Below are 55,172 nucleotides of genomic sequence, written 5' to 3'. Positions count from 1 at the left end.
TCCTGGTTCACCACGGCTCCTTCGCTCACCACGGGCTCGGCGGACGGAACGCGTTCCACGCCTCGCCCGTGATCGTGCCTCGGCTGCGGATCTCGTTGAAACGGTCCATCGCACCGGACAGCGCCTGCTCGCTCAGGCCGGTGCCGCGCAGCCGGTCGGCCAGCACGGCCGGGTCGGTGGCCTGGATCCGGGCCATCGTGTCCGGACTGAGCGGCTGGTTCATCTGCTGCGCAACGAAGTCCGACCGCAGCGACTCGCCGTTCGACTCGGGGAACGAGTAGCCGTGATCGATGGCGACCAGGCGGCCGTCCGGGCCGGTCAGGTAGTTACCCATGTGCCGGTCGGTGTTGCCGCTGACGTAGTCGAGCACCGCCATCCGCTCGCGCTCCGCGACGGGGTAGTCGCTGGCGGGACGACCAGGGCTCGCGTTCTCCACGAACTCCTGCATCGACCCGGCCCCGTGCGGACCGTCCCACCGTGCCGTCGTGGGCACCAGGCCGAAGCCCAGATCCTCGTCCAGGCGCGAGGCGGCGACCTCCCGGGCGGCCAGTTGATTCTCCGGGATGGTGGAGCGCACCTGGACGAACTCGTTCTCCGGCACATTCGGCTTGTAGACACCGTGCGTGCCGTCGGTGAACGTCACGTCGTACGCGTCGTTGACGTGCCCACCGGGGTCGAGCTCGGTCATGCTGTGCACCTCCCTGCCGAGCAGCCGCAACTCGGCCTCGCTCGCATGATCGGGCACCAGCGGATCGGCTGTGGACCCGGGCTCCGCCGCGTCGGACCCGTCGGTGTCCGGTGGATCGTCGGCGCCGTGCGCCGTACCGCCGTCGTGCGGTGACCCGGCGTCGTGCGGTGGCCCTCCGGCCGGCCCGGGCGGGCCGCCGTGCGCCGGGCCGCCGCCGGCCGGTCCCGGCCCGTGGCCCGCACCGGCCGGCCCGGGCCCGTCCTGCCAGGCCCACGGCGGCGCCTGCCCACCCCCGCCCGCGGGATCGGTGTAACCCCGCGCGCCCGGGCCGGGAGCCGGCATGTCGGAAGGACTCGACCCGCCCGGGGTACGCCGCAGACCGCGCAACGCCGTACGCAGGGTGTCGAGCAGTTCGCCGAGCTTGGACAGGATCGGCCGGAGCCGGCTGACGCTGCGGGCCAGCGCCGTGAGCAGCCCGGCGACCTTGGCGGCCCACTTGGCGACCAGCGTGGAGACCTGCGCCGCGACCAGTGGGGTGGCCGCTCCCAGGGTCAGCCCGGCCTCGGCGAGCCACTCCCACAGCCGGACGGCGAGGACCGAGACGAAGTCGGCGATCAGGTCCCGGACCAACTCCCGGACCAGCGCCACCAGCAGGCCCGCGCCCTCGACGACGGTGCCGATCAGCCCGGTGGCGTCCGCCAGGCCGGCGAGGTGGCGCACGTGCTGGTCGCTGTAACGGCGGTACGCCTCGGACGCGGGGCCCGTCCAGGTGGCGATCTCGGTGCGTACCGCCTCGGACAGGGCGGTGACCTGACCGGTGACCTGCCGCGAGACGTTGTGCCACGTCTGCGCGTACGCGGTGATCTGGTCCGGGTCGCCGGCCAGCCAGTCGAGGGCGTCGGAGAGCGGCTTGACGTGCTCGATGAGCCAGGCGACCCCCCACGAGACGATCGACCCGATCGGGTCGACGCAGGTCGCCAGCACCTCCATCGACGTACCGAAACCGCCGATTGTCGTGTCGATCCAGGACCCGCTCTCGATGCCGTGGCGCAGGTCCACCAGGCTCTCGACGAGGCCGACGCCGCTGTACGCGGCGGTGGTGTCCTGCCGGGCGGCGATCAGCGGGTTCGCCACGTCGGTGCTCATCGGTGCATCCGCCCGAGGGCAGCGGAGATCGTCCCGTCCGTCTGGTGGTAGGCGTCCACCGTCCCGTCGAGCGCTCCGGCCGCGCTGTGCAACGCCTCCTGCGCCGCGGCGAGCGCCTCCACCGCCGGCCCCTGCAGGAAGTCCAACAGGAAGGGGATCGCCTGGCAGACGGGCAGATGCCCGTACGCGCCGGCGCCCATCCGCACGTACGCCCCCGCGTCGTGCGCGGTGCCGATCGCCTCGGCGATCCGGTCGACGGAGCGGGCGTGCCCGGTCACCGCCGCAGGGGTGACCTCGAACCCGGCTGCCTCAGCGCCCACGGTCACCCCAGCCGGCGTACCCCTGCTCGTCCTCCTCCTCGGGCACCTCCGGGAAGCGCCGCTCGTAGCTGCCGACGACGGCGCGGGCGGTCTCGGAGTCGGCGCCCACGGTCTCCGCCGCGGCGTCCGCGACCTGCGGGGCCAACCGCCCCTGCGCCCGGCGCATGACCGCCAGCACCTCGGCGGCGATCTCGTCCGCCCGCCACCGCGACACCCGGTCGTCGAGTCGAAGGTCGGTCATGGCGCCGGACGCGGCGACTGTCACCTGGACCGCGCCGTCCGCGCCTTCGGCGGTCGCCGACAGCGCCGCGACCCGCTCGGACAACTCCTGCGTCCGGGCGGCCCGCTCGGAGATGTCCGCCGACCAGGAGGCGACGAACCGCTCGGTCGCCGCGCCGAAGTCGCCGCTGGGAAACTGCGCCATCAGACCTCCCCGTGTGACGGCTGCCGGCCGGCCGGGATGAGCCCGTGCGGCGCGGCCAGCACACGATACGCCCTGATCCTCCGACGTGGAGTCCGCCGACGACTGTGGTCAGGGGACGGTGGCCGATCGGGGCTTCCGCGTCCGGGTCGTGGTCGGAGGCCGTTCCGGCAAGCCGGAGGTCACCGTGATCATGTATGCGACCACGATCAGCGCCCGGTTCCCGGACGACCCGGGTTTCCTCGACCCTGACCCCGGCGGTCTGACGTCCACCGCAGCCGTGGGGATCCCTGGCGACGTCGGCCGCCCGCACGGACGGCGGCCGGCCGCTCAGTTGAGCGGCCGGCCGTCGCGAATCGGGTAAGCGTCAGGTCAGCTACGAATCCACTGCTGGTTGCTGCCGCCGGTGCAGGTCCAGATCTGCACGGCGGTGCCGTTGGCGGTGCCCGCGCCGTTGACGTCGAGGCAGAGCCCCGATCCGACGCCGGTGATCGTGCCGTCGGCGTTGACCCGCCACTGCTGGCCGCTACCGCCGTTGCAGGACATGATCCGCGCGCGGCTCCCCGCGGCCGTGCCCGGCACGTCGAGGCACTTGTTGCCGTAGACGGTCAGCTGGTTGCTCGCGGTGAGCGTCCACTGCTGGTTGGCGCCGCCGTTGCAGTCCCAGATCTGCACGACCGACCCGTCGGCCTGGCTGGCCCCGTTGACGTCCAGGCACCGGTTGGAGCCCGCGCCCCGGATCGCCCCGGTCGCGCCCGGCTCACCGGAGTTGCCGACCGGCGTGATGGAGAGGTTGTCGAACTGGGCGGTGACCCCCTGACCCGTGCCGTACCCGATCTGGCCGGCGACCCAGGTCGAGTCGGAGACCGTCCCGACGGTGTTGCCGTCGATGGCCCCGGTGAGGGTGCTCCCGTTGAGCGTCAGCGACAGGGTGTGCCAGCGCCCGGTGCCCAGCGCCGAGGTGTTCCCGCTGGCCAGCGTGCGCCAGTTGCCGCTCGTGTTGTTGCTCCGGATGGACCACGCGCCACCGTCGGTCACCCGGAAGTAGTAACCGTTGAGGTTCTGCGGCCCCTGGTGGTTGTACGTGTTGGCGCGTCCGATGAGCTGCGCGTAGCCGGACTTCTCCAGCATCACGTCCGAGGAGACCGTGTAGTTGCGCCACGACAGATCACCCAACAGCGTGTACGGCTCGGCCTGACCGGACGTCCAGAAGATCGGCGTCTGCTCGGACATCTGGCGTACGCACTGGCCTGCGCGACCGCCCCCGCAGCCGGCGATCTCGAACGAGCCCTGCTGGTCCATCAGGTACTTCGCCTCGCGCCCGACGGCGTAGCTGTCGAAGGTGTCGCTGTACGGCAGCTTCAGGTTGCCCGCCGCCGGGCTGGTCGCCGTGCTCTTACCCTGCCCGGTGGTGGTGGTGATGCTGTAGACGTAGCCGGGCTGGACGGTGAGCGAGAAACGACCGCCGCTCGGCGTGATGTCGCTGCCCCTGACGAAGTGGTCGGCGGTGTTGTTCGACCTGACGTTCGTCGACCAGACGTGCACGGCGCCGGTGGACAACCCGCCGGTGACGGTGAAGTCGAGGGTCTGCGCGGAGCCGGCGTCCATCGTCTCGATGATGGTGCTGTAGTCACTGTTGTTGGTGGACTTCAGCGAGACGTAACTGCCGTTGTTGCGGTTACCGCCGAGGTAGCCGGTCGACCCGTCGAGGTAGCGCCAGCCGGGAGCGGTGAACTGCGTGGTCTGCGCCATCACCCACGTGCTCTTGCCGATGGAGTACGCACCGGACCAGGGCTGCTGGGCCACCGCCACGCCCGTGGTCGCCCAGGGGATGTTGGGCGTGATGGCGGCGATGGCGGGCCAGTTGATGTAGCCGGTCATCTTGCCGTCGATGTAGCCACGGTTGATGCCCCGGGCGAGGGCCTGCGCGCCGGCGTTGTAGTCGTCGGAGCCGTTCTCGCTGGCCCAGAGCGACTTGCCGGTGGATATCGCGTTGCTGGAGCTGGGGCAGCTGGTCTGGGCGCTGCGGTAGCCGCAGACGTAGTGGCTGCCGAAGACCTGCACGGCGTTGGCGAACGCCGGGTCGCGCAGCGATTCGTCGGCGGCGCCCCACCCGAAGTCGTCCGAGGCGACGATCTTCACGCTGCTGTAGCCGTGGGAGTTGAGGGCCGAGCGCAGGTTCTTGTACCAGGTGGCGTTGTAGCCCTTCTCGTTCCACCCGCCGAGGTAGTTGATGGTGAGCCCGTGGGTGGCCGCGCAGTCCAGCCAGGCCACCAGGTAGTCGATCGAGTCGTTGGACCAGAAGTTGCCGTTCCCGATCCAGCCGGGCGCTCCCCAGGCCAGGCCCGCCAGGGCGATGTTGGCGTTGCGCGACCGCGCCTGCTCCATCAGCCACCACTCGTAGCCCCGGTTGCAGTTGATGTTGCCCCGGGTGTGCTCGTGGCTGGGCTCCGCGCCGGAGGTCGAGTTGGTGTCTCCGCCGATCTCCGTCTTCAGCAGCTGCATGGCGGCGCCGCGGCCCGGCTTGAACAGGTAGTCCAGGATGTCACTGCGCTGAGGCTCGGGGTAGTCGATCAGCAACCTGCTGTTGCCGCCGCCGCCACTGACCGCGCCGATCCCGTCGAGCGCCCGTCCACCGGATCCGCCGTTGATGGTGATGGCGGTCGCCGCCTGGGCGGGGGAGGCGAATCCGGTGAGCACGGCTGCCGCCAGGACCACCCCTCCCAGCACCGAAGCGGTCAGCCGACGCGGAGGTCGTGTGCTTCGCCATGCCCAGCGGCGCGGCCCGCCCTCGCCAGTACTGCGCCGATGACTCCCTCTACCGAACATCTGACTCGCCTCCCCAACCGCTTCCGACCCCAGACGCCGTACGGCAGGTGTCGAGCTGTCGTACCGCAGAAGGCCGTTAATCGAAGATCATTAATAACTAGACGTCATATGTTAGGCACCGCATGGATCGCCGGTCAACGGGTTCGACCAACCACAAATGCCGCGATCTTGGGCGGCGGGATCACCGGGCACCCTCGAAAGATTTGATGAATGCCGCGAGCACGCACCGGCAGGGCGGGCCGGCTCGGCTGCGGAACCGGGTGGTTCCGCAGCCGAGCCGGCCCCGTGGTGGGCTCAGCGATCCCGATCGGTGCGCCCCGAGGCGTTCGCCGGGTTCAGCTCCGACTCCATCGCTGGTTTGCCCCGCCGTTGCAGTCCCAGATCTGGATGCGCGTGCCGTTGGCCGTACCGTTGCCGACCACGTCCAGGCACCGGCCCGAACCAACTCCGGTGATCGAGCCGTCGGCGTTGAGCCGCCACCGCTGGTTCGACTGGCCGTTGCAGTCCCAGATGATCACCGAGCTGCCGTTCGCGGTGGCGGCGCCGTTGACGTCGAGACACTTGCCGCCGAAGACGCGCAGCTCCTGAGCGGCGGTCGAGGTCCAGCTCTGGTTGCTCTGGCCGTGGCAGTCCCAGATGATCGCCGCCGTGCCGTTGGCCTGCGAGGCGCCGTTGACATCCAGGCACCGCCCGGAGGCCGTGTTGCGCAGGGCCGACGTGCCGCTCGGAGGCGGGGTGGTCGGAGCGCCGGTGGGTGACACGGTCGGGGTCGGCGTCGGATCGGTGCTGCCGAACTGGGTGAAGAACCGCCACACCTCGCCCTTGGTCCAGGTCCGGGCTCCGCTGTCCCCGCCGCCGTCCACCGGGCCGGGGGTGTGCCCGCCGTCGAAGGCGGCCCACACCACGGGATAGCCGGCACGGCATCCGGAGTAGGTGGTGGTGATGTGGGTCAGGCTGCCCGCTCTCGGCTCGGGCGGACTCTGTGGGGTACAGCCGTTGTTCCGCACGAACGTGTCCCGCAGGGACCGTCCGGCCGAGATGTTGAGCACCGGGTCCCCGATGCCGTGGATTCCCATGTACGCGATCGGTTGGGTGCCGCCGCCGCACCCGCTGAGCTGCCCGCCGGAGTAGACCGCGACCGCGCGGAAGACACCCGCGCGCGAACAGGCCAGCGAATAGCTCATGCCTCCGCCGTAGCTGAAGCCGAGGGCGAAGAGCTGCGTCGTGTCGACGCAGAGGTCCGCCTCGATCAGGCTGATCATGTTGTCGACGAAGGTGACGTCCTGGCCGCCGGGGTTGGCCCAGCCGTTGCCGTTGCCCTGCGGGGCCACGAAGATGGTGCTGTTGTTCGCCTGCTGCCGCAGTCCGTAGTAGGACCAGGCCGCGCCGTCCGAGCCGCCGCCGTCGACGTCGTTGGCGGTGCCGCCGTTCCAGTGGAATCCGAAGATCAACCGGTACGGGTGGTTCCGGTCGTAGTTGTCGGGGATCCTCAGGATGAAGCTGCGGTTCTGGCCGCTGCTCTGGATGGACCGTGAACCGCTTGTCAACGTGGGCGCCTTGCCGCATCCGGCGGTCGCCGCGGCCGCTGTGACGTTCGCGGTCGACGCGTTGGCGCTCAGGCCACCGGTCATTCCCGCCACGCCCACGGTCGCGACGACGAGTGCGGCCGTCGCAAGAGAACCAAGGAGGGGTCTACGTCTTGTCATGAGGGGGCTCCCGCCATTCGGCACGAACTGATTCAGGTCAGGGGGCGCGCGACGACCACCCTCGGTCACCCCGCCGACTCCGCTCGTCGTCGAGGAACGTGGAAGACGCGATCTGCCCACGACGACGGCCGGCTCATCGCCACAGGTTTCCGCCCCTGGCCTCGCCGCCCATGCGGGACCAGGTGGTCGTCGAATCGTCGGTGGCCACGTCGTTCGCCCGAACACCACACGGCCCGCCGCCGAAGGACGCCGGAGGTGTTCGGCAGGTGGCCGAACCGATTCGACCCGACGCTAGATCGCACAGTGAAATATGTCAATGCCGTGTCCGGCGGGTTGCGATTCGGTCAGCCGGGGCGTCCGCACTGCGGTGCGGGGCCACTCGTCGGTCGGCGAGGCGCCTGGCGATGCGGCGCGGCACCGGCCCCGTTGGGTCGGGAGCGAAGACGACCACGTCGGCGAGTGCGCTGGTCAGGGGCAGTCCGCGGCCGGCGATGGCCGACGGCGGTTCGCCCCTCGGCGAATTAGGGTAAGGGTGAGGTCAACGGCGTGGGGAGGCTGTAGTGGATCTAGGGTTGTCGGTCCGGCCGGGCCGCGGCTGCACCGTTCTCGAGGTGCGCGGCGAGCTGGACATGGCGACGTCCCCACAGTTGCGCGAAGGCCTGCAACGGCTGGTTGAAGCCGGGGAGCGTCTGGTGGTGGTGGACCTGGCCGAGGTGGGGTTCATGGATTCCAGCGGGCTGGGCGCGCTGGTGGTGATGTTCAAGGCGTTGCGCGAGGCCGGGGGTCGGCTGTGCCTGGCCACTGTGCAGCCCGCCGTCCGCAGCGTCCTGTCGGTCACCTCGGTGGACCGGGTCATCGGCGTCTACGACGACGTGCCGGCGGCTGAGGCGGATCTCCGCCCCGCCGACGCGACCGGCCGCTAGTCACCCCAGAGAGCTGGCGCGTTCCTGGTCGGCGCCGGCGCTGGTCCGCCGGTCCTCGCTGTGCCCGCCGTGCCAGTCGACGACGAACAGGGTGGCGTCGTCAGCGAGGGTCGGCCCGCTGACCTCCAGCACGGCGTCGGCCAACGCCCGGACGGCCTCGCGGGGGTGCAGACCGGCGATCGACCGCAGCATGGATGGCAGATCCAGGCTGGCCGCGTTGCGCTCGCGCACCCCGTCGGTGACCACCACCAGACGGTCGCCGGGGCGCAGCGTGACCTCGCCGGCGCTGTACGTGGCCTCGGTGAACATTCCCAGCGGGAAGTTGCCCGGCAGGGACAACGCCCGGGTGTCCCCGTTGCGTACCAGCATCGGCGGGACGTGCCCGGCGTTGAGCAGCGTGCACACCCCGGTGCGCAGGTCGAGACGGCCCAGTAGCGCGGTGACGAAACTGCCGGGCACGGCTGTGTGCCCGGCCACGTCGGCGTTCGCGGCCTCGGCCTGCTCCACCAGGCTCACCCCGCGACGTCGACCGTTGCGCAGACTGCCCACCCCCAGAGTGGCCGTCAGCGCGCTGGCCACCCCGTGGCCCATCGCGTCGGTGACGCTGAAGTGCAGCACGTCGCGGGCGAGGCTGTAGTCGAAGGTGTCCCCGCCGACGCTCGCGGCGGGCTCCAGCCAACCGGACAGGGTGAACGCGCTGGCCTCACACGTGAACGAGCCGGGCAGCAGGCGGCGTTGGATCTCTCCCGACAGGGTGAACGGGGTCGTGCGTTGCCCCCACTCGAAAAGGTCGGTGTGCCGCCGGTTGGCGATCACCACGAACGCCAGCACGTGCGCCGTGCGGCCGATCTCCTCCAGCTCCCGTGAATCCGGCTCCCTCGGCAGGACCATCTCGAGCAGGCCGATCGCCTCACCACGGTCGGTCACCGGTGCCAACACCGTCCAACCATCGGGCTGCCCGAAGACCCGCACCGTCTGGCTCCGCAACGCCTGCTCCACTGGGCCGCTGTCGAACGGCAGGACCGTGGCGAACTCAGCGCCGTCCCGGCGTCCGCCACCGGCGTCGGCCCCGGCGAACGGCACATGGGCCAACCGGACCAGCGCCCGGCCGCTGAGGTCGGCGATCAGAAACGCGACGCTACGTGCTCCCAGCGCCGCACCGAGTTCCCGGGTGACCGCCTCGACCGCGTCGACAGGCGAGGCGTTCTCCGCCGCATCCAACATGTGAGCCATTATCTGGCTCCGACTGCTCTCCACCATCCGAGCCTACGAGAGGCCCGAGCTGCCGCGCACAGGCGGCGAAGGTCCGCGCTGAGCCGAGACGTCACGACCGGTGATCGCACAACTACTTCTTTCGGCGTGCAACTTCCCGGGCGACCGGCTCCGTTCTACCTCCGTCACGAGGAGGCAGTGGACTTGAGAGCCGAAGACGAGCAGGCGTTCCGCGAGTTCGTGACGTCCGAGATGGCGTCGCTGCGCAAGCTGGCGTACGTGACCTGCGGCGACTGGCACACGGCGGAGGACGCAGTGGCCAACGCGTTGGTCAAGCTCTACCCCCGCTGGCGCAAGCTGGACCGACCCGATCTCTACGTCAAGACGATGGTCTATCGGGCAGCGGTCGACGAGACCCGCCGGCCCTGGCGGCGCGAGCGGGCGGCCGGCGACGCCATGCCGGACGTCGCCCTGCGGGACCCGACCGGTGCGACCGACGAGCGGATGCGCCTGCGGGCGGCGCTCGACGCCGTACCGCCCCGACAGCGGGCCGCGGTCGTGCTCCGGCACTACCTGGGTCTGAGCCTGGAGGACACGGCCGGCGTCCTCGACTGCACGGTCGGCACCGCCAAGAGCCAGGTCTCCCGGGGCCTGGCGAAGCTGCGCGTGTCACTGGCCGCCGAACGCATCAATCTCACCGGAAAGCCGATCGAGGAGTGGACAAATGCAGTTGCATGAGTTCGTGGACGCCGTGACGGGCGAGGAGCCACCGATGGCCCGCACCGCGGACGACATCATCGCGGCAGGGCGGCGGGCCGAGCGGCGTCGCCGGGCCGGGTTCGCGTCGGCCGGCGCGGCCGGTCTCGTCGTGGTCGCGGTCGCGGGCGCGTTCGCGCTGCCCACCCTGGGCGCCGAGCGGAACACGCCGGCCCCGGTCGGCGCGGCGACGTCCAAGCTCGCCGCGGCCACGTGGTCCGACGCCGCGCCGTTCACCTTCACCTTCCAGGGGTACGACGCCGGCACCCTGCACGTGCAGGACCCGATCGTCGCGTCCACCGCCTACCAGATCGCCTCCGTCTACTCCGACGGTCACACCTCGAACGACAAGCCCCTCACGGAGGAAGAGGCCGCGGCGCTGGGCGGCGCCACCGAGCAGGACAAGAAGAAGGCCGCCGGGGGAAAGCCGAGCCTGTGGGCGTACCTGACCGTCTACCGGCCGGGCGTCTTCGACCCCGCGAAGATCAAGGACGGCACGGACGTCACAGTTGCCGGGCGCAGGGCCGTGCAGGCGCTGCTGCCGGTCGGCCTCGACCCGCGCAACGATGCCGACGCAGGCAACAAGCTGTTCGCCTGGGAGTACGCCGACAACGCCTGGGCGGCTGTCACGTCGATCTCCAGCGACGAGGCCACGCCGAGCTTCGAGAATCTGGGCGGCCTGGTCGAAGGTCTGAAGCCCAGCAAGCCGACGCCGGCTCTGGTGCCGTTCACTGTGGGCTACGTGCCGGGCGGCTACGCGCCGTTGCAGATCGGCAGCCACGCGATGCCCGGCCTCAGTGGCATCGCCGCAGCCCGTGCCGGTGACTACGGCGGCGCGACGTACACCAGGCCAGCCGCGCCCACGACGGGCCTTTCCGCGCCGTACGACACCGTCGAGGGCGCCATCAAGGACGGGTTCCACATCTTCGTCACGCCGAGCACCAGCTCGAACCAGTCGCCGGAGCCCGGCGCGACGACGTGCCACAACGTGTCCGACCAGCGCGGCCCGGACGCCGGCACCGGAGATGGCGGCTTCTGCAACGTCTGGAGCGCCGACGGGAAGGTCGTCGTCCAGGTGAGCACCAGTGGCCTCGGCAACGGCCTGCCACGGGCCGAGTTGGAGAAGATCGCCAAGGGCATCACGGTCGCCGACGTCGGGAACGAGTCGACCTGGACCTCGGCCGCGGACGCTCTGCAGCCGTAACGATCAGCCTCTGCCCGACCGCGCACCACCACGGCGGTGATCGCACAGACAGGCGCGGTCACCGCCGTCGCGCGTTCGGGGGTCGTCAGCGACAGCGGGCCGGCCAGCCGCCGACCGCGTCCCCGTGTCGCTGCGCGAGGCCGCGAAGCCCGCGCCCACCGCCGCAACGACGAGCCCGCACGTCTTGGCAGCGACGCCCGCCTCCGCTACCGTCTTGGGAACGCTCCCATGAACTTAGATACATCAATGTGATCAGGAGGAAACACGTCGTGGCTATCCTCTCCCCCCGGCGCCGTAGATCGGTGGCCCTCAGTGTGGCGGCCATCGCGGGCACCGCCGCCGCCAGCATCTGCTACGCCGTCGGCGGCGCGTCCGCCGGCACGGTGTCCGGGTCGCTCTACCGCGACCCGAGTTCGGCAGTCGTCCGCTGGGTCGCCGCCAACCCCGGCGACTCGCGTGCCGGCGTCATCCGCGACAAGATCGCGAGTCAGCCGCAGGCCCGCTGGTTCGCCAACTTCAACCCGTCAACCATCCAGTCCGAGGTCTCCGGGTTCGTCGGCGCTGCCAACGCGGCGCAGCAGATCCCGGTGCTTGCGGTGTACGAGATCACCAACCGGGACTGCGGCGGGGCCAGCGCCGGTGGCGCCCCGGACCTCAACCAGTACCAGACGTGGGTGTCGAACTTCGCCCGAGGTCTGGGTAACCAGACGGTCCTGATCATCCTGGAGACCGACTCGCTCGCCCTGCAGACATGCCTGAGCAGCAGCGAACTCAACGCCCGCAACCAGGCGATCTCGACTGCCACCCGGACCATCAAGTCGGGCAACCCCAACGCCAAGGTGTACCTCGACGCCGGCCACTCCACCTGGAACAGCGCGGGTGAGACGGCCAACCGGCTCCGGGCAGCGGGCGTGCAGTACGCCGACGGCTTCTTCAGCAACGTGTCGAACTTCAACTCGACGTCCAGCGAGGCGAACTTCGGCCGGGCGGTCATCTCCGCCCTCAACGGCATGGGCCTCTCGGGCAAGCGCCAGGTCATCGACACCAGCCGCAACGGCGGTGCCAGCGGAGACTGGTGCGGCGACGACAACACCGACCGGCGTATCGGGCAGTACCCGACGACGAACACCGGCGACAGCAACATCGACGCGTACCTCTGGGTGAAGCCGCCGGGCGAGGCCGACGGTTGCCGCTACACGGCTGGTTCGTTCCAGCCGGACCTGGCCTACAGCCTGGCCAACGGGGTGCCGAACCCGCCGACGACCGCGCCGCCGACGACGGCCCCGCCGACCACGGCTCCGCCGACCACCGCGCCGCCGACGACGGCCCCGCCGACGACCGCTCCGCCGACCACCGCGCCCCCCACCACTCCGCCGCCGACCGGTAACGGCTGCTCCGCGTCGGTGGCGGTCAACCAGTGGTCCGGCGGATTCACCGCCAGCGTGACGGTCACCGCCGGCTCCGCGGACATCAACGGCTGGACCGCGACCATCACGCTGCCCAGCGGCACCGCGATCACCGGTACCTGGAACGCCCAGGCCAGCGGCACCAGCGGAACCGTCCGGTTCACCAACGTGGGCTACAACGGACACGTCGGCGCGGGACAGTCGACCAACTTCGGCTTCCAGGGCACCGGCACCGGCCCGGCATCGGTCATCTGCGCAGCCAGCTGACCCCCCCCGAGGCGACGGCCCGGCGTGGAGGACCACCCTCCACGCCGGGCCCGACCTCGTGCTCAGTGGCGGCCACATCGACGCTGGCACACCGGCCATCGTGGCCCGGCGAGCGGCCGCACCGGTGCGACCTTCGGCGACACGTCGTGGACCGTGCCCGGCGGGGTGGTCGTGATCCAGGAGCCCCGTGGAACAAGGGGATCAAGCATGAGCTGCGCGATGTCCGACCGGTGGTAGCTGGGCATCGATCCGGGCAGCCTCATCGCCGCGCCTTCTCCTGCGGGACATCTCGTGGCAGGCGAGCAGGGCGAACGCCGCGGCCGTCAGCAGGCCACCGAACAGCGGGATGACTCGTATCCCGGCCGTCGCCAGCAGGCCCGCGCCGATGAGCGAGCCGGCCGCGAGGCCGACGTTGAACGCGACGCTGAGACCGGCCGACGCCATGTCGGTGGTCGACGGGGCCACCTGCATGATGCGGTGTTGGATTCCCGCGATCAGCGAACTGAACGACATGCCCGCCACGGCGAGCAACGGGATCGTCAAGGCCTTGCTCGTGCCGAGCCCGTAGAGGCCGAGCATCGCTGCGGTGATCAGCCCGAGCAGACCCAGCACGACACCGAGCGGGAACCGGTCCAGCACCCGGCCGACCGCCCAGGTGCCGACGACGCCGAACGAGCCCTGCACGAAGAGCAGTACGCCGAGAGACGCCGCGGCGAACCCGCTGACGTCGAGGAGGAAGACGGTCATGTAGGTGAACGCCCCCATGGCGCCGGTGACCGCGAGAATGGTGGCGACGAGGAGCACCACGAAGCGGTGCCGGTCCGGCATCGGCCCGACGTCGCCCGCACTCTCTTGCGGTGTGACTCTCGGCAGGAGCAGCGCGACCGCGATGCACGTGACGAAGCCGAGGACGGCCATGGCGACGAAGGCGGCCCGCCACCCGGCCTGCCCGCCCAACCAGGTGCCCACCGGCACGCCGAGCACCGGCCCCAAGGCGCTGCCGATCGACAGCCGCGCCACGATGCGGCCTCGGATGTTCGCGGGGAACATCGAGATCGCCACCGGAAACACCACCGCCCAGAAGACACCGTTGGTGGTCGCGGCCAGCAACCGCGCGGCGAGCAACACCTCGTAGGAGGTGGCGAAGGCCGACACCGCCGTCGCCGCCGCGAACACGCCGAGGGCGCCGGCGAGCAGTGGGCGTCGGGGCACTCGCCGGGTGACCCGGGTCAGCGGGAGCGCCACGATCATGACCACCACGGCGTACCCGGTCACCAGCAGGCCGGCCTCCGACCTGGACCGGCCCAGGTCTGGCGCGATCAGCGTGAGCAGCCCGATCGGAAGCACCTCGGTGGTGACGTAGCAGAACGTGGCGGCGGACAACGCGGCGAGGGCATAGACCGCGCGTCGGTGGTGCGCCATTGGCTACCTCCAAACCTCGAAGCCGCTACGCGGGCGCTGTGCAGTGAACGCCCGACCACGCTGCCGAGCAGTGATTGCAGGCCCGTCCGCGTGATGCCGGCTAACTGAGCTTTGACGGTAGCATGTGATCATCGAAACATCTCAGCGTTTCCTGTGTGGAAACTGTCCTGCGCTCATGCCGTGGCGGCCTCGGTGCGCGCACCGGCCACGATAGAGCAACCGCCTTCGGCGGGTTGGATGGTAGCCTTGCTCGCATGCCACCCGATGTGTGCCAGTTGCCGTTGGTCGGCGGGCACCCTGCACTCGATCTGGCCAACACCCTCGAACGAGGGGGCTCGTCGCCGCACGACTTCCTGTCCGACAGCTCCGCCCTGCTGCGCTGGTCGGTTCTGGCGGGCGTGATCAGCGACGCGGAGGCGGACCAGGTCGGCCGGGCGTGGGGCGACGAGCCCGCGGCGGCACAAGCGGGCCTGGTCGCCGTGCGGGACATCCGTGAAGGGCTGTACCTCGTGATGCTTGCGGTGATCACCGACGCGGACGGTGGTACGGCGGGCGATCCTGTCGCCGCCCGCGCCGCGCTGGTCGCCCTGCACCAGCGCTGGTCCAGCGCCGCCGCCCGCGCAAGATTCGTGCTCGACCCGTCGCGGGTACGGCTGGCGTACGGCACGGTGCCGGCCATGCTGGTGCCCGACCGGATCGCCGAGGCCGCCCGCGACGTCATGCTGAACGCCGACCTGACCCGGGTGCGCCGCTGCCCGGTGCGTGAAGGTGGCTGTGGCTGGCTGTTCCTCGATCAGAGTCGCAACGGCTCCCGTCGCTGGTGCCGCATGGCCGACTGCGGTAACGCGGTGAAGGCGCGACGGCTCACGGAGCGCCGTCGCGCCGCCCGACCCCCGCTCGGTTGACGCGGACCGGCATCGATACGCGCCGGTACCATTCGGGAACTACCCCTATCGAACGGGATTGCCGATGTCCTGTCGGGACGCGTCGTGAGCGGTGCGGTGGTCGGGCAGGTCGCCGTGTGTGTGGCAGTTGCGGTGTTTTCCGGCGGGATGTATCGGCTGGGTTCTGGGCTTCGGCCGATTGCAGTTGCCGTGTGGGTGGCGCCGGTGCCGCTGCTCGTGCTCGCGCCGAGGGTCCCGTGGATCGCGGCGGTCACCGTGGCGGCTGCTGCCTGGCTCATCGGTCAGCTCGGGCTGTGGTCGTACTACACGCGCGATGTGAAAATGCCCAGCCCGCTTGTCGCGGTGCAGTTCGTCGGCGGCGCCGCAGGGGTCGCGTCCATCGTGGGGCTCGCGCGGGCGCACCTCGTCGGCGGTCACGTCGCGATGGCCGCGCTGGCCCTGCCCGTGGCGTGGGTGGCAATGGAGTTTCTCGTGGCGCGCGGATCGCCGCATGGTGCGTGGTGGAGCCTGGCCTATTCGCAGGCGGACGTTCCGACCATCACCCAGGTGGCCTCGCTGACCGGGGTCTGGGGCATCACCGCGTTGCTCGTGCTGCCGGCCAGCATCGCCGCTGCGGTGACCGCGCCGGTGGGCACGGACGGCGAACGGGTGGTGGTGCTCCTCGTCGCCGCGACACTGGTCGCCGCGCTCATCGGGTACGCCGCCCGGCGCGGCAGACGTGCCGTGGTCGGAGAGCCCACGCACGTCGGACTGGCCGCGGTTGAACAGCCCGATGGTCCGGTGCCGATCGACTCGCCGGACGGCACGGTACTGCTGTCACGGTATATCGAGCGGGTGCGGCTGCTCGCGGGTCGGGGGGCCGGTGTCATCGTCCTGCCCGAGCTGACGTTCAGCGTCGACGAAGCCCGGATGGTTGAACAGATGCGGCCCCTCGCGCGGGCGGCGGTCGACCTGAGCGTGGACGTCGTGGTCGGCGTGGCACGCCTAGCTGAGACCGGGGCGGCCAACGTCGCGGCGGTGTTCGGCGCCGGCGGCGACCCACCGAGCATGTACGAGAAGCATCACCTCGTGCCGGGGTTGGAGGCCGCCTACCGACCAGGTCGCGACCTGCTCCACCTGCCCAGTGACCGGCGCATCGGTGTGCTCATCTGTAAGGATCTTGATTTCCCCGGACTGGTTCGCGCCTACCGGCGAGGTGGCGCGCAGATGCTCCTCGCGCCGGCGTGGGACTTCGCCCGTGATGGTTGGTTGCACAGCCGGATGGCGGTGGTGCGAGGTGTGGAGTCGGGTGTCGCAGTGGCACGCGTTGCCCGCACTGGCCGAGCCACGATAAGCGACGCGTTCGGCAGGGTCCTCGTCGATGTCGACACCTCCGAGGACGAGACCGTTGACGCCACATTCGCGCTGGCCGCGACCCCGACCGTCTACAGCCGAGTCGGAGACTGGTTCGGGTGGTGCTGCGTTACAGCTGCGGTCCTGACCACGGTGACGCTGATCTGACGCAGGCGGCCACCGACCTCACCCGTTTTGATCGATCTCTACTTGCGGCCTGTTACCACCGCCGCCGTACCCGCCGACGGTCGGCTCTTGATGTATCGCGCGACACCGCGCACCGGCTTGGCGTTCATGCTGCTGCTGGATCGGCACCGCAGCCCGGACTTCACCGGCGCCGCCGGTCTCGGGAGGCGACGCTGCGTTAACAGGCGGCCGTCCGACGAAACGACGTCGGCTTCCGGATCTGCCGGGAAGCGGATGTTGGGCAAGTGGGCGCTTGGTGCAGACCGCTACGCTGCGCACCTGAGTTGTGAACTCGACTCTCGACCTCCCAGGCTTTGGGGGTGGTGGTGCCGGTCGTACTTGGGCCATACCCGCTGTGTTTGCTGTGCCAAAAGACCAACGGCGGTCTGATCGCCGTCAGACACCGCCAGATTCACCTTCGAGCTCACGGCAAGGAGGCGTGTGTAGATGGTGGCCTTGCCGGACTCTTGGCCAGCCTGTGGGCGGTCTGCGACACGCGGAGCTGTTGCGAGAACGACGGCGGGCGCGCGTACGTCGTGCCGACCGCGGATACCTGTGACGCAGCAGTACGTCTGCTAACCAAGCTTGGACTGCACCCGACGGTCCTCGACGGGACCATCTATTTCCAGACGCCCAGCTCATTGCGGTTGGACGACGTTGACCAGGTACGACGAGTGCTCGAACAACCAGGCGGTGCACGCTCACGCTGGCGGGTGAACGAGAACGGGGTGTTCGAACCCGTCGGACCTGTCGACGGGTCTGCCGTCCCTGACGCCTGAACATGAGGAGCGTCTGCCGCGTCCCGTGCGCGGATGTGTCTGCGATGGGGTAACCGGGCGTAGTCGGACAGAGTGCTCCGCCTGAGTGGCGAGGGGGCACTCGGGTCGGCCGTCCTGGGCTCCGTCGTCATGTGGATCTTTGTACGTAAGTGCGTACCTACCTATGCGCTCCGACAGCGGTCAGCCGCACACGATCTTCGACGATGCGCGGGTGTGTGCTCTCCAGCGGATACCAACCCGGGTCCCCGGTGCCAACGCGGGCCACCGCGGCCGACCGCCGGTCGCAAACCGGGGTCCGTGTGCTCGGCGCGTGGTCCTGGGCTGGGCGAACGGCGGTCCGGGAAACGTGGGTGAACGTGGGCCACTCCCTGCCATCCCAGGCGAACCTCAGGTCGTTAGACTGGGCCCTCGCGCCCTCGTAGCTCAGGGGATAGAGCATCGGTTTCCTAAACCGTGTGTCGCAGGTTCGAATCCTGCCGGGGGCACCTCGAAGATCAGCCAAAGCGCCATCTGACCTGCGGATACGCTCGCACGTCGATCGGTTTGGCACGCGCAGCCCTCCACGCAGATGCTGCATTGATGGATCAACCGCAAGTGCGACGCGACAGGTTGTGGCAGCGCGCTGACCGGTCGGGAGCAGGTCAGGGCGTGTAGGTGGTCTCGGCGACGGTCTCGGCGATGCGGGTCAGCCAGTGCCTGTCATTGGCCTGGGATTCTGGACTGGACTCGGGGCTGAGGATGCTGGACAGAAATGCGGCGACGTCGTCGAGCTGCCGCTCGGCGCGGTAGTAGCTCAGCATGGTCTGGTCTGGTTCCAGCGGCCCGTAGCCTCGGCGGAAGAGCTCCGCCCGGTGGGCGTTGACCGGGTGGTCGCCGAAGTCCTGGCTGTAGACGAACATCAGGTCCCGCTCGCGCGGTGCCAGGATCGGCGCATCCCAGTCCACGACGTGCAGCGGACCGTCGCCGTCAGCGAGCAGGTTGCCGGGGTGGATGTCGGCGTGGCAGATCACGTGGTGCGCGTGCGTCACTCGGGAGGCGAGCTCATCGACCGTTGCCGACAACCGGTGCAGCGCCGCACCGTACCGGTCCCAGAAGGCGCCGAGGGCCTCGCTCGCCGCAGCCTGCTTCCCGAGGACGCGTAGCCGCTCGCCCGCGTTCGATCGGTAGGTCTCGACCGGCAGGACCCCGGCGAGGTCGGCGCTCGGCCTGACCGCGTGCAGCCGACCCAGGAACTCGCCGTACTCGACCCACTGACGGTCGGTGAGACCGCGATCCCACAGACTGCCGCCGTCGTGGAACGGATAGAGCAGCAGCTGGTAGTGCCCGAACCCGCGACCGGCTCCGCCCTCGGGAAGGTCGATCGGCGCGACGACCTGCCGGACGCCCTGCGCTCGGAGAAAGCGGGGCAACAGGACTGCTGCCTCGGTGAACTCACCGCGGCGCATCTTCAGGAAGTAGCGCTCGCCGGTAGCCGTGTCGACCCGGTACGCCCACGCACTCTCGTCGAGCCCGACCGGCAGAAAGACGAGGTCGGTGACGTCCACGGCCCAGGCGGCGGCCACCTCAGCGGCCAGCAACCGCTGGTCGACGCGAGGCTTGTCGAACATCGACGGAGCGTCGCAGAGTGCAGTCCGGCCGGCAACAGATTTGCCATCGGTAGGCGGATTCAGCGGAAAGCGTCCGGCTCGCGGCCGGAACGGCTGTCGACAGCAACGTCATGGGACGGCGGCGCTCTGACGAGCGTTGGGACGGTAATGCTGGCCCGGCCGCTGGGCCAGCATTACCGTCGGCCGCATGCCCGAACTGATCCTGCCGACCATCGACCTGCATGCTGCCTTCCTGCGGTGCCGCGACGACTGGGGCCCCGGCGTGCACGAGGACGGCTTCGGTCTGGGCGCTGACGACGACGTGGATTCGCCGGATGGCTTCGCCGACTGGGTGCGTCAGCGGACCCGGCTGGTCCATCCCGCCGGAACTCCGTGCCCGGACGAGGAGCACGGCTCGCCTCGGTGGATCGTCGCAGACGGTCAGGTTCTCGGTGCAATCGCGCTGCGGCACACGTTCGACGACGCCCTCGGGCAGATCGGCTACGGCGTACGCCCGTCCGCGCGTGGACGCGGCGTGGCGAGTTGGGCGCTGGGCGAGATGCTCAAGGAGGCCCGGGCTGCGCTGGGCCTGGACCGTGTCCTTGTCATCTGCCTCGCGGACAACCTTGCCTCGGCGCGAACCGTCGAACGCAACGGCGGTGTTCTTGACGGCATCCGCGACACCGGACATGGCCCGGTGAGGCGCTACTGGATCAACCTGGTGGGGTGATTCCGCCGGTCAGGGGATGATGACCACGCCGCCGCGTACGCCGCCCTGGGCGAGCCGTTCGTGGGCGGTGGCCGCGGCGGCGAAGGGGTACACGCCGGCGACCCGCAGCGGGATGTCGCCGCTGGTGACGAGCTTGACCAGTTCTGCCAGCCGGGATCCGTCCGACTCCACCTCCAGCGCGAAGGTTTGGATGCCCCGCACCGGCTCCGGGCGCAGCGGAGGTGACGCGGCCACGTAGCCGCCGCCGTCCCGGACGCGGTCCAGCAGCGAGGAACCGATCACCGCCAGGTCGATGACCGCGTCGTACGTCCCGGTCGGTTCGTCGGAGCGCGACAGGAACGCCGCGCCCAGCGATTCGACGAACTCGCGGTCGTCGGGGCCGGCGAGGCCGGTGGCCCGCAGGCCGGCCGCCCGCGCCAGGGCCAGGACGAACCCGCCGACCTGCCCGGCGGCGCCGGTGACGAGCACTGTCGAGCCCGCCGGGAGCGCGAGCAGGTCGAGAGCCTGGGCGGCGGCGAGGCCGTTGGTCGGCAGGGTCGCCGCCTCGGTGGCGGGGACGCCGGTGGGTGCGGGGGTCAGCGAGGTGGCGTCGAGCACCACGTACTCCGCGTGGGCGCCGGTGGTGGTTTGCAGCCACGGCGAGAAGCCGATGACCTCATCGCCGATCGTGTGCTCGTCGACCGATGGCCCGACGGCGTCGACGGTGCCGACCACGTCCCACCCGGGCGTGTACGGCAGGCCGGTCGGCAGCGGCGCCGGGAACCCGCCGGAGCGGACGATGAGGTCGACCGGGTGGACGACGGACGCGGCGACGCGCACCCGCACCTGTCCCGGGCCGGCTTCGGGCGTCGGTACGTCGGCCACGTGCAGGACCTCCGGGCCTCCGAACTCTTCGTAGCGGACTGCGCGCATCGTCGTCTCCTTCGTAGCTGTCGTGATCACCTCGACCGTACGAAGTGGCGGGCACCATAAGGAAGTAGGTACCTTGGAGTGCCTAGGGCACCGCAGGAGGGCAAGATGGCGACGACAACGGCGGCGCAACGCCGCGAGCAGGCAAAACGTGATTACGACGCGTTCCTGGAGCGCTGCCCGACGCGGGAGCTGCTGAGCAGGCTCACCGACAAGTGGGTGGCGCTGGTGATCCCGGCGCTTGCCAACGGCCCGCAACGGCACGGCGAGCTCGCCCGCCGCATCGCCGGCATCAGTCAGAAGATGCTCACGCAGACCCTGCGGACGCTGGAGCGCGACGGCCTGGTCACCCGCACGGTCACGGCGTCGGTGCCGGTCCGCGTCGACTACGAGCTCACCCCGCTGGGCCATGAACTGTTCCCGGTCATGATCTCCATCAAGGACTGGGCGGAATCACACATGGACCGGGTGTTCGAAGCCCGAGCCCGATTCGACGCACTCCCCTGAGGAGTCGCGGTCCAGCGGCGACCGTGGGGCGTCCGGGCAGTCACCAGCGGTAGGCCAGGTGAACGGCGAGCGCGGCCAGCACGGTGACGAAGAAGACGGCCCATCCCACGAGATCGCGTGATCCCACCCGGAGGTGGGCGATGAGCGCGCCGACGAAGTAGAGCACCAGCCCCGCCGCGGCGAGCGTCCCCAGCAGCGGTACGGCGAAACCGGCAAGGAGCCCCACGGAGCCGGCCGCCAACAGCAGGCCCAGCACCGGTAGCCAGGACCGTGGCACCCGCTTCATGTCCGCCTGGGCCTTGGGATAGTCGTGGCCGATGAGGTAGGTGACCGCGGCGGTGCCGGTGAACACCGAGGCGATGATGGTGACTGTCACGTAAGCGGCGAACATGCACCCTCCCTGTGGTTGTCACCTCAGGGACGGGGCAGCTCCGCGAAACGTTACGGGCGCGCGCTCAGCAGAAAGCGGTGCCCTCCGGGTCATCCCGGAGGGCACCGCTTCGTCGCAGGGTCAGAGGAACTTGTACATGTCCGCGGAGGCGGGCTCGGTGTCGCCGGCGGGCGGCGCGGTCACCGAGACCTTCTCGCCGAAGCCGCTCATCTTCATGTCGGTGACGAGATCACCGAGGCTCTTCGTGGCGACCGTGTAGGAGAGCGCGGTGAGCCGGCCGTCGGCGTCGACTGTCGCCTCGAAGGGGACCGCCGCCGGGTCCTTCGCCAGCTTGGCGGTGGACTTGAGGCCGTCGCGCATCCCACCGTCGGTGCCGGCGGCCTCCGCGGCCTTGTTCAGGTCGGCGGTGCCGCTGTAGCGGCCGGGGCTCACCTCCTGGGCGGTCACGATGCCGCCGATGATGCCGGTCTGCGCCTTGAGGTCGAACGACTGGCGCAGCGAGCTGGTCGGCCGGAGCTTGTTGAGGTCGATCTTCATCCAGGGCTTCTCGCCCTCGAGCGAGTCTGACTTGATGTAGGCGGCATCGCCGATCAGCCGGGCCTCGATCGGCTCCGGGGCGTTCCCGGTGACGTGGATCGCCTTGGCGGCGGGGTCCATCTTGCCGCTGAGGGTGATCGACTGGTTGCCGGCCTTGACCGAGGCGTCCATGGTGACCGTGCCAGCGAGACTGCGGTCCATGGCCTGTCGCACGGCGGCGACCGGTTCGACCTTGGACGTGGCGGGGGCCGCGGAGGGCCCGGCCCCTCCGGTGCTGTCACCGGAGCTGGTGCCGCAGCCGGCCACGAGGGCGGCGGCGAGGGCAATCGAAAGGGTAGGGATCAGTCGACGCATAGACGTGACCCTAACCGCCCACCGCTACCCGATTTTCACGAGTGGCGGACGCCGCGCGAACAGGCCGAGGCGACAGGTGCAGGAGCCGGACGGTTTTCAGCTGTCCCGCTCGGCTGAGAACCTGGTCGACGAGGCCGTTGTCCCTCGTGCGAGCTACCCGCAAGTGTCCACCGCGCGGTGACGATTCCTGACCGGCGGCTCCATAGCGTTTGACGTGGCCGCGGCGCTACCGCCGCGGACCTCGTTGAAGGAGTCATCATGCGCCTGTTGAAGCAGCTCGTGACCGTTGCGGCGGTCGCCTTCGTCGGTGGCCAGGCCATCGCCGCGGTCGAGGGAAACGACTTGCTCACCCTGCTCCTCGGTCTGTCGACGGCCGTGGTCGCCGTCCTCGTCTACGGGTGGGTGGTACGGCGTACCGAACGTCGCCCGGTCACCGAGTTGGCGCGGTCCGGGGCAGGCGCTCGGATCACCCGAGGACTTCTGATCGGGTTCGCGATGTTCGCGGCGGTGATCGTCAACATCGCCTTCGTTGCCGACTATGACATCGACGGACTGGGGTCGGTGACCGGCGCGGTGGCGCTGCTCGGGTTCATGGCCGCCGCCGCCGTGACCGAGGAGTTGATGTTCCGGGGTGTGCTGTTCCGGATCGTCGAGGAGCGTACGGGCACCTGGATCGCGCTGGCGCTCACCGGCGCGGTGTTCGGCCTGATGCACCTGTTCAACCCCGACGCCAGCGTGTGGGGTGCGATCTGCATCGCGGTCGAGGCCGGGTTCATGCTCGCGGCCTGCTACGCCGCCACCCGCAACCTGTGGGTGCCGATCGGCCTGCACTTCGCTTGGAACTTCGCCGCCGGCGGTATTTTCAGCGTGGTGGTCTCCGGGAACGGCGAGTCCGAGGGCCTGCTGGACACCTCGCTGTCGGGCCCGGCCCTGGTCACCGGCGGCGACTTCGGACCGGAGGGCAGCCTGTACACGGTGGCGGCGGGCGTGGCGCTGACCGTGGTGTTCATGTGGCTGGCTCGCCGCCGGGGTCACATCGTCCCGCGTCGCCGCAAGGCGGTCGTCGCCGAGCCGGCGCCAGTTACGGTTTCCTGATGATCGACCTTCGGATGGTCCCGGGCTCGTGGCGGCGGTGGCCCGTCACGGTCCGGGATCTACCGTTGGCGCTGCTGCTCGCTCTGGCGTCGGTGGTGCCGCCGCTCCGCAATCACGGTACGCAGCTCGGCGACCTGCCGGGGCGTCCCTTCGACGCGCTGACCGTCGCGGTGATCGCCCTGGAGTGCCTCCCACTCGCCGTCCGCCGGCGCTGGCCTGCCCTCTGCCTCGCCCTGGTGTCGGTCGGTTTCGTGATCGACCAGCTGCGCGCCTATCACACGGTGGCGGGCTCCGCGTTGGCGATCGCGCTGCTGAGCGCAGGGGCACACGTGCAACGTCATCGACGTGCCACCATGGTGCTGGGCTCCGCCGCGTACGTGGCGCTGGCCGTCGCTCTCGACCGACAGGGGTCGACCGAGGGCGTGCTCGGCTTCGCCACGTTCTACCTGTTGCTGGTCCTCGCGTGGGGCGTCGGCGCGTGGTTGCGGGAGGCCCGGGCCGTCGAAGCCGAACGCCGTCGCCATGTCGCGGCGACCGCCCGCGCCGCCGAACGCACCCGCATCGCGAGCGAACTCCACGACATCGTGACTCACCATGTGACGGCGATGGTCGTGCAGGCCGAGGCGGCCCGCTACCTGACCGCCGCCCCGGAGCGCCTCGACACGACCCTGACCGCCATCACCGACACCGGCCGCCGGGCCATCACCGATCTGCGGCACCTGCTCGACCTGCTCAACCCCGACCACAGCACCGACCCGCGTACGCCGGCCGTGGGCGAGCTGCACGCCCTCGTGGCGCAGACGCGGCAGGCGGGTCAGCCGGTGGATTTCACCGAGGTCGGCAGCCCCGCGGAGACGACAGGCGGTGCCGAGGTGGTCGCCTACCGGGTGGTGCAGGAGGCGCTGACGAACGCCCTCAAGTACGCGCGCGGCAGCCGCACCACTGTTCACGTACAGCACGGCGAGAGGGAGACCACTGTGCAGGTCAGCACCGAGGGTTCGGGTTCGTACTCCGAGGGTCCCGGCGGGAGCGGGCGTGGCCTCGCGGGACTGCGCGAACGGGTCGACGTGCTCGGTGGCGACTTCAGCGCGGGACGGCAGGCGGACGGCAGCTTCGTCGTGCGTGCCTGCATTCCCACCGGCAGCCCGTCATGACGACGCCGATCCGGGTGCTGGTCTGCGACGATCAGGCGTTGATCCGCACCGGCTTCGCGACGATCATCGGCGCTCAGCCCGATCTCGAGGTGGTGGGTGAGTGCGGCGACGGGCGTGCCGCGGTCGACCTCGCCAGGCGGCTGCATCCGGACGTGGTCGTGATGGACGTACGGATGCCGGTGCTCGACGGCATCAAGGCGACGCGCCTGCTGGCCGGTGCCGGGGTGGCCCAGCCCGTGAAGGTGCTGGTGGTGACGACGTTCAACCTCGACGAGTACGTGTACGAGGCGCTGCGCGCGGGAGCGAGCGGGTTCCTGCTGAAGGACGCCCCGCCGACCCAACTGCTGCACGGTATCCGCACCGTCGCGAGCGGTGCGGCACTGCTGGCGCCCGAGGTGACCCGACAGCTCGTTGGCAGGTACGCGGCGCGGATCCGCCCCGCCGAGGGCACGCCGGACGACGTCGGGCTGACCCCACGTGAGCTGGAGGTGTTGCGCCTCATCGCGGATGGCCTGTCCAACAGCGAGATCGCCGCGACGCTGGTGATCAGCCAGGAGACCGTCAAGACGTACGTGTCACGCATCCTCACCAAGCTCGACCTGCGCGACCGAGTACAGGCGGTGGTCTACGCCTACCGCGCGGGCCTGGTGACGTAGGAGTCCGACGTCAGTCCGCCGGCAGTTGATCGGCGCGGGTGAGCACCCGGTCGACGAGGCCGTACTCCCGGGCCTGCTCGGCGGTGAACCAGCGGTCCCGGTCCCAGTCCCGCTGGATCTCGTCGAGCGTCCGTCCACTGTGCTCGGCGATCAGCTCCTGCATGGTCCGCTTCACGTGCAGCATGTTCTCGGCCTGGATGGTGATGTCCGAGGCGGTGCCGCCCATCCCGCCGGAGGGCTGGTGCATCATGATCCGCGAGTGCGGCAGCGCGTACCGCTTGCCGGCCGCGCCCGCGCACAGCAGGAACTGCCCCATCGAGCCCGCGAACCCGAGCGCCAGCGTGGCCACGTCGTTGCGGACGTAGCGCATCGTGTCGTAGACCGCCATTCCGGCGCTCACCGAGCCACCCGGCGAGTTGATGTAGAGGTAGATGTCCCGCTCGGCGTCCTCGGCCGCGAGCAGCAGGATCTGCCCGCAGATCTGGTTGGCCGACTCCTCGGTCACCTCGGTGCCGAGAAAGACGATCCGCTCCCGCAGCAGCCGCTCGAACACCTGGTCACCGAATGTCGGTTGCCCACTGTCCCGCATCTGTACGCCGTACCCGATCATTCGTCGCCGCCCTCCGCCGTGCCGGCGGGCGGGGAAACCACCCGGGGGACCGGCACCTCCAGCCTGCGGCGGTGACCGGCGGCCGGCCAGGGATTCTGCCGCCGGCAGATCCGCCGACGGCAGAACCCGGCGGGCCTACACCAGGGTCAGCCGCCGCCGGCCCGCCACGGCCCGACGGCAGGCCAGCATCTTGGAGGTACGCGGGCCGGGGCGCCCGGCCGGCGCGGAGGCGATCAGCCGGACGCGCAGCCCCGCCCCGCCAACTGTCGACCCGACCGGCGATGCCGGACCGCCGACGTGCAGGATCGGCCCGCCCAGCCGCAGCACCGGCCCGGCCGGCTGCCGGACGGGGGCCGGGACGGCGGCCACGGGTGGCGTGGACCCACCCGGCTGGAAGCCGATCCGGAAGGTTGAACCGGTCTCGGTGCGCGCCGAGGGCACCCGCTCCAGCCGGGCCAGCGCGGCCCGGGGTGCGGCGGGGAGGCGACGTTCGACGCGGCGCAGGTCGTCGCGGGCCGCTTCGAGCAGGTCGGAGAGTTGGATGCCGAGCGCCCGGCAGATCGCCGCGAGCACCTCCGAGGATGCCTCCTTGCGGCCGCGCTCGACCTCGGACAGGTAGGGCACGGAGACCCCGGCGGACGCGGCCACCTCGCGCAGTGTGCGGCCCTGGCTCTGGCGCAGCCGGCGCAGCACCCCGCCGATCACTCGTCGCAGCAACGACATGCCGACCTCACTCTCGCGGTCGTCGGAGGAACACCTCCATCATGCCGGTTGTCGGACCGGTCGGCGGTCCCGTGCGGTCGCGCGCCGCAGCCGTCCGCCGCTCGTCACGGATCCCGGCTGCCGGCCCGCACCGGGCTCGGTGGTGTCGTCCGACAGTGGCGTGCCGGGGGCGGTGCGGTGTCCGCTGCGCGACCCGGGCGTGCGGCGTGCGGCGTACCCGCTATGTTGTGCTCGTGCAGGCGACGGCGGCGGAGCAGGTTCGACGGTGATCCATTTTCCCGCGCAGCGCCGGGGCCCGCTGAGCGCGCTGAGCCTTCGGCTCGCGGCCGCCCTGGGTCTGGTCTTCGCCGTGGTGGCGGCGGTCTATCTGGACCGGGACGGCTACCGCGACGTCAACGAGGACGGCCTCACCCTGCTCGACTGCTTCTACTACGCGGTCGTCTCGCTCTCCACGACCGGTTACGGGGACATCACCCCGGCCGCGCCGTCGGCCCGGCTGGTCAACGTCCTGTTCGTCACCCCGGCCCGGGTGCTCTTCCTGATCATCCTGGTCGGCACCACCCTCGAAGTCCTGACCGAGCAGTACCGGACCGGCCGTCGCCTGTCGCGGTGGAGGAGAGTCGTGAAGGACCACGTCATCATCTGCGGCTACGGCACCAAGGGCCGCAGTGCGGTCAACGCCCTGATGGAGAACGGCCTGGACAAGTCGAGGATCGTGGTGGTGGAGCGCAGCAGCGCCGCCCTGCGGCAGGCCACGTCGGCCGGGCTGGTGGCGATCGAGGGGTCGGCGACGCGGTCGTCGGTGCTGAACGAGGCGCACGTGCGCAACGCGAAGGCAGTGATCATCGCGACCGACAGTGACGATGCCTCGGTGCTGGTGGCGCTGACCGTACGGCAGCTCACCGCCGGGCAGGTCCGGATCATCGCGGCGGCACGGGAGGCGGAGAACGCCCCGCTGCTCAAGCAGAGCGGCGCGCACCACGTCATCGTCTCCTCGGCGACCGCCGGCCGGCTGCTCGGCCTGTCCACCTCGGCGCCGCCGTTGATCGACGTGGTGGAGGACCTGCTCACGCCCGGGCAGGGCATGGCGCTGGCGATGCGCTCGGCGGAGCGGGACGAGGTGGGTCGCTCGCCGCGCGAGCTGGATTCCCTCGTGATCGCCCTGGTGCGACGCGGCAAGGTGGTCACCCTGGCCGACCGGGCCGGTGCGGTGATCGAGACCGGCGACATGCTGGTGCACGTCCGCGACGACCGCCCGCAGTCCACGGCGACTGTCTGACGCTGGCACGTCAGCAGGCGTCGGGCTCCTCGATGAGCGCTTCGCCGCAGCTGATCGGTGTCGTGGTGGCGGCCCGCCTGAGCAGCTCGTAGAGCGTTTCCCGCTCGGCCGGCTCCAGCGCCCCGAACACCTCGTCCTCGGCGCCCGCGAGGGCGCATTCCGCCTCTTTGAGGCGTTTCGCACCATCTTCGGTGAGTTCGACGACGTGTCGGCGGCGGTCCTGGGGTGACCGTCGCCGCTCGACCAGGTCTTTCGCCTCGAGATCGTTGAGCAGCCCGACGATGTTGGTGCTGTCCATCTCCAGGGTGCTGGCGAGCGCCTGCTGGCTGGTGCCGCCGCCCGCGCGCAGCACCGTGAGCGCGACCAGGTGTCGGGGCCGCAGGCCCAGTGGCGCGAGCACCGACTCGGCCCGCAGTCGCATCCGCCGCGCCAGGTGATCCAGCAGGGCTCCTGAGCGGTGCTCCGAGGGATCCAGCGGTAGGGCGGACATGTGACCCAGTCTACCGAGCCGTCGGAACATCTGCCTGCTATAAATAGTTGGCGCTACACAGACGATCCTTGGAGGAGAAATCATGAACCTGCTGCATATCGATTCGAGCATCCGGGGTGACTGGTCGGTCAGTCGGCGGCTCACCGCCCGTGCCGCCGCGGCCTGGCGCGCGGCACACCCCGACGGCACGGTGACCTACCGTGACCTGGGCGCCGAGCCGCTGCCGCACCTGGACTCGGAGGGCGGGCTGGCGCGGATGACGCCGCCGGAGCAGCACACTCCGGCCCAGCGCGAGTCCTGGGAGCTCAGCGTGCGGTTGGTCGACGAGGTGAAGCAGGCCGACGTGGTGCTGCTCGGGCTGCCGCTCTACAACTACGGGGCGCCGAGCAGCGTGAAGTCCTGGGTCGACCACCTGATCGTCGCCGGCCTCACCTACGACCCGACGACGCAGGAGGGCCTGCTCAGCGGCCGCGAGTTCGTGGTGCTGGCCACCCGGGGTGGCGGCTACGGCGAGGGCACCCCGCGACACGGCTGGGACCACGCGGAGCAGTGGCTCCCGCACGGCCTGTCGATGACCGGCCTGGAGCCGCGTTTCATCAGCACCGAGCTGACCCTGGCCCCGTCGGTGCCGGCGATGGCCGAGCTGATCCCGCTGCACGAGGCGAGCCTCGCGGCGACCGAGAAGGAGATCGACAACCTCTGGCTGCCGGCCTCCGCCCAGCGCTGAAGCAACGCCGGAACGACGAGAGCGGCCGCCCCCGAACTGGGGACGGCCGCTCTCGTCAGGTACGCCGAATCAGAGGATCGTCCAGGTGTCGCCACTGCCCAGCAGGCCGGCGAGCTGCTGCTCGGGGGTCTCGGTGACAGTCGCCTTCGCCGCCGCGAGCTGGCCCTGGACCACGCTGTCGTAGGACGGCCGGTCCACCGACCGGAACACCCCGATCGGGGTGTTGCGCAGGTCCAGGCCGGGCAGCCGGGACAGCGCGAAGGCGTACGCGGGGTCGGTCACCGTCGCGTCGTGCACGACGATCTCCTCCGGGCGGACCGAGGCGGTCTCCCGGACCTCCAGGCCGAACGCGCCCGGCGGGTGCACCACGCAGAACCGCCCGTCCGCGCCGAAGGTGATCGGCTGCCCGTGTTCGAGGCGGATCAGGTAGTCGTCCCGGGTGGACGGGTCCTTGAGCTGTTCGAACGCCCCATCGTTGAAGATGTTGCAGTTCTGGTAGATCTCCACGAAGGCCGAACCCTCGTGCTCGGCGGCGGCCCGCAGCACCGACTGCAGGTGCTTGCGGTCCGAGTCGATGGTCCGACCGACGAAGCTGGCCTCCGCGCCGAGCGCGAGCGAGAGCGGGTTGAACGGTGCGTCGGCCGAGCCGGCCGGGGTCGACTTGGTGACCTTGCCGACCTCGGAGGTGGGCGAGTACTGACCCTTCGTCAGGCCGTAGATCCGGTTGTTGAACAGCAGGATCTTGAGGTTGACGTTGCGGCGCAGCGCGTGGATCAGGTGGTTGCCGCCGATGGACAGCGCGTCGCCGTCACCGGTGACCACCCAGACCGACAGGTCCGGCCGGGACACCGACAGGCCGGTCGCGATCGCCGGGGCGCGGCCGTGGATCGAGTGCATCCCGTACGTGTTCATGTAGTACGGGAAGCGGGACGAGCAGCCGATCCCGGAGACGAACACCGTCCGCTCGCGGGGGATGTTCAGCTCCGGCATGAACTGCTGGATGGCCGCCAGGATCGCGTAGTCACCGCAGCCGGGGCACCAGCGCACCTCCTGGTCGGACTTGAAGTCCTTCGCGGTGAGCTTGAGGGCGACGGGCTCAGACATTCTTCAGGACCTCTTCCAGCGTCGTCTCCAGCTCGGCGGCCGTGAACGGCAGGCCGCGGACCTGGTTGTAGCTGATCGCGTCGACCAGGTAGCGGGCCCGGATGACGTGGGCCAGCTGGCCCAGGTTCATCTCCGGGATGACCACCTTGTCGTAGGAGCGCAGCACCTCACCGAGGTTGGCCGGCATCGGGGCCAGGTGCCGCAGGTGCGCCTGGGCGATGGACAGCCCGCGCTGGCGGACGCCACGGCAGGCGGCGCCGATCGGCCCGTACGTCGAGCCCCAGCCGAGCACCAGCACCCGCGCGTCGCCGTCCGGGTCCTCCACCTCGATGTCCGGCACCGGGATCGTCTCGATCCGGGCCGCCCGGGTGCGGACCATGAAGTCGTGGTTCGCCGGGTCGTACGAGATGTCACCGGTCTTGTCGGCCTTCTCCAGCCCACCGATGCGGTGCTCCAGCCCCGGGGTGCCGGGGATCGCCCACGGCCGGGCCAGGGTCTCCGGGTCACGCAGGTACGGCAGGAAGGTCGTGCCGTCGTCGCCGTTGGGCCTGGTGGCGAACTCGACCCGCAGGTCGGGCAGCGACTCCACGTCGGGCAGCAGCCACGGCTCGGAACCGTTGGCCACGTAGTTGTCCGACAGCAGGATCACCGGCGTGCGGTAGGTCAACGCGATCCGCGCCGCCTCCAACGCCGCGAAGAAACAGTCCGACGGCGACTTGGGCGCGATCACCGCGACCGGCGCCTCGCCGTGCCTGCCGTACAGCGCCATGTTGAGATCGGCCTGCTCGGTCTTGGTCGGCATGCCCGTCGACGGCCCGGCCCGCTGCACGTCCACGATCACCAACGGCAACTCCAACGCCACCGCCAGGGAGATCGTCTCGCTCTTGAGCGCCACACCCGGCCCGCTGGTGGTGGTCACCCCGAGCGACCCGCCATAGGACGCGCCCAGCGCCGCGCCGACCGCGGCGATCTCGTCCTCGGCCTGCATGGTCAGCACGCCGAAGCGCTTGTGCTTGCTCAGCTCGTGCAGGATGTCCGACGCCGGAGTGATCGGGTACGCCCCGAGGAAGACCGGCAACCCCGAGCGCACCCCGGCGGCGACCAGGCCCAGCGAGAGCGCGGCGTTGCCGGTGATGTTGCGGTAGGTGCCGGGATGCATCTTCGCCGGCTTGACCTCGTAGCGGACCGCGAAGTCCTCGGTGGTCTCGCCGAAGTTCCAGCCGGCCTTGAAGGCGGCCACGTTCGCGGCGACCAGCTCGGGACGGGCCGCGAACTTGCGCTCCAGAAAGCGCAGGGTCGACTCGTACGGCCGGGAGTACATCCAGGAGAGCAGACCGAGGGCGAACATGTTCTTCGACCGCTCGGCGTCCTTCTTGGACACCTCGTACGCGGCGAGCGCCCCGACCGTCATCGACGTCAGCGCCACCGGGTGCACGACGTAGCCGGCCAACGAGTCGTCGTCCAGCGGGCTGGTCTGGTAGCCGACCTTGGCCAGGTTGCGCCGGGTGAACTCGTCGGTGTTGACGATGATGTCCGCGCCGCGCGGCAGGTCGGCCAGGTTGGCCTTGAGCGCGGCCGGGTTCATCGCCACCAGCACGTTCGGCGCGTCGCCCGGCGTGAGGATGTCGTAGTCGGCGAAGTGCACCTGGAAGCTCGACACACCGGGCAGGGTGCCGGCGGGAGCCCGGATCTCAGCGGGGAAGTTCGGCAGCGTGGAGATGTCGTTGCCGAGCTGCGCCGTCTCGGAGGTGAACCGGTCGCCGGTCAACTGCATGCCGTCGCCGGAGTCGCCGGCGAACCGGATGACCACCCGGTCGAGTTGACGGATCTGCTTGGTCACTGTGCCACCTTCGTTCGCGACTGCGGGCCCGCAAGCGCTGTCGTTCCTCCCCCAGAGCCTACGTCGAACGGACCCCCGACCCTCCCCGGAGGTCCGCCGACTGAGACCCGATCGACCCGATATTTGCCCAAGTTTGCGGGGTTTCGCCCTGGCCGCCGTAATTCAGATCACCGTCCCCGGCCGGCCGCGACCCCGGCCGGGGACGGCCAGGGTCGTCGATCGGTCATTCGGTGGGCGGAGCCGTGGGCTCTGCCGGCGGCCCGCCGAGGCGGCGGCGCAGCGAGGTGGTCGCCAGCGTGAGGGCCAGCACCACCAGCAGCGCGGAGACCGCGATCAGGATGACCGCGGTCCGCTGCACCGAGGACATGCCGCCGTCGTCGTCGGTGGTCGCGCCCGCCGGGAGTACGCCCTGCGAGCCGGTCGGCGCGGGCGGCGAGACGACAGGCGTGGCCATCGCGGCGGCCGCGGTGATGCGGAAGCTCATCTGCACCCGCCGGGTCGCGCCGTTGCGCGGGTCGAGTTGACCGATCACCGCTCCGGACAGCGGCGCCTCCCGCTGGGCCTGCGGAGTCGCCTCCACCGGCAGCCGCAGCTCGCGGGTCTCGCCGGCCGACAGCAGGCCCGCGTCGCACCGGGTGCGGGACGCCTCGACCGGCAGGCAACCCGCCGGTGGGGTCGGCACGTTCACCCCGGCCGGCAGGATCACCTCCACCAGGCCGGCGGCGTCCACCGTGCCGGTGTTGACCAGCCGCACCGCGAGGGTGCTCGCCGCGCCGCTGATGTCGAACGCGACCTCGTCGGCGGCCAGCGAGATGCCGGGCACCGGCGGGCCGGGTGGGAACAGCACCGCGAAGCCCTGGTCGTCGGCCACCTCGCCGGACACCCCCGGCGCGTCCGCGACGACCCGCACGGAGCCACTGAGCGGCATCCGCTCCCAGGCGTCGCCGGCGACCCGCAGCCGGATCAGGCTGCTGAACCGGACGCCCGCCTCGGCCGTCCAGGCACCGCACTGGTACGCGTCGCCGCCCGCTGCGGCGCACCCCTTCGTTCCGGCGTCGCTCAGCCCGGCCGGCAGGGTGTACGAGAGCCGGACGCGCTGCGCTGCGGTGCCGGTGTTCGCCACGGTGACCCGCAGCGTGGTGGTGGTGCTGGCCGCGTTCCAGTACGCCTCGGGCAGGGTGACGTCCTCGGTGGTCACCTGCACGCCGAGCGGGCTCGGCACCGGCGCCGGCGTGCCACCCGGCGCGGGCGGCTGAACCGGGGGAGGCGGCGGCCCGGGCGTCGGTGGTCGCGTGCTGCCCCCCGGTGCGGGAGCGGTGGTGGTGGGCGGCGGCACGTTCGGCGGGGTGGTCGGCGGAGGCGCCGGGGGCGTCGTCTCCGGCGGCGGCGCGGTGGTCTCCGGGGCCGGGTCGGTAGGTGCGGGATCGCCGCCCGGATCCTCGGTGGGGGTGGGCTCCTGGGCCGGGGTGGTCTCCGGGTCCGGATCGGGATCGGGCGCCGACTCCGTCACGGCGGCGATCGGGTGGGTGTGCGGCACCGCCGCGCTGGCGAGGGCCGGAGCGCCCGCGAGCGCCGCGAGCAGCCCGAGCGCGAGCGACGCCGCCAGCAGGGGCGCGGGATGTCGCCCCGCAGCCCGGCGTTCGGGCGATACCTTCACGCGGGCCATCTGTCCTCCGGTGCCATGGGTGGAAGTCCAATGTTCGTAACAGTTGTCTCAGTGCACTAGTCCCACGCGGAAACAAATCCGTAACGTGTTTGGGACGGCCTGTCCGTCTGGGCGGTAGGCTCCCGATGTGACCGGTTACCTGGGCTCGTACGCGACGCTCGGGCTCTTGCTGCTCGCCAGTGTCCTGTTCTTTGTGACGGCGTTCTCGGCCAACCGGGTGTTACGTCCCGCCCGTCCGGCCGACCCGTTCGGCAAGCGGACCAGCTACGAGTGCGGGCTCGACCCGGTCGGCGCCGACTGGGCGCAGATGCAGATCCGCTACTACGTGTACGCGTACCTGTACGTGCTGTTCGCGGTCGAGGCGGTGTTCCTCTTCCCGTGGGCGGTGGTCTTCGACCGGCCGGGCTTCGGCCTGGTCACGGTGGTGGAGATGGCGGTGTTCGTGGCGGTGCTCGCCCTCGGCATCCTCTACGCCTGGCGTAGGAACATCCTGCGCTGGACCTGAGCGCCCCGTCCTCCGGCGATCGTGCCGCTCCGCCGACCGTTCACGGTGGTCGCCGCACCGACCGGACGACTCAGGCCAGACCCCGCCGGGTCGCCGCGGGCGGTCGGTCGCCGCGGATCGAGGCGACCATGTCCAGCACCCGACGGGTGGGCCCGACCTGGTGGGCCCGGAACACCCGAGCGCCCAACCAGGCGGAGACCGCCGTCGCGGCGAGCGTGCCCTCCAGCCGCTCGGCCACCGGCAGGTCCAGCGTCTCGCCGACGAAGTCCTTGTTGGAGAGCGCCACCAGCACCGGCCAGCCGGTCGCGGTCAGCTCGTCCAACCGGCGGGTGATCTCCAGGGAGTGCCGGGTGTTCTTGCCGAAGTCGTGCGCCGGGTCGATGAGGATGCCGTCGGGGCGTACCCCCGCCGCCACCGCGCGCTCGGCGAGCCCGGTAACCGTCTCGACCACGTCGGCGACCACGTCGTCGAAGGCGGCCCGGTGCGGCCGGGTCCGGGGGACCAGCCCGCCGGCGTGCGAGCAGACCAGGCCGGCGCCGGTGCTCGCCGCGACCCGGGCGAGCGCCGGGTCGGCGCCCGACCAGGTGTCGTTGAGCAGGTCCGCGCCGGCTGCCACGGCCTCCGTCGCCACCTCGGCACGCCAGGTGTCGATGGAGATCACCACCTCCGGGAACGCGGCCCGTACGGCGGCGATGGTGTCCACGGTGCGGCGGATCTCCTCCGCCACGTCCACCTCGGCGCCCGGTCCCGCCTTGACCCCGCCGATGTCGATGATCGCCGCGCCCTCGTCGACCGCCCGCTCGACGGCACGCAGCGCGCTGTCGGCGGCGAAGGTGGCGCCCCGGTCGAAGAACGAGTCCGGTGTGCGGTTGACGATGGCCATCACCACCAGCTCACCCGGGGCGAACGTCCGCCCACCAAGCCGAAGTGCCCCGGCCATCACGCCTCCCGACTGTCCGCACCGTCGCCGCCGCTCCGGCCGCCACCGACGCTAGCGGGTCGGCCGGCCGGTGCGCGGGGCGGGCGTGGGCGTCGATCGCGATCGGGGTGGTGGGGTCGCTCCCAGCCGCCTGTCGTGCCACGATCAGTGCATGGGTCAGCTTCTGCTCCTCCTGGTCGTGGCATTGACGGTCGCGGCGGTCGTTTTCGGCGTGACGGTGTTGGTCAGTGGCCGGGATCCCGGCCTCGCGCCGACCGAACCGGATTCGCAGGCCATCCCGCTGCCCGGCACCCGACCACTGCGGGAATCCGATGTTGGCGCGGTCCGGTTCGACACCGGTTTGCGCGGGTACCGGATGGCCCAGGTCGACCAGGCGATGCGCCGTGCCGCCTACGACATCGGCTACAAGTCCGAGCTGATCGGCGTGCTGGAGTCGGAGGTCATCGCGTTGCGTGAGGGCCGCATCGACGACGCGGACGCGCTGCGCCAGGCCCGCGAGCAGGCCGCGACGGCGGTGCCGGCCGCGGCCACCGCGGAGTCGGATGCGGACGGATCGCCGGCCGACGCCGTGCCCGCTCCCACCTCGTCGGCTGCCGATTCGGACGGCGTCGCACCGGGGGACAGCGAGCCGACCGACCGCACGCCTACCGACAGCGAGCCAACCGCCCACAAGCCGGCGGACGGCGAACCGACTGACCGCGAGCCGGCCGCTGACGAGCCGGCCGCTGACGAGCCGGCCGCTGACGAGCCGGCCGCTGACCAGCGGGCCGGTGGCGCCGGGCAGCACGGCGCGGTGGTCCGGTCGGAGTCGGCGTGACCGGTCCGGAGGGCGCCGACGATCTTCAGGAGGCGGCGCAACCCGGTGCCGGTGAGGTGACCGCCACCGTCATCGTCAACGCTCCGGCGGCCCGGGTCTTCGCCGCGTTGCTCGCCTGGGAACGACAGTCGGACTGGATCCCGTTCACGCAGGTCCGGGTCGTCGAGGGCGACGGGCGCGAGGGCAGCCGGATCGAGGCGGTGACCGCGCTCGGCCGGGCGACACTGCGCGACGAGATGCGGGTGGTCCGGGTCGACGAGCCGTACGAGATCGGCGTCGTGCACCACGGCCAGGTGCTACGCGGCCCGGGTGTCCTGCGGTGCACCGCACTCGGCGAGGCCCGCACCCAGGTCGTCTGGCACGAGTGGTTCCACCTGCCGGGCGGCCGGGCCGGCCGGCTGGCGTGGCCGGTGCTCTGGCCCGGCTCCAAGCTGGGCCTCACCCAGGCGCTGAAGAGGTTCGCCCGTCTGGTCGAGCAGGGCCGACTGCCCTGACCACGCCCGGCGCCGGCTGCCAGCCCGGCGCGCGGAGGAGATGCCCCAGGCGGTGCCGCCACGTCCCGGCGGCGCGCAGGTCCCGGGCGATCGAGACGTACTCGTGGAAGGCCACGCGCACCGGGTTGTAACTGCCCACGTTCTTGGTCAGGCCGTAGACGCAGCGCTCCCGCTCCGCCGCGAAGGAGCCGAACAGCCGGTCCCAGGCGATCAGGATGCCGCCGAAGTTGCGGTCCAGGTAGCCGCCCTGGGAGGCGTGGTGGACGCGATGGTGCGACGGGGTGTTGAAGACGAACTCGTACCAGCGTGGCATCTTCTCGATGCGCTCGGTGTGGATCCAGAACTGGTAGAGCAGGTTGACCGAACCGCAGAACGCGACGACCGCCGGGTGTACGCCGGCCAGGATCAGCGGGACGTAGAAGACCCAACTGGTCAGCCCGGTCCACGGCTGCCGCAGCGCGGTGGAGAGGTTGAACCGCTGCGACGAGTGGTGCACCACGTGCGAGGCCCAGAGGATCCGGATGACGTGGTGGCCCCGGTGTGACCAGTAGTAGCAGAAGTCCTGCGCCAGCAGGATCAGCGGCCAACTCCACCAGATGTCGGCGATCCGCAGCGGGGTGAGCGCGTAGAGCAGCGCGTACGCGGCGGCGATCGGCACCTTCCAGAGCAGGTCCGTGAAGACGCTGCCGAGCCCCATCGCCAGGCTCGTCGCGGTGTCCGCGCCGCCGTAGCCGACCTCGTCGTCGTCGCGGTGCAGCAGGTAGGAGACCCGTTCCAGCACGATGAGCAGCAGGAAGGCCGGGATCGACCAGGCGATGACGTCCGGAAATTCCTTCATCGCGCCGCCTCCACTCGCCGTCGTCGGCCGGGGACGCCCCGCTGGGTGACCCCGACCTACCGGTCGGTAACAAGCACGATAGGCAGTGGAGCGGCAGGTGGCAATGGGCTGTCGGTGCGATGGCCTAGCGTGTGCGACGTGAGTGACCTGGTGATCGGCGCCGACGGGCTGGCCCGCTGCGCCTGGGGGGCGAGCACCCCGGACTACGCCGTCTACCACGACACCGAGTGGGGGCGGCCGCTGCGCGGCGACGACGCACTCTACGAGCGGATGACCCTGGAGGCGTTCCAGTCCGGCCTGTCCTGGCTGACCATCCTGCGCAAACGCCCGGCGTTCCGGTTGGCCTTCGACGAGTTCCACCTCGCCACCGTGGCCGGCTACGGCGAGGCCGACGTGACCCGGCTGCTCGCCGACGCCGGCATCGTCCGCAACCGGGCCAAGATCGAGGCGGCGATCGCCAACGCCCGCGCCGCCCTGGAACTGCCCGACGGGCTGTCCACGCTGCTCTGGTCGTTCGCTCCGGAGCGCCGGCCGGCCCGCCCCGCCTCGTTCGCCGAGCTGGCGCCGATCACCCCGGAGTCGACGGCGATGGCCAAGGCGCTCAAGAAGCGCGGCTTCCGGTTCGTCGGCCCCACCACCGCGTACGCCCTCATGCAGGCCACCGGGATGGTCGACGATCACATCGTCGGCTGTCACGTCACCCGCTGACCGGCGGCGTGATGGGATGGCAGGCATGACGACCGAGACCGCGTACCGGGCCGGTGCGGCCGGCAACACCGACGGGCCGGGCACCTGGGCCGTGCTGCTGCCCCCGGAGCGCTACGAGGCAGAGCGGCTCGTGCACCACGACTCGCTGGAGCTGACCGGGCTGACCGACGTCGGTCGTCCCGGCCCCGGTGACCGGGTGGCGGTGCTGGCCGACGCGCCGCCGCGACTGGTGGCCCTCGGCCGGGTCACCGCGCCGACGCAGCGGCACTCCGAGGATCCGGACGATCCGCAGTCCGACATCGAGCCGGGGACGCTCGTCGTGACGTACACCCGCAGGGCCTTCGACGAGCCGGTGCCGACCGACCTGCTCACCCTCGACGGGCCGGTCACCGCACTGGAGCCGGCCGCCTTCCGGGCGTTGGCCGACCGGCTCGGCCCGCCCCCGGCGCGGCGCACCTGGCTGGTCAGCCTCGACCTGCCGATCGAGGCCGGCACGCCGGCCGAGGCGGTGCGTCTGTTCTGGTCGTACGTGCAGGAGTTGGGGCCGCGCGAGCTGCCGGCGTTCGTGTCACCGGCCGGCGACGAACTCGCCATGCAGGCGTTCGTGCTGGGCGCGGAGGCCAACCAGGACCCGGAAGAGGACGACTAGAACAGCTTGTCGAGGCGTCCCCGCCAGTCGGCCAGCACCGGCCCCGGGTCGGTGTCCAGGACCCGTTCCAGCAGCGTGGCGTAGACGTCCCGGAAGTCCGTGGTGTATTTCAGGTCGCCATCGTCGAGGTCGGTGAGGCTGGGCGCGTCCCCGTGCCAGCCGCCGCGCACTCCCGCGCCGAGCAGCAGCATGTCGGAGGCGGTGCCGTGGTCGGTGCCGTCCGAGGCGTTGGCCTTCACCCGGCGGCCGAACTCGGAGTAGACCGCCACCACCACCTTGCGGCCCGCCTCGGTGCGACTCATCCGGTCGGCGAACGCGGTCAACGCCCGGTCCACCTGCCCCAGCAGGACGGCCTGCAACTGCTTCTCGTCGGCGTGCGTGTCGAAGCCGCCCAGCGACACCGAGAAGACCCGCGTGGACACGTTCGCCTCGACACACTGCGCGACCAGGTCCAGTTGGGCGTCCAGCGGGGTTCGTGCCCCGCCGGTGGCCGTGGCGGGCGCCTGCTCGCCGTCCGGGTCGTCCGCCTCCGTGGCGGCGGAGTCGCGTACCTGGTGGATCATCTCGTCCACCGACCGCAGGTCGGCGAAGCAGGCGGCGGCTCTCGCCCGTGCGGCTGACTCACCCGGCTCGGCCGCTTCGAACGCGGTGAGCGTCTCCGCCGGCAGGCCCTTGGTGGCCTTGCGGTCGGTCACCGGCACGGCAGCGCCCGCGCTGCGCGCCCCGGCCAGCAGCGGCGGCAACGCCGGCTCGAACGACACGGCCAGCCGGGGGTCGCCGCCCGTCCCGTCCAGCCAGCGGCCGAGCCAGCCGGTGTTGCCCGGCCGGTCGGGCTGCGCCGTGTGCCAGATGTCCATCGACCGGAAGTGGCTGCGGTCCGGCTTCGGGTAGCCGACCCCGCGCACGATCGCGAGCCCACCGCCCGACCAGCGCTGGTGCAGCCCGGCCAGCGCCGGGTTGAGGGCGAAGTCGTCGTCGAGCCGCCGCACCTCGCCGTCGGGGTACGCCAGCTCCGGGCGGGCCGCCCGGTAGGCCGGGTCGCCGTACGGGATGACGGTGTTCAGGCCGTCGTTGCCGCCGTAGAGGGTGACCAGCACCAGCGTGCGGGACTGCGGATCACGGTCTCCGGCGGTGTCCAGGAGGTCCCGCAGGCCGTACGCGCCGGCACCGGCGGCCAGCGCGCCCGCGCCGACCACCCCGCTGGTGAGCAGGAACCTGCGTCGGGTCAGGGTGTCCACTTCTCGACTCCTCCGCTCAGCTGACGGTGTATTCGGGGCTGACCAGCCCGGCGGCCAGCAGCTTGCGCGGCTCGCCGGCCAACGGTGTGAGGGCGGCCCGGGTGCGGGCGCCCCAGCCGTAGACGACCAGCAGTCGGGCCAGCGCGTCCGGCCGGCCGGCGACGGGCGCGGCGGTCAGCCGGGCCAGCACCGCCGGGGTGGCCGCCGCGGCCAGCATCCCGGCCATCCGGAGCCGGGCCTGCAACGACGAGGTGGTCAGCCATGCGGCGCCGGCCGGCCAGCCGCCCACGCTGGGCGGCCGCAGCGGCACCTGGTCCAGCGCGTTCAGACCGGAGAGCAGTTGCTTGCGCTGCTGCTCGGGCAGGGCGGAGGGCCGGACGCCGAGCTGTCGCAGCGCACCGACCATCCACTCCACCGGCTGCTTCACGAGGGTGCCCCGGGTCTGGGCGAAGGCCGGCGACGTGAACAGCGCGCGCAGGGTGGCGACGCTGTCCGCGCCGGCCAGGCCGTCCGGCGCCGGGACGTCGGTGCCGGCGTAGCGGAACCAGAGCCGCCCGGCAACGAACGTCGCCGCCGTCGGCTGGGTGGCCAGCAGCCCGGCGTACGCCTCGGCGTCGAAGCGGCCGGTCTGTCCCAGGATCGTCTTCTCCCCGGGGTCGTGCCGTTTGGCCTCCAGACGGGCGACGCCGGTGCGCCGGTCCACCACCCAGCCGGTCAACGCCCGCGCGCCGGCCTTCACGTCGGCCTCGGTGTAGCCGCCGATGCCGAGAGTGAACAGCTCCATCAGCTCGCGCGCCAGGTTCTCGTTCGGCGCCTTGCGGGTGTTCTTCTGCCCGTCCAGCCAGATGATCAGGGCCGGGTCGCGCACCATCGCGGCGACCAGCGGGGCCAGCGGCCCGCGCCCGTGGCGGCGCAGGGTCTCCAACTGGCCCAGCATCACGCGCGCCGACTTGACTTTCTGCGCGCTTGTCGCCCAGTGCCCGTGCCAGAAGAAGAGCAGCTTCTCGGTCAGCCCGTCCTCGGCGGCGACCATCCGGTCCAGCCACCAGAGGGTCACCTGCTGGAGCTGCTCGCGGCGCTGGGCGTTGGCCTTCTGACGCTCTTCGCGGGTGGATTCCTTGGTCAGCGCGGCGTACGGGTCCGGGGGCAGCGTCGGCGGTGGGGTGGCCGCCGCGCCCCGGTCGGCCCCTTTCGGGGCGAGCAGGTTGTCCAGGGTCGCCGCCGGCCCAACCCGCTCGGCCGCGTCCACCTCGTCGGCGGTCGGCCCGAAGGTGGCCCGCCGCAGCAGGTGCGCCACCGCTTCACGATCGCTCATGCGGCCCGACGCTAGGCGGCCCGCGTACGAGGACGGTAAGGGCGGGGTGCGAATCGCGTTCAGTGTCCCTCGAAGACCGGTTTCTGCTTGGCGACGAACGCGAGGGTGGCCGCCCGGTGGTCGGCGGTGGCGCCGCAGATCGCCTGAGCCTGCGCCTCGGCCGAGAGGGCGTCGGCGAGCGTGCCGGCGTCGGCGATCGAGAGCTGCCGCTTGATGGCCCCGTACGCGACGGTGGGGCCGGCGGCGAGCCGGGCGGCCAGGTCCTGCGCGACAGGCAGCACCTGCTCGTCGTCGTCCGTCAGTCGGGTGATCAGCCCCAGCCGGCAGGCCTCCTCGGCGCGGACCGGCTCGGCCAGCATCAGCAGCTCCACGGCCTTGGCGTGACCGACCAGCCGGGGCAGCGTCCAGGAGGCGCCGGTGTCGGCGGCGAGGCCGACCTTGGCGAAGGCCATCAGGAAGCTGGTGCTCGGGCCGCCGATCCGGATGTCGGCGAGGAAGGCCAACGACGCGCCGGCGCCGGCGGCCATTCCGCGGACCGCTGCGACCACCGGCTTGGGCAGGTTGGCCAGCCGGGCGGCGATCGGGTTGTAGTGCGCCCGCACGGTGTCCAGCGGCGGGCCGGAGGAGTTGCCCAGGGTGGCCACGTGCTCGCGCAGGTCCTGCCCGGCGCTGAACGCTCCACCGGCCCCGGCCAGCACGACCGCCCGGCAGGACCGGTCGGTCTCCAGCTCGGCCAGCGTGTCCCGCAGGGCCTCCTTGAGCGCCAGGTCGAGCGCGTTCATCGCCTGCGGCCGGTTGAGGGTGAGGGTGACGACGGCGTCGGTCCGGTCGACGAGCAACGGCTCGGTCACGTGTCTAACGACCCTTCTGTCGAACGATGCGGTTGCCGGCGTCGAGGCACTGCTCGACGTACCGGTCGGCGGCCGGACGCAGGCGGGCCGCGTGCCGGTCGAAGAAGCTGGCGGCGGCGGTGCCGGGCCAGCGCTCGGGCAGCAGCGCGGGGGGCAGCTGCGGGTCCCGGAACAGGAAGGTACGCCACGCGTGCACCAGCCGGAATCGGGCCGCGTACGCCTCCTCGTCGCTGCTGCGCACGGTGACCGCGCCGAGGAGGGGGCGCTGGTCGGCGACGAACCGCTCGTACGCGCGGCCGATCTCGGCCAGGTCCCAGGCGCGGCGGACGACGCCCATCGCACCGGGGGTGCCGGAGAAGTGCGAGGCCGTGAACCGCTCGAACCGGATGCCGGCCTCGGCGAGCAACAGGTCGACGTCCTCGGCGGGCCGGGTGGCCACCCAGGTCTGCTCGTCGAGCGTGCCGTAGCCGAGGAAGCTGAGGGTGGCGGCGAGTCGTTGCCGGTCCCGCCGGGAACCCGGGGCGTCGAGCACGAGCAGATCGAAGCGCCCGTCCCAGGTGACCCGGCCGGTTCGGTAGATCCGGGCCGCCGCCTCGTCGAGTCGTCGGGCGGCTTTTGGTGTGATCGAATATCCCGGTCCGGAGGCCAGCCGGAGCGGGTCGAGCCAGCCTTGACGCACCATCCGGGACACGGCGGTGCGAACGGCGGGCGGCGCGATTCCCAACGGCGCCAGTAGCTTGACCAGGGCGGCGACCGGTGCCCGGCCACCCCTCGGCCGGAGGTGGTCGCCGTACAGGTCGAAGAGTGCCGACCGTGCCTGCATGACCGCACATTGTGACAGGCCTTCTCAAGATAAGCTAGATGCTGTTACATCAATGCTGCTCCGGTTTGGGTCCGGCGGTGTTCATCAGGGAAAATCGTCTGTCGACACCCCCGCGAGAGTTGCGGGAGGTCGTGACGAAGTGGCTGTGGGGCAACCCACCGACCCTGGTGTAGGTCTGAGGGGAGACAACATGGCGGCGATGAAGCCGCGGACGGGCGACGGTCCGCTGGAAGTCACCAAGGAGGGTCGGGGCATCGTCATGCGGGTCCCGCTGGAGGGCGGTGGCCGGCTCGTCGTCGAGATGACTCCCGACGAGGCCAACGCGCTCGGTGACGCGTTGAAGGCAGCCGCCGGCTGAGTGAGGAGCGACCCGGACGGCGTACGCCGCTCGGAGCGTTTCTTGGACCCTGAGCCACCGGGATCGCCGGTGGCTCAGGGTCTTCATCGGTGTGGGCGGGCGATGGCCCGGTCCCACTCTGCGACATTTCCTGGAGGTGCGGTTCCGCGTGCTCGCCATCCGTCCGCTTGCCGAGCCCGATCGGCTCGACGTCCTCGTCCTGCCCGTCCGCCCCACCGATCCGGCGGCGGGAGGTGACGCCCCGGCGGAGTTGGCGCCCACCGCCGTGACGCCGCCGGACGGCACCGCCGAGGAGGCTGCCGCGCTGGTGCCGGTGGCCCGAGTGAGCGGCCGGGCCGGTGAGATCGCCACCCACCTGCGCCCAGGGCGCAGCCCCGGTCGGCTGGTGCTGCTCGGTATCGGCGACGGCGGAGAGTCGTCCTGGCGGGCTGCCGGCGCTGCTCTGGCCCGCTCCGCGTCCGATGAGACGCAGATCACTATCGCGCTGCCGGCCGAGGTGACCTCCGAGGCGGTCCGTGGGTTGACCGAGGGGCTGCTGCTCGCCTCGTACCGGTTCCGGCTGACCGAGGCCGGCGACCCGCCCGCGCTCACCGGCGTCGACCTGCTTCTCGACGACCCGGAGGCGTACGAGAGCACCGTGGCCACCGCGCGGACCACCGCCGCGATGACCCGCCTCGCCCGCGATCTGACCAACACCCCCTCCTCGGTGAAGACCCCGCAGTGGTTCGCCGACCAGGTGGCCTCCGCAGCCGCCGACCTGCCGGACGTGCGCCTGACGGTGCGTGGCCCGGCTGAGCTGGCCGCGGAGGGCTTCGGTGGGATCCTCGCCGTCGGCGGCGGCTCGGCCAGCGGGCCGCGGCTGGTCGAGGTGGACTGGCACCCCGCGAACGCGCGCACCCACGTGGTGCTGATCGGCAAGGGCATCACCTTCGACACCGGCGGCATCTCGATCAAACCGGTGCCGGCGATGAAGCTGATGCGCAAGGACATGGCCGGCGCGGCGGCGGTCGTCGCCGCCACCCTCGGCGCGGCGGCGCTGCGCCTGCCGGTCCGCGTCACCACCCTGGCCCCGCTCGCCGAGAACATGGTCAGCGGCTCGGCGTTCCGCCCGGGCGACGTGATCCGGCACTACGACGGGACGACCAGCGAGACGACCAACTCCGACGCGGAGGGCCGGCTGGTCCTCGCCGACGCGCTGGCGTACGCGGTGCGGCAGCTCAAGCCCGACCTGCTGATCGACCTGGCCACCCTCACCGGCGCCAACGCCGTGGCGCTGGGCAAGCGCACCGCGGCCCTCTACAGCGAGAACGACGACCTCGCCGCCGACCTGCTGACCGCGATCGAGGCGGCCGGCGAGGCGGCCTGGCGGATGCCGCTGCACACCGACTACGTCGAGTACCTGGGCAGCGAGATCGCCGATCTCTACAGCGCGCCCGCCCAGGGCGCCGGATCGGTGACGGCCGCGCTCTACCTGCGCGAGTTCACCGGCGACCTGCGGGACCGCTGGCTGCACCTGGACATGTCCGCCCCGTCCTGGGCGGACGGCGACCAGGCCGAGCTCACCCGCGGTGCGACGGGCTGGGGCGTCCGCTCGCTGCTGCGCTGGCTGGCCGCCGTCGACTGACCGTCAGCACTTCACGGCGGCGAGCACCCCGTGCCCGACCGGGAGCAGCGCGGGAATCCAGTGCTCCGACTCCCGGACCGCCTTGATCGTTTCGCGGACCGTTACCGTCTCCGCGTCCCGGGCGGCCGGGTCACCGATCCGACCGTGCGCGAGCATGCCGTTGAGCGCGAGCACGCCGCCCGGGCGCAGCAGTCGCAGCGCCGCCTCCACGCAGGCGTGGAAGCCGGTCGCCTCGGCGTCGACGAAGACCAGGTCGTACGCCCCGTCGGCGAGCCGCGGCAGCACGTCCAGCGCGCGACCGGTGATGATCCGGGTGCGGCCGGCGGCGAAGCCCGCCTCGGTGAAGATCCGCCGGGCGATCCGCTGGTGCTCCACCTCCACGTCGATGGTGGTGAGCACGCCGTCGGCGCGCATGCCTCGCAGCAGCCAGACGCCGCTCACGCCCGTGCCGGTGCCGATCTCCACCACCGCGCGGGCGTTGCCGGCCGCGGCCAGCAGCCGCAGCGCCGCCCCCGCTCCGGGGGTGACCGCGTCGAGGCCCACCTCGTGGGCCAGGCTGCGGGCGGTCCGTAGGACGAGATCCTCGGTCACGTACGACTCGGCGAACTGCTGAGCCTGGGTCGTCGAACTGCCGGAACCGGCGACCGTGGCGATGGGGCACCTCCGGGCGGTGCGTGGTGCGGGGGCGGGTTGGCACTGTGAGCGTAGAGGCGACCCGACCGAGGCGCAGCCGCGCCTCCGTCCCCTCGCGATCGCCGGGGGCAACCGCTGACTCCACCGCGCGCATCCGTGCAATCCTGGAAGCGGTATTCCGTCAGCCTCGACCGCGCCGAACCGTGGCCGGGCGACGCCGCGCGGGATCCGGGGATGGACTGGGAGGCACCGACGTGACCGACGGCTGGGATTGGCGCCGGGGCGGTGAGACTCCGGCTCCGGCGAGCCCGCCCGGGGCAGGAGCCCCGCCGGCGGGGGCGCCGACCACGCCGGGGAGCGACACCGCGCCTGCGGCTGCGGCCGGCGCGTCGCCCTGGTGGTCCGACGCGCTCGGTGATCCGTGGCGTGATCCGGCGACGCCCGCCGCAGTGGTGGTGCCGGGGGTGGTGGCGGCCGGCACCGAGCCCGAACCGGTCACCGACCCGGACGCGCCGGGTCGACCGACGCTGCGTCACCTGCTGCTCATACCGGTGATCACCGCGCTGCTGGCGGGCACCCTCGGTGGCGCGCTGGGCTACGCGTTCGCGGTCCGTGGTGGCGCCGCCGGCACGGTGCTCGGCGCGCAGGCCGCGGAGCCGCCCGCGCTGGCCCAGCGCAAGCCGGAGTCACTTGCCGGAGTCGCCGAACGTGTCCTGCCCAGCGTGGTCACCGTCCGGGTGAGCAGCCTGGGCGGGACCAGCGAGGGCTCCGGCTTCATCGCCAGCGCCGACGGTCATGTGATCACCAACGACCACGTGGTGTCCGGCAGCAGCGGCAAGGCCTCGGTGATCTTCAACGACGGCACCTCCGCCCCGGCGACAGTCGTCGGTCAGGACCCGGAGTCCGACATCGCGGTGATCAAGGTGAACCGGACAGGGCTGCGACCGGTGGAGTTCGGCGATTCCGACGCGCTGGCCGTCGGCGACCCGGTGCTCGCCATCGGCTCGCCCCTGTCGCTGGCCAACACGGTCACCGCCGGCATCGTGAGCGCCCTGGACCGGACGATGCAGGCCGGTGAGCCGGGTGGCCCGGTGCGCTACTACGCGGCCATCCAGACCGACGCCGCGGTCAACCACGGCAACTCCGGCGGCCCGCTCGTCGACGGCGCCGGGCGGGTGGTCGGGGTCAACTCCACGATCAAGTCGCTGGTGGCCGAGGGCCAGGAGGCCGGCAACATCGGGCTCGCCTTCGCCATCCCGATCAACCAGGCCAAGCGGGTCACCCAGGACATCATCGGCACCGGCAAGGCCCGGCGTACGGTCATCGGCGCCCAGGTCGGTGGCCCCGGGGCGGGTGCCAACGGCGGCGTCCGGCTGGCCGCCGTGGAGCCTTCCGGGCCGGCGGCCGGTGCCGGGCTGAAGGTCGGCGACGTGATCCTGAAGCTCAACGGCCGGCCGATGACCGAGCCGACCGACCTGATCGCCCTGGTCCGCAAGTTCGCTCCGGGTTCGGTGGTGACTGTCGAGTTCCGGCGGGGTGCCGCTCGGCAGAACACGTCGGTGACCCTCGCCGCGGATGCCAAGTGAACAGCGGGTCACCCCCTGCCGGAAAGCCGTCCGACGTGCGTAGTCTTGCTGCTGACGCCGAGAGGAGGCCCACGGGATGTTCGAGAACCTGAACATGTGGGAAGTCGGGGCGCTGCTGCTCCTGGCGCTGTTGATCTTTGGTGACCGGCTGCCTGCCGTGATCAACGACGGCCTGCGGATGGTGCGCAATCTGCGCAACATGGCCCGCAACGCCACCGGCGACCTCAGTCGCGAGCTGGGCACCGACATCCAGCTCGAGGATCTGCACCCGAAGGCCTTCATCCGCAAGCACCTCCTCAGCGAGGAGGACGAGGCGGCGATCCGCAAGCCCATGCAGGGCGTCTACGACAACCTGCGCGCGGACGTCAGCGGCGTGCACAACGAGCTGAAGGACGTGGCCAACGCCGTGGACCCCCGCGCGAACGGCTCCCGGCCCGGCACGGCCACCGGCGCCTCGCCGGCACCGGCTCCCCGGCCCAGCTACGACGACGCCACCTGACTCGTACGGCACAGCGACGACAACGCCCCGCAGGCCCGAGTGGGCCGGCGGGGCGTCGTCGATCGGGGGGTCAGCGCCCGGCCGGCTTGAGGCCGAGCGGCTTGCCGAGCAGCGACTCGCGGCGCAGCGCGAGCCGGTCGGCGATCGTGCCGAGCGCCTGCGCGGCCGGGGACTCCGGCTCGGCCAGCACGATCGGGTTGCCGGCGTCGCCGGCCTCGCGGACCCGGGTGTCCAGCGGGATCTGACCGAGCAGCGGCACCTGGGCGCCGATGGTCCGGCTCAGCGACTCGGCGACGGCCGTGCCACCGCCGGCGCCGAAGACCTCCATTCGGGAGCCGTCCGGCAGCTCCAGCCAGGACATGTTCTCGATGACGCCGACCACCCGCTGGTGGGTCTGCAGGGCGATCGCACCCGCCCGCTCGGCCACCTCGGCGGCGGCGGTCTGCGGGGTGGTCACGATCAGGATCTCCGAGTTGGGCAGCAACTGGGCCAGCGAGATGGCCACGTCGCCGGTGCCCGGGGGCAGGTCGAGCAGGAGCACGTCCAGGTCGCCCCAGTAGACGTCGGCCAGGAACTGCTGCAACGCCCGGTGCAGCATCGGGCCGCGCCACACCACTGCCGCGTTGCCCGAGGTGAACATGCCGATCGAGATGACCTTCACGCCGTGCGACTGCGGCGGCATGATCATGTCTTCGACGCGGGTCGGCCGGCCGTCCGCGCCGAGCATCCGCGGCACCGAGTGCCCGTAGATGTCGGCGTCGACCACGCCCACGGAGAGCCCACGGGCGGCGAGCGCCGCCGCCAGGTTGACAGTCACGCTGGACTTGCCGACACCACCCTTGCCGCTGGCCACCGCGTACACCCGGGTGCGCGAGCCGGGCTGGGCGAACGGGATGACCGGCTCCTCGCTGGCGCCGCCGCCGCGCAGCTGCGACTGCAGCGACTGCCGCTGCTCGGGGCTCATCACACCGAAGTCGATCTCCACGCCGGTCACGCTGGGGACCGCCGCCACGGCAGCGGTGATGTCCGTGCGCAGCTTGTCCTTGAGCGGGCAGCCGGCGACGGTGAGCAGCAGCTCGACCCGTACGACGCCGTCGGCGCCGATCGTGGCGGAGCGGACCATGCCCAGCTCGGTGATGGGCCGGCGGATCTCCGGGTCGTTGACGGTGGCCAGGGCGGCCTGGATCGCGTCCTCGACGGTGCTCACGGGTGCTGACATGCCCGCAATGCTACGTCGCGGGGCATCCGCTCCGACCGCTGGCCGACGGTGGTGTGAGCCATACGATTACCGAACCCGACCCGCTGATCAGCGGTCGGGCCGGGCGTCGCGGGCGAAATCCCCGTCCAGGTCGTCGCGGGGCTCGTCCAGACCCAGGCCGTCGGTCGCGCGCTGCGCGCGCCGCTCCTGCTGGCTGTCCTTCTCCTGCTGCCGGCGCTCCAGGCGTTGCCGGCGCTGCCCCGCCTCATCCAGCTCCTCGGCCAGCCGGGTCAGCTCGGAACGCAGGAAGTCGCGGGTGGCCACCTCGCCGAGCGCGATCCGCAGCGCGGCGATCTCCCGGGCCAGGTACTCGGTGTCCGCCTTCTGGGCGGTGGCCCGCCGCCGGTCCTCCTCCAGCGCCAGGCGGTCCCGGTCGGCCTGCCGGTTCTGGGCCAGCAGGATCAGCGGCGCGGCGTAGCTGGCCTGCAACGACAACACCAGCGTGAGGAACGTGAAGGTGTACGGGTCGAAGCGCAGCTCGGCCGGGGCGAGGGTGTTCCAGCCGAACCAGATCGCGATCACCACGGTCATGACGACGATGAAGTTCGCGGTGCCCATGCCCCGGGCGATGCCCTCCGACCAGCGACCGAACGCCTCCGCGTCGAACCGGGGGAGTTTGATGCCCCGGGGCTCGCGGGGCTGGTCGAGCCGCTCCGTGCGCCGCTGCTCAGCCACCGTCGCCGTCCAGCACCGCGTCGGAGGTGCCCGGGGCGGCCAGGGCGTCCCGGTCGCGCCAGTCCCGGGGCAGCGAGTGGTCCAGTACGTCGTCGACGGTCACGGCGCCGACCAGCCGGTTGCTCCGGTCGATCACCGGCATGGCGACGAGGTCGTAGGTGGCCATCCGGCGGGTGATCTCCGGCAGTGGGGTGGTGGGACGCAGCGGGTCGATGTCGTTGACCACCACCTTGCCCAGCAGGTCGGCCGGCGGTTCACGCAGCAACGCCTGGAAGTGCACCATGCCCAGGTAGCGGCCGGTCGGGGTGTTCTGCGGGGCCCGGGTCACGAAGACCTGGGCGGCGATGGCGGGGGAGAGCTGCGGCTCCCGGATCCGTGCCAGCGCCTCGGCGACCGTGGCGTCCGGCGGCAGGATGACCGGCTCCGAGGTCATCACGCTGCCCGCCGTGCCCGGGGTGTACTTGAGCAGCTGCCGGACCGGGTCGGCCTCGTCCGGCTCCATCAGGTCCAGCAGCACGTCCTGCTCCGGTGGGGGCAGCTCGTTGAGCAGGTCCGCCGCGTCGTCCGGGTCCATCTCCTCCAGCACGTCCGCGGCCCGTTCCCGGTCCAGCGCGGCGAGGATCTCCACCTGGTCGTGCTCCGGCAGCTCGCTGAGCACGTCGGCCAGCCGCTCGTCGTTCAACGCCGCCGCAACCTCGTTGCGCCGCGCGTCGGGCAGGTCCTGCAGCGCGTTGGCCAGGTCGGCCGGGCGCATGTCCTCCAGGACGGCGAGCAGGTTCGCCGTACCCCGGTTGTCGGCGATGCCGCTGAGCCCGCGTACCCGGTCCCAGTCGACCTGGTGCAGGTGGCCGCGGCGGCTGAGCCGGCCGGTCTGCTCGCGGACCGCGACCCGGCTGAGCGACCATTCGCCGCCGCGCGTGCACTCCATCGCGACGTCCACCACCGCGCCGGGCTGGCCGCCCGGTTCGAGCTGTACGCGCCGGTCCAGCAGCTCCTGGAGCACCAGCAGCTCGTTCGGGCGCTTCTCGAAGCGCCGCAGGTTGAGGGTGCCGGAGCCGAGGACCACCGCGTCCGCGTCGATCGAGGTGATGCGGTTGATGGACAGGAAGATCCGTCGGCGCATCGGCATCTCGGCGACGAGACCCACCACCTCGGGGGGCCGCTTGGTCGCCCGCAGCCGTGCCACGGCGTCACGAACCCGCCCCACCTGGTCGCCGTTCGGATCGAAGACGGCGACTCCGGCGAGACGGGCGATGTAGACCCGGGTCGGCGTGCTCACGGGCACCAGCCTAAGCGCCTAGTGTTTATCAACATGTCGACCTTGGCCTACGAGATCGTTGACGTCTTCACCGACCGCCCGTTCGCCGGCAACCCGCTGGCCGTGGTGTTCGGTGCGGAGGCGTTGGCCACCGAGCAAATGCAGGCGCTCGCGCTGGAGTTCAACCTCTCCGAGACGGTGTTCGTGCTGCCGCCGACGCAGGTGGGGGCCACCTACCGGGCCCGCATCTTCACGCCGGCCGAGGAGTTGCCGTTCGCCGGGCACCCGAGTGTCGGCGCGGCGGTCACCGCGAGTCGGCGCGGGATGTTCGGTGTGGGGCAGGTCACCCAGGAGTGTGGCGCGGGTGTGCTGCCGATCGAGGTGACCGCGACCGGCGCGACGCTCACCGGAGGCAGCCCCACCCTCGGTCCCGAGCTGGATCCGGAGCCGTTGCTGGAGATCGCCGGGCTGGTCGCGGACGACCATGACCAGGCCGGACCCGCCCCACGGGTGGCCGGCTGCGGGCTGGAGTTCCCCTACCTGCCGGTCCGTCCGGAAGCGGTGGCCAGGGCGCGGGTGAACCCGGCGGCGGCGGAACGGTACGGGGTGGCGCACGTCAGCGTCTTCTCCTGGGACGCCGGCACGCAAACCGCGCACGCCCGGGTCTTCGTGCCGGGGCTCGGCGTTCCGGAGGACCCGGCGACCGGCTCGGCGGCGCTCGGGCTCGGAGTCTGGCTGGTGGCGACCGGCCTGCTGCCGGGCGATGGCCTGGCGCACTACGCGGTGCGCCAGGGCATCGAGATGAACCGTCCCTCCGCGCTGGCCTGCACGGTGACCGCGGCGAACGGTGTGGCAGTCGGCGCGACAGTCGCCGGTCAGGTGATGCCGGTGGCCCGGGGCGAGATCGCCGTGCCGCCGTTCGTGGGCTGACCGACGGTGCCGATGCGGGAGAATGCCTGTGTGACGGACGAGAATGCCTCCGCTGGCACGCCGCTGGTCGACGAGGCGATGAAGAAGGCCGCGGTGGCCTGGGTCAGCGTGTCCGGTGGCCCGGCGCTCGCGCTCTGGTGCGCGCCGCTGGAGGGTGCGCTCCTGGTGGTGAGCGGGCCGGGCGAGCAGGCCGCGCCGGGGCTGGCCGACGCGACCGAGGCGCAGGTCACCCTGCGCGGCGACCACGGAGGGCGGATCGTCACCTGGCCGGCCCGGGTGACCCGGCTGGCACCGGGCACCGACGAGTGGGACACCACCGCGCCGCTGGTGGCTGCCAAGCGCCTGAACGCGCCCGGCCCGACCGCCGATCTGGTGGCCCGCTGGGCCGCCGAGGGTTGCGCGGTGAACCGACTCGTCCCGGCCGGTGAGCCGCTGACCGGCGCCGGCCTGCCGTCCGACGCGCAGGCCGAGCAGCCTCGGGAGACTCCGGCGGTCCGCGCCACCCGCAAGCCGTTCCGCCTGCACCGGGTCCGCCGCCGCTGACCACGGGCCCGGCTCGGTCAGGCCGCCGGACCGCCCGCGCCGACGGCAGCGACTCCGGCGACGGTGCCCACCAGGTCGAGCACCTCGCGCAGGGTGCCCAGCGTGCGGCCGCGCCACTCCCGGTCCGCGTTGAACACCATGTGCTCGGCCAGGTCGGGCGCGGCCAGCCGGACGGCAGTCATCCCGGCCCGTTCGGCACCGGTCAACTCCTGGCTGCCGCCGTCGCCCACGTACAGGCACTCGTGCGGCGCGAGCCCGAGCCGACCACACGCGGTCAGGTAGAGCGCCGCGTCCGGCTTGCAGCGTCCGACCTGCACGGAGAAGACCCGCACGTCGAGCAGGGGCGCGATCGGGAGCTGCGGCAGGAACGCCGGCAGTTCGTGCGTACAGTCGCTGACCACGCCGGTGCGCAGGCCGCGCTGCCGCAGCGCCGCCAGCACGGGCACGGCGTCGGCCCGCAGCCGGGTGTCCGCGCGGATCGCGCGGTGCCGGGACGCCACCGCCGCCCGCAGCGCGCTGTCACTCGGGTGTACGCCCGCCTGGCCGCACACCCACCGCAGGGTCGCCTCGGCGTTGCCGAGCCGGCCGGTGGCCCGCTCGTAGTAGGTGCGATTGAGCACCTCGCTAAGTGTCTCGGTGGGGCAGCCGAGCAGTTCCGCGGTGCCGAGGTGCGCGGCGCCGCGCTGGACCGAACGGGTCAGCGTGCCGAAGAAGTCGAACAGCACCGCCTGGAAGTCGGGCATGGGGGAGCGCCTCCGCGCGGTCGAGGGTCGTCGGCGCGAACGCGCGTGATCGTAACGGAGTGCTGACGGTCCGTGTTGCCCGCGATTCGTGTGACCATTGCTTCCCGTGCCCCCTGGATCTCCCCGCCCGCCGCTGGATCCGCTGACCACCGGCGCGGTCGGCCTGGCAGTTGTCGCCGTGTCGTCGTCCGCGCCGCTGATCGCGTACGCCGCCGCTCCCGCGCTGGCCATCGCCTTCTGGCGCAACCTGCTCGCGGTGGCCGTGCTGAGCCCGTTCTCGCTGGCCCGGCGCCGCGCCGAGTTCCGCGCGTTGGCGAGCCGGGCCGGCCGGCGGGAGGGCCTGTTCTGCGTACTCTCCGGGGTCGCGCTGGCCGGGCACTTCGCGACCTGGGTGCCGAGCGCCCAGCTCACCTCGGTCGCCGCGGCTACCGCGCTGGGTGCCACGCAGCCGGTCTGGCAGGGGCTGATCGCCCGGGCCCAGGGGCGGCGGCTGCCCACTGTGGTGTGGGTCGGCATCGCGGTGGCCGTCGGCGGCGCGGTGATCGCCACCGGGGCGGACGTGGGCATCTCCGGCCGAGCCGTCGTCGGTGACCTGCTGGCGGTGACCGGCGGCATGTTCGCCGCCGTCTACACCGCCTTCGGTGAACGGGCCCGCGCCAGCATCAGCACCACCACCTACACGACCATCTGCTACGGCATCTGCGCGTCGATCCTGCTGGTGATCTGCCTGGTCGGCGGGGTCCGGATGACCGGCTTCGACACTCGGACCTGGCTGGCGATCCTGGCCCTGGTGGCGGGCGCCCAGCTGCTCGGGCACTCGATGTTCAACTACGCCCTGAAGAAGATCGCCGCGACCACTGTGAGCGTGCTGATCCTGCTGGAGGCCCCTGGCGCGGCCCTTCTCGGTTGGGCCTGGCTGCACCAGGTGCCCGGCCCGTACGCGCTGCTGGGCATGGCGGTGCTGCTGGTCGGGGTCGTCGTGGTGGTGGTGGGCGGTGCCCGCGCGGGCCGCCGCGCCACGCCGCCCACCCCGCTCCCGGCCGACGCCGCCCCGCTGGAGAGCTGACCGCTCTCACAGGTACGGCGCGAAGTGCTCCTGCACCACGTCGGTCAGCTCCTCGCCGCCGAGCGTGCCGTCGACCCGGATCACCCGTACGCCCAGCCGTTTCGCCTGCGCCGCCGCGTCGTCCGCCACCAGTTCGTCGCGTGCCCACCGGTTGCGCAGCGCCCTTCCCGGGTCGCTGACCCCGGCGGGGACCGCCCGCGCCCGCGGCAGTCGGGCGATCTGCTGGGCACGGAACTCGGCGGTGGGCACCAGCACCACCATCTGCCGTACCGATTCGACGACCGGTGCCACCAGTTCGGGGCGCAGTCCCCAGCCCTCGGCCACCATGCGGTGGCCGGGAACGAGGGCGCTCAGGTCGTCCATGACCCAGTCGAAGCGGCGGGGGAAACTCGCGAGCGTGTCGGCGGCCATCCGGGCCGGGTCGGTGCGGACCCAGGTGGTGTCCGGGTCGGGTCCGGCGGGCGGTTCGCCCCGCCGGACCCGGTCGGCGACCCGCCGGTCGTCGTGGCCGCGGGCGTCGTGTCGGTCGTAGAGGTACGTGGTCAGTCCGTGTCGCAGGGTCAGGTTCACGGCGACCGTGGACTTGCCGGCCCACTGCCCACCGCCGATCCAGAGGGCCTGCCGGGCGGTGGCTGTCGCATCGAAATCCATGCCTCGACCCTGGCCCTCGAACAGTCCAAGATCAAGTCTTGTTCCGGCCCACCACCACGTGATGAAGTAGGGGAAGAGGGGATCTCTGCCTCCGCGCGGCGCTCAGCTGGTTGCCCTACGCCCAACCCGGCTTGCCCTTCCCCGGCCTGCTTCACGCGGCCCGCGCGGTCCGCTTTGCGCGGCCCGGCCGCGAAGCGCGTGCTGAACAGATCTTGGACAGTTTCCGTTAGCCAGGCGGGCTCAACCGGTGGTTGCAACACCGAGTAGCTGGGCCATTTTCTCACCGGGGGTGGCCCAGCCGAGGGTCATG

Annotated in this window: 55 protein-coding genes and 1 tRNA gene (1 of these 56 running past the window's edge); 26 read left to right on the top strand and 30 right to left on the bottom strand. The window is 71.6% G+C overall.

Annotation, left to right across the window (positions count from 1 at the left end):
- The 6 genes from ACLQ27_RS29430 to ACLQ27_RS29405 form a co-directional block, all read right to left on the bottom strand.
- On the bottom strand, positions 1-11 hold the start of the coding sequence (locus tag ACLQ27_RS29430; RefSeq protein ID WP_425869780.1) for a hypothetical protein. It extends 295 nt beyond the left edge of the window; only the first 11 of its 306 coding nucleotides appear in the window; the start codon lies at positions 9-11; its stop codon lies off the left edge, out of view.
- 14 nt (positions 12-25) lie between these two features.
- Positions 26-1,834, bottom strand: coding sequence for a hypothetical protein (locus tag ACLQ27_RS29425; RefSeq protein WP_425869778.1), 1,809 nt, complete (start codon positions 1,832-1,834; stop codon positions 26-28).
- On the bottom strand, positions 1,831-2,160 hold the full coding sequence (locus tag ACLQ27_RS29420) for a hypothetical protein (protein ID WP_425869777.1): 330 nt from the start codon (positions 2,158-2,160) through the stop codon (positions 1,831-1,833). Before ACLQ27_RS29420 ends, ACLQ27_RS29425 begins: the two co-directional genes overlap by 4 nt.
- On the bottom strand, positions 2,144-2,578 hold the full coding sequence (locus ACLQ27_RS29415) for a YbaB/EbfC family nucleoid-associated protein (protein WP_425869775.1): 435 nt from the start codon (positions 2,576-2,578) through the stop codon (positions 2,144-2,146). Before ACLQ27_RS29415 ends, ACLQ27_RS29420 begins: the two co-directional genes overlap by 17 nt.
- Before the next feature lie 369 nt (positions 2,579-2,947).
- Positions 2,948-5,404, bottom strand: a complete 2,457-nt coding sequence (locus ACLQ27_RS29410) for a ricin-type beta-trefoil lectin domain protein (protein WP_357490793.1) — start codon at positions 5,402-5,404, stop codon at positions 2,948-2,950.
- 335 nt (positions 5,405-5,739) lie between these two features.
- Positions 5,740-7,110 carry a lectin gene (locus ACLQ27_RS29405; protein ID WP_357490791.1) on the bottom strand — a complete coding sequence of 457 codons (1,371 nt, stop codon included), beginning with the start codon at positions 7,108-7,110 and terminating at the stop codon, positions 5,740-5,742.
- A 560-nt stretch (positions 7,111-7,670) separates the two neighbouring features.
- On the opposite strand from ACLQ27_RS29405, the gene ACLQ27_RS29400 reads away from it, so the two are divergent.
- Positions 7,671-8,033, top strand: a complete 363-nt coding sequence (locus tag ACLQ27_RS29400) for an STAS domain-containing protein (protein ID WP_357490789.1) — start codon at positions 7,671-7,673, stop codon at positions 8,031-8,033.
- Here the strand turns inward: ACLQ27_RS29400 and ACLQ27_RS29395 are convergent, their stop codons facing one another.
- Positions 8,034-9,257 (bottom strand): PP2C family protein-serine/threonine phosphatase, encoded by a 1,224-nt coding sequence (locus ACLQ27_RS29395; protein WP_357490787.1) that lies wholly within the window; start codon positions 9,255-9,257, stop codon positions 8,034-8,036. It lies immediately after the preceding gene.
- Positions 9,258-9,449: 192 nt separating this feature from the next.
- On the opposite strand from ACLQ27_RS29395, the gene ACLQ27_RS29390 reads away from it, so the two are divergent.
- From ACLQ27_RS29390 to ACLQ27_RS29380, 3 genes are all read left to right on the top strand, one after another.
- Positions 9,450-9,983 (top strand): SigE family RNA polymerase sigma factor, encoded by a 534-nt coding sequence (locus ACLQ27_RS29390; RefSeq protein WP_234584297.1) that lies wholly within the window; start codon positions 9,450-9,452, stop codon positions 9,981-9,983.
- Positions 9,970-11,205 (top strand): hypothetical protein, encoded by a 1,236-nt coding sequence (locus tag ACLQ27_RS29385; protein ID WP_425869772.1) that lies wholly within the window; start codon positions 9,970-9,972, stop codon positions 11,203-11,205. Before ACLQ27_RS29390 ends, ACLQ27_RS29385 begins: the two co-directional genes overlap by 14 nt.
- Positions 11,206-11,507: 302 nt before the next feature.
- The gene (locus ACLQ27_RS29380) at positions 11,508-12,878 is read left to right on the top strand and encodes a glycoside hydrolase family 6 protein (RefSeq protein ID WP_425869770.1); all 1,371 of its coding nucleotides are present in this window, start codon (positions 11,508-11,510) and stop codon (positions 12,876-12,878) included.
- A 201-nt stretch (positions 12,879-13,079) separates the two neighbouring features.
- On the opposite strand, the gene ACLQ27_RS29375 is transcribed toward ACLQ27_RS29380, so the two are convergent.
- A complete protein-coding gene (locus ACLQ27_RS29375) occupies positions 13,080-14,300 on the bottom strand; it encodes an MFS transporter (protein ID WP_425869769.1) in 1,221 nt (406 codons plus the stop codon).
- Positions 14,301-14,554: 254 nt separating this feature from the next.
- Between ACLQ27_RS29375 and ACLQ27_RS29370 the strand changes: the two genes are divergently transcribed.
- The 3 genes from ACLQ27_RS29370 (at position 14,555) to ACLQ27_RS29360 (ending at position 17,987) form a co-directional block, all read left to right on the top strand.
- Positions 14,555-15,205: a CGNR zinc finger domain-containing protein gene (locus ACLQ27_RS29370; RefSeq protein WP_425869767.1), complete on the top strand. Its 651-nt coding sequence runs from the start codon at positions 14,555-14,557 to the stop codon at positions 15,203-15,205.
- Positions 15,206-15,289: 84 nt separating this feature from the next.
- Positions 15,290-16,705: an apolipoprotein N-acyltransferase gene (locus ACLQ27_RS29365; protein WP_425869765.1), complete on the top strand. Its 1,416-nt coding sequence runs from the start codon at positions 15,290-15,292 to the stop codon at positions 16,703-16,705.
- A 1,209-nt stretch (positions 16,706-17,914) separates the two neighbouring features.
- Positions 17,915-17,987: transfer RNA gene (locus ACLQ27_RS29360), tRNA-Arg, on the top strand.
- A gap of 156 nt (positions 17,988-18,143) precedes the next feature.
- Here ACLQ27_RS29360 and ACLQ27_RS29355 read toward each other — a convergent pair.
- Positions 18,144-19,109, bottom strand: a complete 966-nt coding sequence (locus tag ACLQ27_RS29355) for a phosphotransferase enzyme family protein (protein ID WP_425869763.1) — start codon at positions 19,107-19,109, stop codon at positions 18,144-18,146.
- A 187-nt stretch (positions 19,110-19,296) separates the two neighbouring features.
- On the opposite strand from ACLQ27_RS29355, the gene ACLQ27_RS29350 reads away from it, so the two are divergent.
- The gene (locus ACLQ27_RS29350) at positions 19,297-19,818 is read left to right on the top strand and encodes a GNAT family N-acetyltransferase (protein ID WP_425869761.1); all 522 of its coding nucleotides are present in this window, start codon (positions 19,297-19,299) and stop codon (positions 19,816-19,818) included.
- 9 nt (positions 19,819-19,827) lie between these two features.
- Here the strand turns inward: ACLQ27_RS29350 and ACLQ27_RS29345 are convergent, their stop codons facing one another.
- On the bottom strand, positions 19,828-20,730 hold the full coding sequence (locus tag ACLQ27_RS29345; protein WP_357573406.1) for an NADP-dependent oxidoreductase: 903 nt from the start codon (positions 20,728-20,730) through the stop codon (positions 19,828-19,830).
- A 105-nt stretch (positions 20,731-20,835) separates the two neighbouring features.
- On the opposite strand from ACLQ27_RS29345, the gene ACLQ27_RS29340 reads away from it, so the two are divergent.
- The gene (locus ACLQ27_RS29340; protein ID WP_234584306.1) at positions 20,836-21,234 is read left to right on the top strand and encodes a winged helix-turn-helix transcriptional regulator; all 399 of its coding nucleotides are present in this window, start codon (positions 20,836-20,838) and stop codon (positions 21,232-21,234) included.
- 40 nt (positions 21,235-21,274) lie between these two features.
- On the opposite strand, the gene ACLQ27_RS29335 is transcribed toward ACLQ27_RS29340, so the two are convergent.
- Positions 21,275-21,625, bottom strand: coding sequence for a DoxX family protein (locus ACLQ27_RS29335; RefSeq protein WP_357573405.1), 351 nt, complete (start codon positions 21,623-21,625; stop codon positions 21,275-21,277).
- 120 nt (positions 21,626-21,745) lie between these two features.
- On the bottom strand, positions 21,746-22,516 hold the full coding sequence (locus tag ACLQ27_RS29330) for a hypothetical protein (protein WP_234584308.1): 771 nt from the start codon (positions 22,514-22,516) through the stop codon (positions 21,746-21,748).
- A gap of 258 nt (positions 22,517-22,774) precedes the next feature.
- Between ACLQ27_RS29330 and ACLQ27_RS29325 the strand changes: the two genes are divergently transcribed.
- The 3 genes from ACLQ27_RS29325 to ACLQ27_RS29315 are packed head-to-tail and all read left to right on the top strand — an operon-like array spanning position 22,775 to position 25,421.
- A complete protein-coding gene (locus ACLQ27_RS29325) occupies positions 22,775-23,611 on the top strand; it encodes a CPBP family intramembrane glutamic endopeptidase (protein WP_425869758.1) in 837 nt (278 codons plus the stop codon).
- On the top strand, positions 23,611-24,765 hold the full coding sequence (locus ACLQ27_RS29320) for a sensor histidine kinase (RefSeq protein ID WP_425869756.1): 1,155 nt from the start codon (positions 23,611-23,613) through the stop codon (positions 24,763-24,765). Before ACLQ27_RS29325 ends, ACLQ27_RS29320 begins: the two co-directional genes overlap by 1 nt.
- Positions 24,762-25,421 (top strand): response regulator transcription factor, encoded by a 660-nt coding sequence (locus tag ACLQ27_RS29315; RefSeq protein ID WP_357490747.1) that lies wholly within the window; start codon positions 24,762-24,764, stop codon positions 25,419-25,421. The genes ACLQ27_RS29320 and ACLQ27_RS29315 overlap by 4 nt, the downstream gene beginning before the upstream one ends.
- A 10-nt stretch (positions 25,422-25,431) precedes the next feature.
- On the opposite strand, the gene ACLQ27_RS29310 is transcribed toward ACLQ27_RS29315, so the two are convergent.
- Positions 25,432-26,031 (bottom strand): ClpP family protease, encoded by a 600-nt coding sequence (locus ACLQ27_RS29310; protein WP_357490745.1) that lies wholly within the window; start codon positions 26,029-26,031, stop codon positions 25,432-25,434.
- A 135-nt stretch (positions 26,032-26,166) separates the two neighbouring features.
- A complete protein-coding gene (locus ACLQ27_RS29305; RefSeq protein ID WP_425869754.1) occupies positions 26,167-26,754 on the bottom strand; it encodes a helix-turn-helix domain-containing protein in 588 nt (195 codons plus the stop codon).
- Positions 26,755-27,019: 265 nt separating this feature from the next.
- Between ACLQ27_RS29305 and ACLQ27_RS29300 the strand changes: the two genes are divergently transcribed.
- Positions 27,020-28,033, top strand: a complete 1,014-nt coding sequence (locus ACLQ27_RS29300; RefSeq protein WP_357490741.1) for a potassium channel family protein — start codon at positions 27,020-27,022, stop codon at positions 28,031-28,033.
- Positions 28,034-28,043: 10 nt separating this feature from the next.
- Here the strand turns inward: ACLQ27_RS29300 and ACLQ27_RS29295 are convergent, their stop codons facing one another.
- Complete coding sequence (locus ACLQ27_RS29295) at positions 28,044-28,523, bottom strand: MarR family winged helix-turn-helix transcriptional regulator (RefSeq protein WP_234584315.1); 480 nt, start codon at positions 28,521-28,523, stop codon at positions 28,044-28,046.
- A gap of 82 nt (positions 28,524-28,605) precedes the next feature.
- Here ACLQ27_RS29295 and ACLQ27_RS29290 point away from each other — a divergent pair, with 82 nt between their 5' ends.
- Positions 28,606-29,250 (top strand): FMN-dependent NADH-azoreductase, encoded by a 645-nt coding sequence (locus ACLQ27_RS29290; RefSeq protein WP_234584316.1) that lies wholly within the window; start codon positions 28,606-28,608, stop codon positions 29,248-29,250.
- A 69-nt stretch (positions 29,251-29,319) separates the two neighbouring features.
- Here the strand turns inward: ACLQ27_RS29290 and ACLQ27_RS29285 are convergent, their stop codons facing one another.
- The 3 genes from ACLQ27_RS29285 to ACLQ27_RS29275 all read right to left on the bottom strand — a co-directional run bounded on the left by ACLQ27_RS29285 (position 29,320) and on the right by ACLQ27_RS29275 (position 33,860).
- Positions 29,320-30,354, bottom strand: a complete 1,035-nt coding sequence (locus ACLQ27_RS29285; RefSeq protein WP_357490737.1) for a 2-oxoacid:ferredoxin oxidoreductase subunit beta — start codon at positions 30,352-30,354, stop codon at positions 29,320-29,322.
- Positions 30,347-32,194 carry a 2-oxoacid:acceptor oxidoreductase subunit alpha gene (locus ACLQ27_RS29280; RefSeq protein ID WP_357490735.1) on the bottom strand — a complete coding sequence of 616 codons (1,848 nt, stop codon included), beginning with the start codon at positions 32,192-32,194 and terminating at the stop codon, positions 30,347-30,349. Before ACLQ27_RS29280 ends, ACLQ27_RS29285 begins: the two co-directional genes overlap by 8 nt.
- 223 nt (positions 32,195-32,417) lie before the next feature.
- Complete coding sequence (locus ACLQ27_RS29275) at positions 32,418-33,860, bottom strand: hypothetical protein (RefSeq protein ID WP_357573400.1); 1,443 nt, start codon at positions 33,858-33,860, stop codon at positions 32,418-32,420.
- Between the two features lie 127 nt (positions 33,861-33,987).
- On the opposite strand from ACLQ27_RS29275, the gene ndhC reads away from it, so the two are divergent.
- On the top strand, positions 33,988-34,365 hold the full coding sequence (gene ndhC / locus ACLQ27_RS29270) for an NADH-quinone oxidoreductase subunit A (protein WP_234584320.1): 378 nt from the start codon (positions 33,988-33,990) through the stop codon (positions 34,363-34,365).
- Positions 34,366-34,435: 70 nt separating this feature from the next.
- Here the strand turns inward: ndhC and folP are convergent, their stop codons facing one another.
- The gene (gene folP, locus ACLQ27_RS29265; protein ID WP_357573399.1) at positions 34,436-35,305 is read right to left on the bottom strand and encodes a dihydropteroate synthase; all 870 of its coding nucleotides are present in this window, start codon (positions 35,303-35,305) and stop codon (positions 34,436-34,438) included.
- A gap of 151 nt (positions 35,306-35,456) precedes the next feature.
- Between folP and ACLQ27_RS29260 the strand changes: the two genes are divergently transcribed.
- Together ACLQ27_RS29260 and ACLQ27_RS29255 are read left to right on the top strand one after the other, a co-directional pair.
- On the top strand, positions 35,457-36,122 hold the full coding sequence (locus tag ACLQ27_RS29260; protein ID WP_425869750.1) for a DivIVA domain-containing protein: 666 nt from the start codon (positions 35,457-35,459) through the stop codon (positions 36,120-36,122).
- The gene (locus tag ACLQ27_RS29255; protein ID WP_357573397.1) at positions 36,119-36,616 is read left to right on the top strand and encodes an SRPBCC family protein; all 498 of its coding nucleotides are present in this window, start codon (positions 36,119-36,121) and stop codon (positions 36,614-36,616) included. The genes ACLQ27_RS29260 and ACLQ27_RS29255 overlap by 4 nt, the downstream gene beginning before the upstream one ends.
- Here the strand turns inward: ACLQ27_RS29255 and ACLQ27_RS29250 are convergent.
- A complete protein-coding gene (locus ACLQ27_RS29250; RefSeq protein WP_357573396.1) occupies positions 36,561-37,454 on the bottom strand; it encodes a sterol desaturase family protein in 894 nt (297 codons plus the stop codon). The genes ACLQ27_RS29255 and ACLQ27_RS29250 overlap by 56 nt on opposite strands.
- A gap of 138 nt (positions 37,455-37,592) precedes the next feature.
- On the opposite strand from ACLQ27_RS29250, the gene ACLQ27_RS29245 reads away from it, so the two are divergent.
- On the top strand, positions 37,593-38,162 hold the full coding sequence (locus ACLQ27_RS29245) for a DNA-3-methyladenine glycosylase I (protein ID WP_357490725.1): 570 nt from the start codon (positions 37,593-37,595) through the stop codon (positions 38,160-38,162).
- 25 nt (positions 38,163-38,187) lie between these two features.
- Positions 38,188-38,811: a hypothetical protein gene (locus ACLQ27_RS29240; RefSeq protein WP_357573395.1), complete on the top strand. Its 624-nt coding sequence runs from the start codon at positions 38,188-38,190 to the stop codon at positions 38,809-38,811.
- Here the strand turns inward: ACLQ27_RS29240 and ACLQ27_RS29235 are convergent.
- Genes ACLQ27_RS29235 through ACLQ27_RS29220 form a run of 4 tightly spaced genes read right to left on the bottom strand, consistent with a single transcriptional unit; the run spans position 38,808 to position 43,038 of the window.
- Positions 38,808-40,049 (bottom strand): DUF1501 domain-containing protein, encoded by a 1,242-nt coding sequence (locus tag ACLQ27_RS29235; protein ID WP_357573394.1) that lies wholly within the window; start codon positions 40,047-40,049, stop codon positions 38,808-38,810. The two genes, ACLQ27_RS29240 and ACLQ27_RS29235, sit on opposite strands and share 4 nt — an antisense overlap.
- 16 nt (positions 40,050-40,065) lie before the next feature.
- The gene (locus ACLQ27_RS29230) at positions 40,066-41,364 is read right to left on the bottom strand and encodes a DUF1800 domain-containing protein (RefSeq protein ID WP_425869747.1); all 1,299 of its coding nucleotides are present in this window, start codon (positions 41,362-41,364) and stop codon (positions 40,066-40,068) included.
- Positions 41,365-41,423: 59 nt separating this feature from the next.
- Positions 41,424-42,215 carry an enoyl-CoA hydratase-related protein gene (locus ACLQ27_RS29225; protein ID WP_234584328.1) on the bottom strand — a complete coding sequence of 264 codons (792 nt, stop codon included), beginning with the start codon at positions 42,213-42,215 and terminating at the stop codon, positions 41,424-41,426.
- A gap of 4 nt (positions 42,216-42,219) precedes the next feature.
- Complete coding sequence (locus tag ACLQ27_RS29220) at positions 42,220-43,038, bottom strand: PaaX family transcriptional regulator (protein ID WP_007455243.1); 819 nt, start codon at positions 43,036-43,038, stop codon at positions 42,220-42,222.
- A 190-nt stretch (positions 43,039-43,228) separates the two neighbouring features.
- Here ACLQ27_RS29220 and ACLQ27_RS29215 point away from each other — a divergent pair, with 190 nt between their 5' ends.
- On the top strand, positions 43,229-43,396 hold the full coding sequence (locus tag ACLQ27_RS29215) for a DUF3117 domain-containing protein (RefSeq protein WP_007455245.1): 168 nt from the start codon (positions 43,229-43,231) through the stop codon (positions 43,394-43,396).
- A gap of 148 nt (positions 43,397-43,544) precedes the next feature.
- Positions 43,545-45,020 carry a leucyl aminopeptidase family protein gene (locus tag ACLQ27_RS29210; protein WP_357573392.1) on the top strand — a complete coding sequence of 492 codons (1,476 nt, stop codon included), beginning with the start codon at positions 43,545-43,547 and terminating at the stop codon, positions 45,018-45,020.
- A 3-nt stretch (positions 45,021-45,023) separates the two neighbouring features.
- Here the strand turns inward: ACLQ27_RS29210 and ACLQ27_RS29205 are convergent, their stop codons facing one another.
- Complete coding sequence (locus ACLQ27_RS29205) at positions 45,024-45,611, bottom strand: O-methyltransferase (RefSeq protein WP_234584332.1); 588 nt, start codon at positions 45,609-45,611, stop codon at positions 45,024-45,026.
- Between the two features lie 296 nt (positions 45,612-45,907).
- Between ACLQ27_RS29205 and ACLQ27_RS29200 the strand changes: the two genes are divergently transcribed.
- Positions 45,908-47,239, top strand: coding sequence for a S1C family serine protease (locus ACLQ27_RS29200; protein ID WP_425869743.1), 1,332 nt, complete (start codon positions 45,908-45,910; stop codon positions 47,237-47,239).
- A gap of 76 nt (positions 47,240-47,315) precedes the next feature.
- Complete coding sequence (locus tag ACLQ27_RS29195) at positions 47,316-47,738, top strand: preprotein translocase subunit TatB (RefSeq protein ID WP_234584334.1); 423 nt, start codon at positions 47,316-47,318, stop codon at positions 47,736-47,738.
- Between the two features lie 70 nt (positions 47,739-47,808).
- Here the strand turns inward: ACLQ27_RS29195 and ACLQ27_RS29190 are convergent, their stop codons facing one another.
- From ACLQ27_RS29190 to ACLQ27_RS29180, 3 genes are all read right to left on the bottom strand, one after another.
- Positions 47,809-48,957 carry an Mrp/NBP35 family ATP-binding protein gene (locus ACLQ27_RS29190; protein WP_234584335.1) on the bottom strand — a complete coding sequence of 383 codons (1,149 nt, stop codon included), beginning with the start codon at positions 48,955-48,957 and terminating at the stop codon, positions 47,809-47,811.
- Positions 48,958-49,044: 87 nt separating this feature from the next.
- Positions 49,045-49,671, bottom strand: coding sequence for a DUF1003 domain-containing protein (locus ACLQ27_RS29185; RefSeq protein ID WP_234584336.1), 627 nt, complete (start codon positions 49,669-49,671; stop codon positions 49,045-49,047).
- A complete protein-coding gene (locus ACLQ27_RS29180) occupies positions 49,664-50,950 on the bottom strand; it encodes a magnesium transporter MgtE N-terminal domain-containing protein (RefSeq protein WP_234584337.1) in 1,287 nt (428 codons plus the stop codon). Before ACLQ27_RS29180 ends, ACLQ27_RS29185 begins: the two co-directional genes overlap by 8 nt.
- 33 nt (positions 50,951-50,983) lie before the next feature.
- On the opposite strand from ACLQ27_RS29180, the gene ACLQ27_RS29175 reads away from it, so the two are divergent.
- A complete protein-coding gene (locus ACLQ27_RS29175) occupies positions 50,984-51,859 on the top strand; it encodes a PhzF family phenazine biosynthesis protein (RefSeq protein ID WP_234584338.1) in 876 nt (291 codons plus the stop codon).
- 12 nt (positions 51,860-51,871) lie between these two features.
- The gene (locus ACLQ27_RS29170) at positions 51,872-52,402 is read left to right on the top strand and encodes a hypothetical protein (RefSeq protein ID WP_234584339.1); all 531 of its coding nucleotides are present in this window, start codon (positions 51,872-51,874) and stop codon (positions 52,400-52,402) included.
- Between the two features lie 17 nt (positions 52,403-52,419).
- On the opposite strand, the gene ACLQ27_RS29165 is transcribed toward ACLQ27_RS29170, so the two are convergent.
- On the bottom strand, positions 52,420-53,145 hold the full coding sequence (locus ACLQ27_RS29165; protein WP_425869741.1) for an HAD family hydrolase: 726 nt from the start codon (positions 53,143-53,145) through the stop codon (positions 52,420-52,422).
- 97 nt (positions 53,146-53,242) lie between these two features.
- Here ACLQ27_RS29165 and ACLQ27_RS29160 point away from each other — a divergent pair, with 97 nt between their 5' ends.
- Positions 53,243-54,211: a DMT family transporter gene (locus tag ACLQ27_RS29160; RefSeq protein ID WP_425869739.1), complete on the top strand. Its 969-nt coding sequence runs from the start codon at positions 53,243-53,245 to the stop codon at positions 54,209-54,211.
- 6 nt (positions 54,212-54,217) lie between these two features.
- Here ACLQ27_RS29160 and ACLQ27_RS29155 read toward each other — a convergent pair whose 3' ends face one another.
- Positions 54,218-54,862: a hypothetical protein gene (locus tag ACLQ27_RS29155; protein ID WP_425869738.1), complete on the bottom strand. Its 645-nt coding sequence runs from the start codon at positions 54,860-54,862 to the stop codon at positions 54,218-54,220.
- Positions 54,863-55,172: the final 310 nt, after the last annotated feature.

It is taken from the genome of Micromonospora sp. DT63 (assembly GCF_049841615.1).
Classification (GTDB): domain Bacteria; phylum Actinomycetota; class Actinomycetes; order Mycobacteriales; family Micromonosporaceae; genus Micromonospora.
This window is presented reverse-complemented; position numbering and strand designations above follow the sequence as displayed.

Coding starts and splice junctions, on each gene's coding strand:
- ACLQ27_RS29425 (WP_425869778.1), bottom strand. CDS start 1,834: ATGAGCACCGACGTGGCGAACCCGCTGATCGCCGCCCGGCAGGACACC.
- ACLQ27_RS29415 (WP_425869775.1), bottom strand. CDS start 2,578: ATGGCGCAGTTTCCCAGCGGCGACTTCGGCGCGGCGACCGAGCGGTTC.
- ACLQ27_RS29410 (WP_357490793.1), bottom strand. CDS start 5,404: ATGTTCGGTAGAGGGAGTCATCGGCGCAGTACTGGCGAGGGCGGGCCG.
- ACLQ27_RS29405 (WP_357490791.1), bottom strand. CDS start 7,110: ATGACAAGACGTAGACCCCTCCTTGGTTCTCTTGCGACGGCCGCACTC.
- ACLQ27_RS29395 (WP_357490787.1), bottom strand. CDS start 9,257: ATGTTGGATGCGGCGGAGAACGCCTCGCCTGTCGACGCGGTCGAGGCG.
- ACLQ27_RS29385 (WP_425869772.1), top strand. CDS start 9,970: ATGCAGTTGCATGAGTTCGTGGACGCCGTGACGGGCGAGGAGCCACCG.
- ACLQ27_RS29375 (WP_425869769.1), bottom strand. CDS start 14,300: ATGGCGCACCACCGACGCGCGGTCTATGCCCTCGCCGCGTTGTCCGCC.
- ACLQ27_RS29370 (WP_425869767.1), top strand. CDS start 14,555: ATGCCACCCGATGTGTGCCAGTTGCCGTTGGTCGGCGGGCACCCTGCA.
- ACLQ27_RS29355 (WP_425869763.1), bottom strand. CDS start 19,109: ATGTTCGACAAGCCTCGCGTCGACCAGCGGTTGCTGGCCGCTGAGGTG.
- ACLQ27_RS29350 (WP_425869761.1), top strand. CDS start 19,297: ATGCCCGAACTGATCCTGCCGACCATCGACCTGCATGCTGCCTTCCTG.
- ACLQ27_RS29345 (WP_357573406.1), bottom strand. CDS start 20,730: ATGCGCGCAGTCCGCTACGAAGAGTTCGGAGGCCCGGAGGTCCTGCAC.
- ACLQ27_RS29340 (WP_234584306.1), top strand. CDS start 20,836: ATGGCGACGACAACGGCGGCGCAACGCCGCGAGCAGGCAAAACGTGAT.
- ACLQ27_RS29335 (WP_357573405.1), bottom strand. CDS start 21,625: ATGTTCGCCGCTTACGTGACAGTCACCATCATCGCCTCGGTGTTCACC.
- ACLQ27_RS29330 (WP_234584308.1), bottom strand. CDS start 22,516: ATGCGTCGACTGATCCCTACCCTTTCGATTGCCCTCGCCGCCGCCCTC.
- ACLQ27_RS29325 (WP_425869758.1), top strand. CDS start 22,775: ATGCGCCTGTTGAAGCAGCTCGTGACCGTTGCGGCGGTCGCCTTCGTC.
- ACLQ27_RS29320 (WP_425869756.1), top strand. CDS start 23,611: ATGATCGACCTTCGGATGGTCCCGGGCTCGTGGCGGCGGTGGCCCGTC.
- ACLQ27_RS29315 (WP_357490747.1), top strand. CDS start 24,762: ATGACGACGCCGATCCGGGTGCTGGTCTGCGACGATCAGGCGTTGATC.
- ACLQ27_RS29310 (WP_357490745.1), bottom strand. CDS start 26,031: ATGATCGGGTACGGCGTACAGATGCGGGACAGTGGGCAACCGACATTC.
- ACLQ27_RS29305 (WP_425869754.1), bottom strand. CDS start 26,754: ATGTCGTTGCTGCGACGAGTGATCGGCGGGGTGCTGCGCCGGCTGCGC.
- ACLQ27_RS29295 (WP_234584315.1), bottom strand. CDS start 28,523: ATGTCCGCCCTACCGCTGGATCCCTCGGAGCACCGCTCAGGAGCCCTG.
- ACLQ27_RS29290 (WP_234584316.1), top strand. CDS start 28,606: ATGAACCTGCTGCATATCGATTCGAGCATCCGGGGTGACTGGTCGGTC.
- ACLQ27_RS29285 (WP_357490737.1), bottom strand. CDS start 30,354: ATGTCTGAGCCCGTCGCCCTCAAGCTCACCGCGAAGGACTTCAAGTCC.
- ACLQ27_RS29275 (WP_357573400.1), bottom strand. CDS start 33,860: ATGGCCCGCGTGAAGGTATCGCCCGAACGCCGGGCTGCGGGGCGACAT.
- folP (WP_357573399.1), bottom strand. CDS start 35,305: ATGGCCGGGGCACTTCGGCTTGGTGGGCGGACGTTCGCCCCGGGTGAG.
- ACLQ27_RS29260 (WP_425869750.1), top strand. CDS start 35,457: ATGGGTCAGCTTCTGCTCCTCCTGGTCGTGGCATTGACGGTCGCGGCG.
- ACLQ27_RS29250 (WP_357573396.1), bottom strand. CDS start 37,454: ATGAAGGAATTTCCGGACGTCATCGCCTGGTCGATCCCGGCCTTCCTG.
- ACLQ27_RS29240 (WP_357573395.1), top strand. CDS start 38,188: ATGACGACCGAGACCGCGTACCGGGCCGGTGCGGCCGGCAACACCGAC.
- ACLQ27_RS29230 (WP_425869747.1), bottom strand. CDS start 41,364: ATGAGCGATCGTGAAGCGGTGGCGCACCTGCTGCGGCGGGCCACCTTC.
- ACLQ27_RS29220 (WP_007455243.1), bottom strand. CDS start 43,038: ATGCAGGCACGGTCGGCACTCTTCGACCTGTACGGCGACCACCTCCGG.
- ACLQ27_RS29215 (WP_007455245.1), top strand. CDS start 43,229: ATGGCGGCGATGAAGCCGCGGACGGGCGACGGTCCGCTGGAAGTCACC.
- ACLQ27_RS29195 (WP_234584334.1), top strand. CDS start 47,316: ATGTTCGAGAACCTGAACATGTGGGAAGTCGGGGCGCTGCTGCTCCTG.
- ACLQ27_RS29190 (WP_234584335.1), bottom strand. CDS start 48,957: ATGTCAGCACCCGTGAGCACCGTCGAGGACGCGATCCAGGCCGCCCTG.
- ACLQ27_RS29175 (WP_234584338.1), top strand. CDS start 50,984: ATGTCGACCTTGGCCTACGAGATCGTTGACGTCTTCACCGACCGCCCG.
- ACLQ27_RS29170 (WP_234584339.1), top strand. CDS start 51,872: ATGCGGGAGAATGCCTGTGTGACGGACGAGAATGCCTCCGCTGGCACG.
- ACLQ27_RS29165 (WP_425869741.1), bottom strand. CDS start 53,145: ATGCCCGACTTCCAGGCGGTGCTGTTCGACTTCTTCGGCACGCTGACC.
- ACLQ27_RS29155 (WP_425869738.1), bottom strand. CDS start 54,862: ATGGATTTCGATGCGACAGCCACCGCCCGGCAGGCCCTCTGGATCGGC.